The organism is Brevundimonas sp. P7753 (genome assembly GCF_013386595.1).
GTDB classification, from domain to species: Bacteria; Pseudomonadota; Alphaproteobacteria; order Caulobacterales; family Caulobacteraceae; genus Brevundimonas; species Brevundimonas bullata.
Window position 1 is genome coordinate 1 of record NZ_JACARP010000028.1, and the last position, 42,117, is coordinate 42,117.

Below are 42,117 nucleotides of genomic sequence, written 5' to 3' on the forward strand. Positions count from 1 at the left end.
GAGCCGTTCACATCATCGCTGCTGACGCCCCATAGGTGCAGGTCGTGGACTTCAGCCACACCCGGCACGGCCGCGATCGTCGCGCGCACCGCCTCCAGAGACAGGCCCTTGGGCACGCCTTCAAGGAGGATATGGGTGGTGTTCTTCAACAGCATCCAGGTCCGCGGCAACACCCAAAGGCCGATGCCGATCGCGACAACCGGATCGACCCAGGTCCAGCCCGTCAGCATGATGAGGACGGCGCCGCCGATCACCCCGACGGAGCCCAGCATGTCGGCCCAAACCTCCAGATAGGCCCCTTTCACGTTCAGGCTGGCGTTCGCCCCAGAGGCCAGAAGCCGCATCGACACGAGGTTCACGACCAGGCCCAGGGAGGCGACGACAAGCATCCCGACGGAGCCAACGGGTTCCGGCGAAAACAGGCGCAGAACGCCTTCATAGAGGACGTAGCCGGCCACCACGAACAGCAGGACGGCGTTGAAGGCGGCGGCGAGGATTTCGAACCGGCGATAGCCAAAGGTCCGCACAGCGTCGGCCGGACGCTCGCCTATCTTGATCGCCGCCAGCGCGATCGCCAGCGCAGCGACATCGGTGAACATGTGCGCCGCGTCCGACAGCAGGGCCAGACTTTTGAACACCACGGCCCCGACGACTTCGGCGATCAGGAAGCTGGACGTCAGGGCGAGCGCCCATATCAGGCGCTTGCTGCTGGCGTCGGCGCCGTGAGAATGACCTTGGGCCATGAAGCTCTTCCTGGTGGGCGCCGTCGATGTCTGGCCTGATCGATCATTGGCGAACATGCTTCGCCCCGCAACAGTCCTGATCGATCGAAACGACGAGAACAGGAGCGCCAGACCCTGCCCCTGCGCCGCTTGGAATCGGTATTCGTCCCAAGTCGCCGTGGAAACGGCGACTATGCGTTGACGGCGCCGACTGCATGGGTGTGATCTGGATCAACGCAACTTCACGTCACGCTGAGCCAGAGATCGAGAATGACTGAAAAGCTCCGACTCGACATTCCGCTGCTATTGCCGGACGTCCCCGACGTGGCCGACGCCTGTGTCGCCCGATTGCTCTCTGATATCCGTGGAAGAGAGGGCGTCGACGACGTCCACGTCGTCGCAATGAGCGATGAAGCGGCCGCGCAGCTGTGCATTCACTTTGATCCCGACCTCCTGTCTATGGCCCGGATTCGCGAACTCGCTGCAGCGGTCGGCGCCGACATCTCCCAGCGATACGGCCACGCCGTGTGGCGGATCGACAGTCGATATGAGCGCCAGGCACGGACGATCGGCGCACGACTTAGGGCCGCCCCGGGCGTCCTGGAAGCTGAAGTCGGCGCTGGAGGAACAGTCCGTGTCGAGTACGATCGCACGATCATAGGCGAACCCGCGCTCCGCGAGGAGCTGGACAGGGCTCTCGGAATGAGAGCCAAACCGGCGGCGCCCCCTGCGGAGTCGGTCGAACGTCGCGATCACGGCCACGGGTCGGGCCAACCGAAACATGGCGCAGAGCCTGCCCACGCCCATGGCGGCGGCGCGGAACTCATCTTCGCTCTTGTCTGCGGCGCCTTGTTGATTGTCGGGTTCGCCATCGAAAAACTGCTCGCCCTGCCCTCGTGGGTTCCTTTGGCCTTCTATCTGGGCGCCTATGTCTTCGGCGGCGTATTCACCCTTCGGGAGGCGATCGAAAACCTCCGGCTTAAGCGGTTCGAGATCGACACCCTGATGCTGGTGGCGGCCGCCGGAGCCGCCGCGCTGGGCGCCTGGGCCGAAGGCGCCTTGCTGTTGTTCCTGTTCAGCCTGGGCCATGCGCTGGAGCACTACGCCATGGGGCGAGCCAGGCACGCTATCGAGGCCTTGGCGGAGCTCGCGCCGCGCACCGCGCTGGTTCGGAAGAACGGCGAACTGGTGGAGACGCCGGTCGAGGAGCTGGCGGTTGGCGACGTGGTCGTCGTGAAACCCGATGCGCGCCTCCCGGCCGACGGTTTTGTCCTGAAGGGTGTCAGCAGCATCAACCAGGCTCCCGTCACCGGCGAGAGCATTCCGGCGGACAAGCGTCCGGTCGATGACGAGGCCGAAGCCCGCCGCACCCCCGATGCGGTGGACGCCGCCCATCGCGTCTTCGCCGGATCCATCAACGGCAGCGGGGCCATCGAGATCGAAGTGACCCGACGCTCGACAGACAGCGCCCTCGCCAAGGTCGTGCGGATGGTCAGCGAGGCGGAAACTCAGAAATCCCCGACCCAACGCTTCACCGAGAAGTTCGAACGCATCTTCGTGCCTTCTGTATTGGCCCTGGCGACCCTTCTCCTGTTCGCCGGGGTGGTGGTGGACGAACCCTTCCGCGACAGCTTCTATCGCGCGATGGCGGTCCTGGTCGCCGCTAGCCCTTGCGCACTGGCCATCGCCACGCCCAGCGCGGTGCTTTCGGGGGTGGCGCGGGCGGCCCGCGGCGGCGTCCTGGTCAAGGGGGGCGGCCCACTCGAAAACCTGGGATCGCTTTCGGCCATCGCCTTCGACAAGACGGGCACCCTGACCGAGGGGCGCCCCCGCATCACTGATGTCGTCCCCGCCCCCGGCGTGACGGAAACCGCCTTGCTGTCGATAGCGGTCGCAGTCGAGAGTCTGAGCGACCACCCCTTGGCTCGGGCCATCGCGCGTGATGGTCGCGAGCGGCTCGGTGAGACCGCCTTGCCTCTCGCTTCCGACCTCGACAGTTTGACGGGACGCGGCGTCTCCGCCCAGGTAGACGGCCAGACGATCCTGATCGGCAAGGCCGAACTGTTCGGCTCAGAGGGCGTCGCCCCCCTGTCCCGCCCGATGCAGGAAGCGATCGCGGCCCTGCGGGACAATGGCAGGACCACCATGGTCGTTCGGCAGGGGGACCGGGACCTGGGCGCCATCGGCCTGATGGACACGCCGCGCGAGGCCGCCAGGATCGCGCTCGCGCAGCTCCGAAAATTGGGCATTCGCCGCATGATCATGATCTCGGGCGACCATCAGAAAGTCGCCGACGCGGTGGCGCGCGAGGTCGGGCTCGACGAGGCCTGGGGCGATCTGATGCCCGAAGACAAGGTCGAGGCGATCCACAGGCTCCGAGCTGAGGCCAAGGTCGCCATGGTCGGCGACGGCGTCAATGACGCTCCGGCCATGGCCAACGCCACTGTGGGCATAGCCATGGGCGCCGCGGGTTCGGATGTGGCGCTGGAAACCGCTGACGTCGCCCTGATGGCCGACGATCTGGCCCACCTCCCCTTTGCTGTCGGTCTCAGTCGCCGAACCCGGGCGATCATCCTTCAGAACGTCTTCGTCAGCCTGGGGGTCGTTGCGTTCCTGGTTCCGGCGACGATATTCGGCCTGGGCATCGGCCCCGCTGTCGCCATGCACGAGGGATCCACGCTTTTGGTCGTGTTCAACGCCCTGCGACTGCTGGCATACAGGGACAGGACGGGAGAACAGTCATGATCTACCGCGACATCATCGTCGATGCGACGCCGAGGGACGATCTCGTCCAGACCCTGGAACATGCTCGCGATCTCGCCGCGGGGTTCGACGCTCGAGTGAAAGCGGCCTGCTTCGCCTGGCCCCGCACGTCGGCGCTCAGGACGGCTCTGGCGAGCAACCCCCTCTCGGTCCTCGAGGACACGCGAAGAATGGAGGCCGCCCTCGCTGCCGCCCACGGCGCTTTTCTTCAAGTCTTCGGCTCCGATGCGAAAACCGCCGAATGGATTTCCGGCGTGGCGGAGCCCGCCCGCTCCTTGTGCGATCACCTGCTCACTGCCGATCTGCTCGTCACCTCCTCGGCGCCGCCGGTCGCCTGCCTGCTTCCGAACGCAGGCGAACTCGCCATCCACGGCGGCGGCCCCGTCCTGCGTTTCGGGCAGGCGGCCAAGGGCCGCGGCTTTTCCAATGTGGTCATCGGCTGGAAGGATGCGCCTCAGGCGAGGCGCGCCTTGCACGACGCCCTGCCGCTGCTCCAGCGCGCTCAAGTCGTGACCGTGATCGGCGTCGGGGACGAGGTCGAACAGGGTCAGCTCGAAGCCGTCGCGGCTCATCTGAAGCGGCACGACGTGACAGCCGCCGTCAACCCTATCCCGGCGTCAGCTGGCTCCACGGGCGCTGAAGACCTTCTCGGCGAAGCTCGCCGTCTCGGCGCCGACCTGATCGTCACCGGGGCCTTCGGTCGCGGACCCTTGGCGCAACGTGTGTGGGGCGGCATGACAAGCGGCCTTCAGACCGACGTCGAACTGTCGTGGCTGATGTCGCACTAGGACGGTTCCACAACGCCGGGGCGCTCCCTGCATCAGGGAGACGCACCGGCTCTCGCCGTCGCCAGGAAGGACGGGTCCGGCCGGCGCGCCGCCCTGCTTCAGTTCATAGACATGGTCGAACGATCGATATGCCCGAGCCGCACTTCGTCTCTTGAGACGTATAGCGCCGCGGTTCCCCCAACCAAGACGAGGAACAGCAGGCCGAGACCTATCAACATGTGGCGATCGCGCTTTCCGATCACGGCATAGATGGCGCCGAGCCCGACAAGAGCCGCCGGAAAGCCGAGGTGCAGCGGCAGACGATAGAGTCCGAGCCAGATGAACGAGAACAGGAAGCCGCCGATCCCCGCTCCCGTCACGGCAAACAGAAGAAGGCCTATGCCGACCGCCGGATGAACGCGTCGCTCCGCGCTCCGCCGAACGGCCGGTCGTCGGGCCTTACGCCGACGCTTGGGCATAACAATTCCTCCACGTCCGCATCGCCATTTCGCTCATCTCCAGGCTCCGCTCAGGGCAGTTGAAACAGGGAGGTGAACCCGCCGGCGCGTTGCAGCAGCTCCAGGGACTCGAACACCGGCACGGCGAGTAGAAAGACCAGACCGTCCCGGACCGTTCGCAAGAAGAAGACGGGCCGGATGGAAAGCACGTCGGCGTCCCGCCAAAGCGACAAATTCGGCAGGAAACGCGGGGTGCTGGAGACGTAGGCCTCATAGGGTGGCCCGAAGGCCTGAACCAGAAAGGCTTCCTCGCGGCCGACCACGACACGGAAGACCCCATAGGCCGCCGCAGCGAAAACGACGGCGACAACAAGGCTGCCTGTTTGGGCACCGACCCCGAATGCACCGAGAAAGCTGAACACGTAGAGCGGATTGCGGCTGATGGAATAGGGACCGACGTCGACGATCTCCTGCTTCTTGCGACCGCCGATATAGAGGGAACACCAGGCGCGACCCAGAATGCACGCCAGGATGCTGACGAGGCCGAGGTGTTCGACAGGGTGCTCCAGGTAGGGGACAGCCCGAACCGTGGCCGTCCACGCCAACATGACCGCAAGCCCTGCGGCGAGGATGTATTTGCGCCACAACTGGACGCGTTGGATATCGACCATTGGGAGACTTTCAGATGTGAGCCGGCGACGGCGCCGGATTGGCGCCGCAAGCTTCGAAAGGAGAACCGAGGACGGCGGTCAACGCCGCCCTCGGTCCGCTGGCGCGAGGGGATTCAGTCCTCGACCCCCTCCGATTTACGATGCTTGACCGCCTTGGCCGCAAAGGCCGGCAGGACGAGCAGGGTCAGGGCCGTGGCGGTCAGCAGACCGCCGATGACCACGGTGGCCAGCGGCTTCTGCACCTCGGCCCCTGCGCCGTGGGCCAGCGCCATCGGGATGAAGCCGACAATGGCCACCAGGGCGGTGGTCAGCACCGCCCGGAGACGACTGGACGCGCCTTCGATGGCTGCCGCAACGGGCTCCAGGCCCGCCTGGAGCCGTTCCCGGATCGCCTGCATCAGCACCAGACCGTTCAGGGTCGCGACACCGGACACGGCGATGAAGCCGACCGCCGCAGAGACCGAGAACGGCATTCCCCTGAGCAACAGGGCCAGCGCGCCGCCGACGAGCGCTAGAGGCACGCAGGCAAAGACCAGCCCCGCCTCCGCGAAGGATCCGAGCGCCATGAACAGCAGGACGCCGATCAGGATGAAGACGATGGGAATGACCAGTCCCAGGCGTTGCTCGGCCCGTTTCAGGTTCTCGAACTGCCCGCCCCAATCCAGCCGATAGCCGACAGGCAGAGCGACCTCGCTCACCGCCGCTTGCGCGTCGGCGACGAAGCCGCCGAGGTCGCGACCGCGCACATTGGCCTGGACCACCATGCGTCGGCTGCCGTTCTCGCGGCTGATCTGGTTCGGTCCCTCAGTCGTCTCGATGCGAGCGACTGAAGACAGGGGCACGATCACCCCCGAGCTCGAGACGATGGGCAAGGCGGCGAGAGTGGCGGGATCGTTGCGCGCGTCATCGGGGAGACGCACGACGACATCGAAGCGGCGGTCGCCCTCGAAGATCCGCCCCGCCTCGGCGCCCCCGACGGCGGCCGAGACCGCCTCCGAGACATCCGCGGCGGACAGGCCGTAGTTGGCCGCCGCGAAGCGATCAACGCTGATGGTCAGGGTCGGCAGGCCGGACGCCTGCTCCACCCGCACATCGGCCGATCCAGGCGTAGCCCTAAGTTTGGCCGCGACCGCTTCCGCCGTCTTCTGCAGGGTGTCGAAGTCGTCGCCATAGACCATGACAGCGAGGTCGGTGCGGACGCCCGAAATCAGCTCATTGAAGCGCAGTTCGATCGGCTGGCTGAACTCGAAGCTGTTGCCGATCTGCTGGCCCGCGACCTTCTCGATCCGAGCGATCAAATCTTCCTTTGGCAGCTTGGGATCAGGCCAGTCCTTGCGATCCTTGAGGATGATGACTGCATCCGAGATGTTGGCCGGCATGGGATCGACTGCGGCCTCAGCCGTGCCGGTCCTCGAGAAGATCGTCTCTACTTCCGGCTGAGCCTTGATGGCGCGTTCCAGCGCCATCTGCATGGCCAGGGACTGCTCCAGAGAGGCGGACGGCACGCGCAAGGCTTGCATGGCGATGTCGCCCTCATCCAGGGTCGGGATGAACTCCCGGCCCAGGGTCATGAAGGAGACCGCGCCCACGCCCAACATCGCCAGGGCGGCGATCAGGACGATCTTCGGCCGCGCAACCGCAGCCGAAATGGCAGGCTGGATCCAGCGACGGGCGAAACGCAGGATGCGCGTCTCGTGCTCCTCGGCCTTTCCATCCGGTCCAAGATGGACCGTCTTGGGGTCCCGCACCAACAGAGCGGTCATCGCCGGCACGAAGGTGAAGGAGAAGATGAAGGCGCCGACCAGGGCCAGCATCACCGTCGCCCCCATGGGCACGAAGGTCTTGCCCTCCACCCCTTCCAGCATCAGCAGGGGCGTGAAGACCAGCAGGATGATGAGCTGGCCAAAGGCGGCCGGTTTGATCATCTGCCGGGCCGCCTGGACGGCCACGCCGAGGCGTTCATGCCGGGTCAGCATACGCCCAAGTTCGCCCCGCCTCTGCGTCAGCATCAGCAGGGTGTTCTCGATCACCACGACGCCCCCGTCGACCATCAGGCCGAAGTCGAGCGCGCCCAGGCTCATCAGGTTTCCGCTGATGCCGAACCGGTTCATGCCGATGACGGCGAACAGGAAGGACAGCGGGATCATCAGGGCCGTGATCGCCGCCGCCCGGAAATTGCCGAGCAGCAGGAAGAGGACGACGATGACGAAGAGCGCCCCCTCGATCAGGTTGCGCGCCACGGTCGAGATGGTCGAGTTGACCAGCTCGCTTCGATTCAGAACCGGCACAGCCACCACGCTTGGCGGCAGGGAGGCGCCGACCTGCTCCAGCCGCTCGGCAGCCGCCTGAGCCACCGTTCGGCTGTTCTCGCCGGCCAGCATCAGGGCGGTGCCAAGGACGGCTTCATGGCCGTCGCGGCTGGCGCCGCCCAGACGCGGCGCCTGGCCGATCTCGACCTTGGCGACATCGGCGACGCGGACCACCAGGCCCCCGCGATTGACGACCGGCGCCTGAGCCAGATCCTCGATCGTCGTGGCCAGGGCGTCGGTGCGGACCACCAGGGCCTCGCCCGCGCGCTGGACATAGCCGGCGCCGGCCTGGGTGTTGGCGCGGTCGAGCGCCTGCACCAGATCGTTCATACCCAGGCCGTAGCGGGTCAGGGCGGCCGGGTCGGGCCGCACCGCGTATTCCTTCACATAGCCGCCATTGACGTCGACCCCGGCCAGGCCGGGAGCGGTGCGCATCTGCGGAGCGATGATCCAGTCCTGCACGGTGCGCAGGTAGGTGGCGCGTTGCTGCGGCGTCGTCAGCCGCTCGCCTTCCGGCGTCAGATAGGCGCCGTCAGCCTGCCAGCCCGGCTTCCCGGCAGCCACCGTGGTCTTGGGACCGAAGGGGACGTAGTCGACCGTCCACATCAGCACCTCGCCCAGGCCCGTCGTGATGGCCGACAGATTGGGCTCGACGCCTTCAGGCAGTTTGTCCGACGCCTGCCGCATCCGCTCGGCCACCTGCTGGCGGGCGAAATAGATGTCGGTCTGATCGGTGAAGACGACAGTGATCTGGCTGAAGCCGTTGCGAGACAGGGAGCGGGTGCTCTGCAATCCCGGAATGCCGGCCATGGCCGTCTCGAGCGGATAGGTGACCTGCCTTTCGATCTGCTCGGGCGCGAGCGCCGGGGCGACGGTCGTGATCTGGACCTGTCGGTTGGTGATGTCGGGAACGGCGTCGATCGGCAGCTTGGTCAGTTCGAACAGGCCGAAAGCGGCGACAAGAGCCACGGCCAGGACGACGAACCAGCGGAAGCGGACGGACGCCTCAATGAGAGCTTTGAACATGATCCGTCGCTCCTAGTGGCCGTGCTCGGCTTCGCCCTTGGCGAGCTCCGCCTTCAGCAGGAAGGCCTTCGCGCCGGCGATACGTTCGTCGCCAGCGAGGCCGCGCAGGATTTCGGTCCGGCCGCCAGCCTGACGGCCGACCAGGACGGGAACGGCCCGGAAGCCGCCCTCGACCTGGACGAAGACGACGGTCCCCCCCTCCACCGTCTGGACGGCCTCGGTAGGAACGGTCACGCCGTCGGCTTCTCCTCCCGTCACCAGGGCGCCGCTGACAGGCGATCCTGCGGGCGGCAGGGCGCCGCCGGACGGTCGAGCGCGAATGAGCGTCGCGCCGCTCTCGCCCGCTCCGCCCACGGCTACGCCCGTAACGGTAGCGTCGAATTCACCGGTCGGACCTTGCACCCGCAAGGCCGAACCCGCCCGTACCTGGGCGGCGAGCGCTGGCGGCGCATTGAACACCAGTTCCACGCGTGCTGGATTGGTGACCTCGGCGATCACGCCGCCCTGGGGCGCGAACCCGCCCGGGCCGACCTGAACCGACGTCACCACGCCCGCGATCGGGCTGGAGACGCTGATGCGACCCGAGGCATTGGGACCGCCCGCCGCCGACGCCCTGGCGCGAGCGGCGCGCGCGGCGGCGTCTGCACTAAGGGATTGGGCGCGTGAGGTTTCAACCTCCTGACGCGCCACCACCCCTTGGGACGCTAGACTGTCGTTCCTTTGATAGGCGCGCCTGGCCGCATCAGCTGCGGCGGCGGCGGCGTCGGCGTCGGCGCGGAAGGTGGCGGCATCGCCGCTCACCAGCACCGCCAGGGCCTGACCCGCGCGCACCGACTGACCCGGCGCGACCAGGACGCGCTCGACCCGGCCGCTGACGGAGGCGGCCACGGCGGCGCGGGCGTCGATCATAGGCTCGACTCGCCCGGCAAGACGGGTCTCCCCGCCACCGCCGCGTCCGACCGCCATGACCGTTATGCCGGCCGCCTCGATCTGCGCCGGCGTCAGGGTGATGACGCCTTCCTTGGCTTCACCAGCGGCCTCCCCCTCGTGGCCGGCTTCGGCGGACGCGGGAACCGGCGTCGAGGGCGGGGCACCGTCGCGGGTCATGAGGAAGACCGCGCCGCCGATGACGACGACCGCTACGGCGGCCCCGGCCATCAGCCAGGATTTTCTGGTCTTTATCTGGGTTTTCACAGGGCGGCTCCAAACGGGATGCGGCTTTGCAGGCGCGCTAGGTCGATTTCCGCCCGGACCCGCGCGAGGCGGGCGTCGACGGCGGCGTTGCGGGCGGAGATCAGGGCGGCGCGGGACGCGCGCAGTTCGAGCTGGGAGATGCGCCCAGCTTCAAAACCCAACCGGGACAGGCGGTAGGCCTCCTCGGCCGAGGTCACGCCGGCGTCGGTCGCTCCCACACGGCTGCCGGAGGCGTTCAGTCGGGCCAGGGCTGCGCTTCGGTCGGCGGATTCATCGAGCCGGGCGCCGTCGAGGCGGGCGTCAGCCGCCCGGAACTCGGCCTGCGCCGCCTGGATGTTTCCCCGGTTTCGATCGAACAACGGCAGAGGCATGCTTACGCCGAACGTCAATGCGGTGGCGTCTTCGGCTTCATAGCGGGTGACGCCGACGGAGGCGCTGACGTTCGGGCGAGCATTGATCCGCTCCACCCGGATACGTCGTTCGGCTGTATCGCGCTCCGCTTCCGCCAATCGAACGACAGGTGAAACCGCTCCGGAACGATCCGGCGCCGAGGGCGCGCGATCCAGAACGCCCGCATCAATGGAGGTGACGGCCGTCGGCAGCATGGCCGTCGCCGTCAACCGGGCGAAGGCGGCCTCGCGTTCGGCTCCCGCCTCATCGAGCGAAGCGCGCGCTGAAGCCGCCTCGGTTTCAGCCTGAATGCCGCGCAACAGGGGTTCGCGGCCCTCCTCCACGAGCAACAGGGCCGCTCGAGCGTCGGCCAAGGTGATGGTCAAGGCCTCCTTGGCCAGTTGAAAGCGACGATCTGCGGCCTCGGCTTCTGCGTAGACCAGCGCCAGTCGGCCTGCCGCGTCGACGCCGGCGAGATCGCGACGAAGAGCCGATGCTCCGGCTTCGCTTCGCGCGACGTCCACCCTGGCGCCCCTACGCCCCCAGAGTTCGAGATCCTGGGTCAGGGCGAGGCTGGTTTCGGCGTTGCCGTAGCCGTCATAGGGACCGCTCCCCAGGACACCGTCGGCGGTCAGGCCGACAATTGGATTGGGACGCGTGCGCGCCTGTCGGACCCGCGCCTCGGCGGCGTCGAACAGGGCGCCGGCCTCGACGTTGACGGGCGTCTGGCCGATGCGTTCAAGCAGGGTTTCGTAGCTCGGCGCTGGATCTGCCCAGGCAGGAGCGGCGGCCGCTGTCGCTATCGCGACCACGGCGCTGCCGGCCGCCAGAAGCGACAGCCGACGATATGAAGAAGACATGGTTCATTTCCCAGATTTCTGACGGATGGGCGCACGAAGGCGCGGCATTCTCGTCAGACTCTGGGAGGGCGATCCGGGCCGGCGGGCGTTCGAGACGCCATCAGGTCGCTTTTCAGCGCCGCCTTGTCATCGGCCTTGCTCAGGTTGGCCGGAACAAGGATCGACGCCGGCTGCATACCCGTCGAGCCATGGTGGCAATGACCATGGGTGCAAACGCCGTGTTTCAGATCACCGCTTGTCTCGTGATCAGGAGAGGTTGAAATGGATGACGACGCGACATCAGCCCGCGCCTCTGGCGCACAGGCCGCTGCGTCAGCGGCCGGCAGGAAGCCAAACACAACGATGACGAGCGCAAGAAGCGCCCCCACCACAAGTGTCCTGTTCGACCATTCAAACATGACCCATTCCTACCACAGTCTCGGCGACCGGCAATGCCGTCATGGTCGCACCGCCTCTGGAGCCGCAGCCCGCTGGAGACCGCAAGCCCAGCTTGTGATCAAAGCGCGATGCTGGCGACCTGAAGGGCGACCTGGTCAATTCGGTCTCCACCGCAGCAGACGCATGGCGTTGGCGGTCACGAGCACCGTCGCCCCTGTATCAGCGAGGATGGCGGGCCAGAGACCGGTAACGCCGATCACCGTCGTGACCAGGAAGACCGCCTTCAAGCCCAGGGCGATGGTGATGTTCTGACGGATATTGCCCATCACCCCCCTGGACAGGACGATCATGTCGGGGATGTCCTGGACACGCCCGTGCAGCACCGCCGCGTCAGCCGTCTCCAGGGCCACGTCGGCGCCGCCGCCCATGGCGATGCCGATGTCGGCGGCGGCGAGCGCGGGCGCATCATTGATGCCGTCGCCGACCTTGGCGACGACAAGGTCCTCCGCCTGGAATTCCCTGACGATTCTCTGTTTGTCCTGCGGCAGCAGTTCAGCCCGCACTTCGACGCCGAGACCGTTGGCGACCGCTTCCGCTGTGCGCCGGTTGTCTCCAGTCAGCATTATAGCGCGAACCCCCATGGCCTTGAGGCGCGCGAGGCCCGCCGCAGCGTCGGGCCGCGCCTCGTCCCGCATGGCCAGGAAGCCCGCCGCCTGGCCATCGGCCACGACCACGGAAACGGTTTTGCCCTCGGCGTTGAGGCCCGCGATCGCCGCGTCCTGAGACGCCGAAAGCCCGACTCGCCGGGCGACGGCCTGCGGCGATCCCAGGAAGACCTGCGCGCCGCCCACGGTCCCTTCGACGCCCTCCCCCGGGATCGCCCGGGCCGATGATGCCGGCGGGATGGACACGCCGTCGGCCTTCGCGCGATTGAGGATGGCCAGGGCCAGAGGGTGGCTCGATCCGGTTTCCAGGGCCGCGGCCAGCGACAGCACCTCCCCTTCAGTTCGCGCGCCCGCCACGACGTCGGTCACGAGCGGCTTGCCTGATGTCAGCGTCCCGGTCTTGTCAAAGGCGACGGCGTTGATCTTGCCCAGGGTTTCGAGGACAGCTCCGCCCTTCATCAGCAGGCCTCGCCGCGCGCCTGCGGAGAGACCCGCAGCGATGGCCGCCGGCGTCGAGATCACGAGGGCGCAAGGACAGCCGATCAGGAGGATCGCCAGACCCTTGTAGATCCACTCGCTCCATGATGCGCCGAACGCGAGCGGCGGAACGGTCGCGACCAGGGCGCCGACGACGAGGACGACGGGCGTGTAGATTGTCGAGAAGCGATCGATGAATCGCTCGGTCGGCGATTTCGATTCCTGCGCCTCCTCCACCAGACGCACGACCCGCGCAATCGTGTTGTCGGCGGCCGCGGCCGTGACCCGGACCCGCAGGACGCCGCCCACATTGATGGTCCCTGCGAAGACGGGGTCGCCCGCCATTTTCCGCTTGGGTACGCTCTCTCCCGTCACCGGGGCTTCGTCGATCTCGCCCTCGCCTTCAACGACGTCGCCGTCGGCCGGCACACGGTCGCCCGGCCTCACAAGGATGACGGCGCCGAGCGCAAGACTTTCAGCCGGTACTTCACTGACCTGGCCATCGATTTCGACCAGGGCGGTCTTGGGCACCAGGTCGGTCAGACCCTGGATGCTCTTGCGGGCCCGCCCCGCAGCGACGCCCTCCAGCATTTCGCCGACCAGGAACAGAAGGACGACGGCCGCGGCTTCTTCTGCAGCGCCGATGAAGACGGCTCCGACCGCCGCAATCGTCATCAGCATCTCGATCGAGAACGGCGTCCCGTACCGAGCAGCGGTGATCGCGCGCCAGCCGACCGGAATAAGGCCGACAGCGAGAGCGATTAGGAAGGCCGCGCGCTCGATGGACGGAAAAAGAGAGCCAAAGACATAGGCCGCGACCAGGGCGACGCCGCAGGCCGCCGTCAACCTGGCCTTGCGGGTCCACCACCAGGGGCCCTTCAGCCTCGATGAGGTGATCTCCGAACCCGCCGAAGGTTCCAGCGGAATGAGGACCTCCACGCCGTAGCCCAGATTGCGGATCTGGCGAAGCACGCCCTCACCTGCGAAATCGGCGTCGTGTGTGACCTTCAGCAGGCCTGAAGAGACGGCCACCGCGACATCTGTGACGCCCGGCAGTTTCCGGACCGCCGTATCGACCTTGGAGCCGCAGCCTGCGCAATCCATTCCGGTCACGCGATATCGGGTTTCCAGAGTTTCCGGCGGCATGAGAGCTCCTTGTTTCGAACGCCGGGCGACGCTACTTCCTCTAGCGACTAGAGGAGCAAGCGATAAAATGAGCCAGGGCGTGACGATAGGCCAGGCGTCCAAAGCGAGCGGGATCAAGGCGCCGACGATCCGCTACTATGAGCAGATTCAGCTCCTGCCGTCGCCGCCTCGCTCGGAAGGAAACCGGCGCCTCTATGATGCCGATGATCTGCGACGCCTGCGGTTCATTCGACACGCGCGCGAACTCGGCTTCGAGATCGAACCGATCCGTGAACTTCTGGCGCTGGCAGGAGACCCGAGCCGCCCCTGTCTATCAGCCGACAGCATCGCCCGGTCCCACCTCGCCGATATCGACCACAAGATCGCGCGGCTCACCGCTTTGCGGACCGAGGTCGCGCGCATGACGGAATGCGCCCAGGATTCGGCTGCAAACTGCCGCGTGATTGAGGTCCTAGGTGACCATAGCGGATGCTTGCACGACAGACACTAGGCTCTGTTTGCTACCGTCCAAGACAACCGCCTTGACCCGTGCCCATGCCAGTCAACTGGTGGCCCGATATTCCGAGTGAAGGCGTCGGGCGTGCCGATCGACGCGGCCAATGACCTGCCCGCCGTCGCGTTCAGGCCGGCTCAACGCCAAAGGCAAACTGGCGATCAACGAAGAAACGGAACGCCCGCGTTCACCAGGTTTGGCGACGCGGGGCTTCGGTCCAGATGCGTACTATCGCTAGCCGCAGCAGCCCTTGCCATCCTCCTGGATCGGCGGACAGGGCACGTCGGCATAGGAACAGAAGACGCAGCAATCGCCGGGCAAGGGCTTCAGCTTCACGCCGCAGCCGAGGCAGTCGTAGAACCAGATGCAGGCGTCGGTGGGCATGGTCTCGGTCGCGACATGGCCGCAATGCGGACAGGTCAGCGTGGACTGGAGCAGGACGGGCGCCTTCATTTGACGGCCGCCAGTTGAGGCAGGAGCCAGGGCTCGACAAAGGGCTCCCAGGCGAGAGAAAGCACGATCAGCAGCGTGGCGATGACAAGCAGCCAGAAGGCCAGCGGTGAAGGTCGTCCGCAGGCCGTATCGCGTCGGCACATCCGAGAGCGGCGCCAGTGCAGCAGCCACCCGGCGGCCAGAACCACGGCGGCGATCGGGGTCAACCAATGGCGCGCGCCGGCGAACACGGTGACGCCCGCGAAGGATACGCCTGCAATCGACAGCACCAACGGCAGGACGCAGCAGGCCGCCCATGCAAGAAGGGAAGCGAACCCGCCGACCGCCGCTGAGGCGCTGACGGCGACTTCTGGAATGCGGGTGCGGTTTGGGTCGGTCGCCATGGGCTATCCTGTCTGACTTCTGATACAGGCTACAACCCGTAGCCACTACGGGATCAAGAGCGTGTCGAGACAGAATTTGACCATCGGGCGCCTCGCGCTCAGCGCCGGGGTGAACCTGGAGACCGTGCGCTACTATGAACGTATCGGACTGATGCCTGCGCCGGCCCGAACCCCCGGCGGACATCGGTGTTACGAGCCTGAACACGCCCAGCGACTGAGATTCATCCGCCGATCACGCGAACTCGGGTTCGGCATAGACGCCATTCGGCGGCTGATCGCTCTAAGCGAGCCGACGGTCCAATCCTGCAGCGAAGTGCGCGACATGGCTCAGGACCACCTTGTAAGCATCGAAGCCAAGATCGCCGACCTGCTCCGGCTTCAAGCTCTGTTGAGGCAGACCGTCGCCGACTGTGGCGACGGCAGGCAAATCCGGTGTCCTGTCATCGAAGAGCTCGGCTCAAGCTAGATCGCCCCCTCATCGAGGCCGTCCGGAGCCGGGTGGATCATCGCCCCCTCACCCCTCATTCAGGGTCCAGGCAGTTCCCAGGCGACTGCGATTGATACCTGAACAACCACAAGGAAACACAGGCGCGAAGGCTAGCCGCAGGGCTAACCCAGGCAGAACTCCGCCCAGTCCTCCATCAGCCGAAATCGCTTCGCCATCATGTCTCCACGACGATAGGCCGCCTCAACCTTGCTGCTCACTGTGTGCGCCAACGCCATCTCGGCAGCTTCTTGAGGATGCGCGGTCTTCTCCGACACCCAATCCCTGAACGTCGACCGGAAGCCGTGCGGCACGGCCTCGACCTTCATGCGGCGAAGCACGGAAGCAAGGGTCATGTTCGAGAGCGCCTCGCCATCGATATTGGCGAAGACCAGATCAATGTCCGGATTCCGGCGCGTCGCAGCGAGAAGCGCGAGCGCGCCTGACGAAAGCGGCACACGATGCGGCCGCCCCGCCTTCATCCGCTCACCCGGCACGACCCACAGGGCGGCCGGAAGATCGATCTCGGACCATCTGGCGCCCCGCACTTCGCCCGAGCGCGCTGCGGTGAGAATGGTGAACTCAAGCGCCCGCGCGCCTGTCCCTTTTTCTTCAGCAAGCCTGGCCATGAAGGCAGGCATTTGGTCGATGCCCAAGGCCTTGTGGTGAACAACCTTCGCGACCCGGGATGGCTTGGCGAGGAGTTTGTCCAGATGCCCCCGCCAACGTGCGGGATTGGGGCCAGATCGGTATTCGCGCGCCGCGGCCCAATCGAGCACCATTTCCACACGCCCGCGAAGGCGGCTCGCGGTCTCGGTCTTGATCGTCCAGATGGGCTCCAGAATTCGCATCACATGAGGAAGAGCGACTTCCTCCACGCCCAGGTCGCCGATCACCGGATAGACATAGGTTTCAAGCGTGGCCGCCCACTGCGCCCTGTGTTTGGGATTCTTCCAGCTAGCCTCATGCGCCGCCATATAAGCCTCTGCGGCCTTGCGGAACGAGATCGCAACGACGGCGGGCGTTCTCACCGCTCGGCGCGCCTCACGACCTGCTTCGACTGGATCAATACCGCGCCGGATCTGCTCCCGCGCGTCGCGGGCGGCCTCTCGCGCTCGCGCCAGCGTCACATCGGGATAGCCCCCGAGACCCAGGTCTCTCCTCCGCTTGCCCATGGTTGCGCGCAAGATCCAGCTTCGCCCGCCGCTTGACAGCACTTGCAGGGCTAGCCCCGCTACCCCGCCAACAAAATGCAGGCCAGGTTCGCTTAGCCGCGACACCGCCAATGGTCCTAGTTCATCTGCTTTCCGGGGCATTTTCCACCCATCCAACAACCCATCATAAAACCCATCAACTCACCCATCAAAAAATCTGCGCTTGAGTGCAACAATATGCAACGTCCTGAAGCGACCAAACTCAAGCCACACCTGGGTTCAACCTACCTCTGAACAACGGTGAATAGGGCTGAAAAGGCCCGGAATCCGACACCCTCTCCGCCACTTACTTGCCAGATAGAAGCCTCCCCTCAGCGGGACATCGTCGAGCGGTCAGGCGACCTGTTAAGGTCGCCCTCTCGTATCCGCTTACTGCCCCGTCGGCGCGTCCAGCAGGCGACCGGCCTGGACGGAGGCCGTGCCGGAAAAGGCCGGGCGCGTGATGGTCATGGTCTTCAGGTCGATCTCGCCGTCGACGCCCATCGTGGTGACGCGCACGGCGGCATAGTCCAGCGGTTGGCCGAGCACGGCCTGCGGCGCGCCCTCGGGTTGGACCAGCCAGACATAGCCGCTGCTGGCGGTGTGGAAACGACCGATCCCGTCGGCTTCGACGCACAGAGCGCCGTCTTCGTCCACGCCCAGGCCGACGGCGGCAGGATCATCCGTGGCCCGCGTCTGCGCCACGAAGGCGATCAGACGGCCGAGGCGGTCGCGGGCGCTGAAATGGGTGTCGGTCACCACATGGGCCAGATAGGGCATGGCCAGGAAGTCGCGCACCATGGTGACTTCGGGGCCCATGGGGTCCTTCAATGCGGCCTCGGAGTCGACGCTGCCGTCGTCCATCGCCCCGTATCCGGCGCCGCCCAGAATAGCCAGGCCCGCGCTGGTGCCGCCGATCGGGCGACCGCGCGCGACATGGGCGTTCAGCGCCGTCTCAATCGGGGTGTCCTTCCAGAAGCGGACGTATTTCGCCTGATCGCCCCCGGCCAGAAAGATCCCGTCAGCTTGCTCCAGGATGGCCAGAACGCGCGGGTCCTGCGCCGCCTTGCGGTCGTCGAACAGCAGGGTCTGGACCGAGGCCGCCCCGCCGATGTCGCGATAGATCTCTTCGCCGGCCTCGCCGTCGCCCGAGGCGCGCAGGATGACGATATGGCCATTGCCGGCCTTGCCCAGGAACCAGCGGAAGGCGTCGTAATCCCAGTCGCCGCCGCCCATCAGCATCATGGCGGGTTCCGTTCCCCCCGGCCTCGGCGCCGAGACGTCGCCGACCGAGAAATAGGTGTAGCCGTCAGGCGTTTCCGCCGCCCTGGAGGCCGTCGCCCCCGCAACCGCTGCAAGCCCGAAAAGCAGCGCTAGGATCGCCTGTCGCATGAAACATTCCCTGGTCCGTTATCTTCGCCGACATAGGCGCACATTTCGCTGATCGACGCGATACGAACGGTGATTTTTGCCCTTCTAAAACAGTGAAATCGGCCCCATGGTGATCAAAAGAGGGACAGGGGGATCACCATGAAACACGTCAAATCCATCATCGGCGTTCTGACGGCCGGCAGCAGTCTCATCGCGCTGTCCGCCGCGGCACAGACCGCGTCGCCGCAGTCAGCCGAAGAGGCCGCGACACGGGTCGATGAAGTCATCGTCCTGGGTTCGCGCATTCCGCGTCAGATCGACACCGAGGGCCCGGCGCCGGTGACGACGATCACCTCCGAAGACATCCTGCGCAACGGCTATCAAAGCGTGCCGGACCTGCTGCGCGCGGTCACTCAGAACGGCGGGGAGACTCAGAGCCAGCAGTCCTCGTCCGGCGCCTCCTTCACCCCCGGCGCCCAGCAGGTCGACCTGCGCGGGCTCGGCCCCAACCACACCCTGGTGCTGGTCAACGGCCGCCGCATCGCCGACTTCCCCCTGCCCTTCCAGGGCCAGAGCAACTTCACCGACGTGTCGAACATCCCGGTCGGCCTGATCGAGCGGGTCGAGGTCCTCAGCGGCAGCGCCTCGGCCATCTATGGGTCTGACGCCATCGCCGGGGTCGTCAACTTCGTGCTCAAGAAGTCGGCGGACGGCACGCGCTTCGACTTCCGCTCCGGCTTCACCGAGGACGGCGGCGGCGAGTCGCAGCGCCTGACCATCACCACCGGCTGGGATCGCGGCGCCTTTCACGGCGTGGTCGGCGTCGAGCTGCTGAACCAGGAACCCCTGTGGGCCTATGACCGCGAGATACAGGATTCGACCAAGGACAGCCCGGTCAACACCACGGCCCGTCGCGCCTTCCTGCGGTTCGACGACGTCGACGACTACCTCGATCCGGGCGACGCTGCCTGCGCCGCCCTGTCCTCGCTCAACGGCGGCACCACCTACTACGCCAACCGCCCACGCTACGGGAACTTCTGCGGCAGCGACGAATCGATCGGCTACGGCACCATCCTGAGCGAGCGCCAGGGCGTGAACGCCTATTCGGCCATCGGCTACACCCTGAACGACCGGGCCGAGCTCTTCCTCGACCTGCAGTTCAGCCACAGCAATCTGAAGCTGTTCCGCGACGTTCAGACCTGGCTCTATCAGGACGAGAACGGCAGCGAGGACGGCCTCTTCGTCAACGCCGACACCGGCCTGATCGAGGGCTGGCAGCGTCAGTTCTCGCCTGAGGAAATGGGCGGCCTGGCCAGGGGCTTCACCCACAACCGTTCGACCTCGTTCAACATCACCCCGGGGATCAAGGGCGTGTTCGGCGACGGCGACAAATGGGCCTATGAGGTGGCCTTCAACCACGCCGAATACCGCTCGAAGGTCCGCTTCCCCCAGATCATCGCCAGCGCGGCCAACAAGTTCTTCCTCGGGGATTCCCTGGGTATCGATCCCGATAGCGGTCTGGCCATCTTCTCGGTCGGAGAAAACGCGGATCGTCTGTACAAGCCGCTGACGCCCGCCGAGTACGACCAGATCGCCCAGCATGCGGTCTATGAGCCGCGCTCGCGAACCGACAACCTGTCAGCCTCCATCACCAACAGCGCCCTGTTCGAGTTGCCGGCGGGGCCGGTGGGCTTCGCCGCCGTGGTCGAGGCGGGCAACCAAGGCTATGAGCTCAACCCCGATCCCCTGGCCCTTATCCCCTATTACGTCGGCCTGATCGATTCCGACGGCAAGGGTGATCGCGACCACTGGGGCGCCGGCTACGAGGTCCGCGCGCCTCTGCTCAGCAATCTGGAGTTCAGCACGGCGGGCCGCTACGACCACTATGAGTTCGCCGGCAAGGGCTTCGGCAAGTTCACCTACAACGCCGGGCTGGAGTATCGCCCGATCAGCACGGTCCTGCTGCGCGCGGCCTATGGCACAGGCTTCCGCGCCCCTGACCTGCACTATGTCTTCTCGGGCCCCGGCAACACCCACCCCTCGGGCACTGACTACTTCCGCTGCGCCACCGAGGAGCCGGACGAGGACATCGGCGATTGCAGCTACTCGGACGAAGGCATCGTCGCCTACCGCAACGGCAACCGCGACCTGCAGCCCGAGACCAGCAAGTCGTTCAACGGCGGCGTGGTCTGGCAGGCGACGCGCAACCTCAGCCTGTCGCTGGACTACTTCCGCGTAGAACTGAGCGATCAGGTCCGCGACATGAGCATCGACACCATCCTGCGGGACGAGGCCAGCTGCCGCCTGGGCGGCGCCGATCCGGCCTCGCCTACCTGCGTCGACGCCATCGCCCGCGTCGAGCGCCAGACGACCGGCCCCCTGGCCGGCAGCCTGATCGGCGTCTTCACCAACCCGATCAACATCGCCCAGGAAACCACCTCGGGCTTCGATGTCGCGGCGCGTCTGCGCGTGCCGACCGAGCGCATCGGCGAGTTCAACGTCTCGCTGGCCTACACCTATGTCGACGACCACACCTTCCAGCAGTATCCGGGCGATCCGAGCATCGACAAGCTGGCCTTCGACAGCGGCTACTACATCCCGCGCGACAAGGGCACGGCCAGCGTCAGCTGGGCGCTGGACAAGCTGACGGCGACGATCCAGGGCCAGTATCTCGGCAAACTGCCGAACTATGACGAGGACGCCTACATCAGCGACAGCTGGATGTTCAACGCCTCGGCCCAATACGACCTGACGGACCACGTGCGCCTGTCGATGACGGTCAACAACCTGTTCGACGAGGGCCCGGTCAAGGACCCGACCTACAGCGCCTACCCCTACTACGACATCTCGTGGTTCGACTCGGTCGGCCGCAGCTACTACTTCCAGCTGACCTACAAGTTCGGCGGCGCCGGGCTCTAGAACACCCTGGCCCTCTCCTCCAGCCCTGCCCGTAGAGCTGGAGGAGCTTGCCCCGCGTCGGTCCGACGGGCTTCTGTGCCGGCTGCGGCCCCGTCCTGCGTGACAATTGGATGACACCCAGGGATGCGCCGAGAGCTTCAGCACAAATGCTGCATTGCACACCCATCTAAGCCCGAGGATACATAGCCCCCGCGCTCGGGAGCCCGTGCCCCGTTCGCAGTTGCAACGCACCCTTCAGAATGGTGCGTGCAGCCTTATTGGGAGGGATGGGGCGATGAATCGTCTTTTGGTCAGCGTATCCGTGGGCGCGCTCGCGGCCCTGTGTTCCACCACCGCCATGGCCCAGCAGGCGTCGCCTGAACGGGCCACGACGATCGACGAGGTCATCATCACCGCCCAGAGGCGCGAACAGGCGGCCCAGGACGTCGGCATCGCCCTCAGCGTCCTCAGCGGCGAGAGCCTGACGCAACAGGGCGTCACCAACGTCAATCAGCTTCAGAACGCCACGCCCAACCTTGAGGTCGAGCCGGCCTTCGGCGGCGGCGCGGCCCAGTTCCGCCTGCGCGGCGTCGGCTTCCAGGACTACGCCTCGAACAACTCGCCCACCGTCGGCGTCTATGTGAACGAGGTCGCCTATCCGGTCCCGGTCATGACCCAGGGTCTGATCTTCGACATCGACCGGGTCGAGGTCCTGCGCGGGCCGCAAGGCACCCTCTACGGCCGCAACACCACCGGCGGGGCCATCAGCCTCGTCACCAAACGCCCGACCGAGGACCTGTCCGCCGGTCTGATGACAGAATGGGGCAGCCAGGATCAGTTTCGCGCCGAGGGCCATGTCTCCGGCCCCCTCGCCGCGACCGTACGCGGTCGTCTGGCGGTTTCGACCGAACAGGGCGGCGCCTGGCAGCGCCACCGCGACACCGGCGAGAGCCTGGGCGACGCCGACCGCAGCGGCGCCCGCGCCCTGATCGACTGGACGCCTAGCGACCGCCTCTCCTTCCTGCTCGACGTCCACGGCGGCATCGACAAGTCCGAGAACCAGGGCCTGTATCTGATCAGCGATTTCCTGACGCGCGACGGCGACGGCGACGGGGTCAGCAATGGGGTCGTGATTCCCGCCGACAAGGACCGCTCCAAGACCGGCTGGGGCCTGTCGCCGCGCTTCGCCGCCGAGATCGGCCGCGATGTGAACGCCAAGCCAGGCCGCGACAACGCGTCATGGGGCACGTCGTTGAACGCCAATCTGGCGCTCAACGGCCTCAGCCTGAGCAGCATCAGCAGCTTCGAGACCCTCAAACGCCGTGAATACGGCGACTGGGACGCCAGCGCCTCGGTCGAGGCCGACACCTTTTTCGGCAGCGACGTGGACGTGATCTCGCAGGAGCTGCGGCTGGCCTCCGACAACGACAACGCCCTGACCTGGGTGGCCGGATTCTACTATTCCAGGCAGGAGCTGAACGAGCGCTACTCGTCGGACTTCATCGACATCTACGGCACCTACGCCCAGGTCGCCTATGATCAGAAGGTCGAGTCCTGGAGCCTGTTCGGCCAGGCGGAATACGCCTTCGCTGAGCGCTGGAAGGCCATTCTCGGTCTGCGTTACGAGGAGGAGACACGCAAATTGGAAGGCTTCGGCTCGGCCTTCGGCGGCGCCACCGCCCTGCCCCCGACCAGCGTCGACACCAGGATGACGCCCCTGACCGGCAAGGCCGCGCTGGAGTTCAAGCCGTCCGACAACCTGCTGATCTACGGCTCGGTCAGCCGAGGGGCCAAGTCGGGCGGTTTCACCACCTACAACACCGGCGACCGCAGCGGCATCGAACCCTTCGACCCGGAAATCCTGTGGGCCTATGAAGTCGGCTTCAAGGCCGATCCGTCGCGCGCGGTGCAGGTCAACGGCGCCGCCTATTACTACGATTACAACGGCCAGCAGGTGCTGTCGGCGGTCTGCGGCGCCAACGGCCCCGTCGGTCGCTTCACCAACGCCGATTCCAAGATCTACGGCGCCGAGCTGGAGGGCGTCTTCCGCCCGACCGCCGGTCTGCGGATTTCCCAGAACGTCAGCTACAAGCAGGGCGAGTACACCGACTTCATCGATCTCGACATTCCCGCCTGTCAGCAGACCCGCACCACCGTCCTCATCGACAAGTCCGGCGACGAAATCCCCTTCCCTGCCCTGAGCTATGGCGGGTCCATCTCTTACGACTGGAGCGTCAGCGGCTTCGCCGTCACGGCCGAGACCAACTACGCCTACCGCGACGAATATCCCTCCTGGCTCGGCGCCAAGTACGACGTCGAGGCCTATTGGCTGGCCAACGCCAGCGTGACGGTCGGGCCCGAGGACGCCAACTGGTCCGTCACCTTCTGGGCGCGCAACCTATTCGATCAGGACTACGATCTGACGCGCAACTTCTTTACCAACGCCAGCATCGCCCAGCCGGGCCGCCCACGCACCATCGGCGCCCGCCTGAGCCTGCAATACTGAGGGCTTGTCCGGCCGGCCTTGGGGCGTTTTGTGACGCACGGCCCGATGCAGATGCGATATGGGGGATGCCGATAGGCCAACGAAAGGCGAGACCGCGTGAACTCAGGTGACTGGCGTCTGGCACGAGACCGGCTGCGCGCTCGGCTGGCTGCGGTGCTGCTGGTCGTCCTGACCTTCCTGGCGCCGCTGGCGGTGGCGACCGCCGCCCATGCTCAGCCCGCCCGCGACCGCCTGGTTCTGGGCCTGCCGCTGGAGCCGCCGAACCTCGACCCGACCTCGGGGGCGGCGGCGGCGGTGGACGAGGTGGTATACGCCAATGTCTTCGAGGGCCTGACCAAGCTGACGCAGACGGGGGTCGTGGCCCCGGCGCTCGCCGAGTCATGGGAAGCCGCGCCCGACGGGCTGAGCTGGACCTTCCACCTGCGACGTGGCGTGACCTTCCAGGACGGCGCGCCGTTCGACGCCTCGACCGCCAAGTTCTCGCTGGACCGCATCACCGCCGAGGGTTCGACCAACGCCCAGAAGGCCCTGTTTGCGCCGATCCGGAACGTCGAGGTCGTCGATCCGGCGACCCTGCGCATCCGCCTGTCCCGCCCGATGGCGACCCTGCCCTATGTCCTGGCCTGGGGCGACGCGGTGATGGTTTCGCCGAGCAGCGCGGCCACCAACGCCGTCACGCCGGTCGGCACCGGCCCGTTCAAACTGCAGAGCTGGCAACGCGGCAGCCAGCTGACCCTGACTCGCTGGTCCGGCTACTGGGGTCCCGCGCCCCGCCTGAACACTGTCGTCTTCCGCTTCATCAGCGACCCGACCGCCGCCTTCGCCGCCGTCAGCGCCGGCGATGTGGACGCCTTCCCCAACTATCCCGCGCCTGAAAACGTGGCCCAGTTCCAGCGCGACCCACGCTTCCGCGTCGTGGTCGGCGCCTCCGAGGGCAAGGTCATCCTGGGGATCAACAACACCAAGGCGCCGCTCAACGACGTGCGGGTGCGCCGCGCCCTGTCCTACGCCATCGACCGCAACGCCCTGATCCAGGGGGCCATGTTCGGCTTCGGCCAGCCCATCGGCAGCCACTATTCACGTCAGGCGCCAGGCTATGTCGACCTGACCGGCCTCTATCCCCATGATCCGGCCAAGGCGCGTCAACTGCTGGCTGAGGCGGGCTATCCCAACGGCATCGACGTGACCCTGCGTCTGCCGCCGCGACCCTACGCCCGACGCAGCGGCGAGGTGCTGGCCTCGCAACTGGCTCAGGCGGGAATCCGCGTGAAGATCGAGAACCTGGAATGGGCCCAGTGGCTGGATCAGGTGTTCAAGCGCCGCCAGTTCGACCTGACCATCGTCGAGCACGTCGAGCCGATGGATTACGACATCTATGGCCGCAAGGACTACTACTTCGGCTACGACAGCCCCGCCTTTGACGCCCTGCTGGCCCAGGTGAACGCCGCCCCGGACGAGGCGACGCGCAACCGGCTGCTGGGCGATCTGCAACGCCGCATCAGCGACGACGCCGTCAACGGCTTCCTGTTCCAGTCCTCGCGCATCGGCGTGTGGAAGGCGGACCTGAACGGTCTGTGGATCAACGGCCCCATCGCCGCCAACGACGTGTCAGGGGCCTATTTCACCGGCTCGGGCGCGGCGGGGGCGACGGCCGCCGAGCGCACCGGCGGCGGCCTGCCGTGGGGCTGGATGTCGCTGATCGCGGGCGCAGCCCTGCTGGCCTTCGTCGGCTGGCGCTTCGGCGTCAGTTGGCTGCTGCGCAAGCTAAGCGGCCACGCCCTGACGCTGGCGGCGGCCACGGTCGTCATCTTCCTGCTGCTGCAGGTCGTGCCGGGCGATCCGGCCAGCTACATGATGGGGCTGAACGCCAGCCCAGAGTCCGTCGCCGCCCTGCGTCAGCAGATGGGGCTGGAGGGCTCCGGCATTGAACGCTACCTCGCCTGGCTGGGCGACCTGCTGAGCGGCCAGTTCGGGAGCAGCTACACCTATCAGGTGCCGGTCGGCAGTCTGATCGCCGAACGTCTGGCCGTGTCCGCCCCCCTCGCCCTGATGGCCACCGTCCTGTCGCTGGCCGTCGCCCTGCCCATCGGCGTCATGGCCGCCAGCCGCAGGGGAACCGCCGTCGACACCGGCCTGATCGGCCTGACCCAGGTGGGCGTCGCCCTGCCGAACTTCTGGATCGCCATGCTGTTGATCCTGCTGTTTTCGGTAAACCTGGGCTGGTTCTCAGCGGGCGGCTTCCCCGGCTGGGATCAGGGCTTCTGGCCCGCCTTCAAGGCCCTGATCCTGCCCGCTGTGGCGCTGGCTGCGCCTCAAGCCGCCATCCTCGCGCGCGTCCTGCGCACCGCCCTGCTCGACACGATGAACGAGGACTATGTCCGCACCGCCCGCGCCAAGGGTCTGTCGGTCAATCAGGCCTTGTGGCGGCATGCCCTCAGAAACGCCTGGATCCCGGTGCTGACCATCCTCGGCCTTCAGTTCCCCTTCCTGCTGGCGGGCGGCATCATCATCGAGAACGTCTTCTCCCTGCCCGGTCTGGGCCGACTGGTCTTCCAGGCCATCACCCAGCGTGACCTGATCGTGGTGCAGAGCGTGGTGGTGGTGCTGGTCTTCGCCGTGGTTCTGGTCAGCTTCCTGATCAACCTGGCCTATATGTTCGCTGATCCGCGCCTGAGGGGACGCCGCGCATGACCGACGCCCCTGCTCCTGTCGCCTTGGCCGCCAAGCCGCGCTCCCGCTGGCCGCTGTCCCTGATGGTCGGCGGCGTGTTGACCGCCGTGGTGGTGGCGACCGCCCTGATCGCCTTCGTCTGGACGCCCTATGACGTCGAGGCGCAGAATATGGCCGCCAAGCTGACGGCCCCCTCCGTCATCCACCCGTTCGGCACCGACCATTTCGGCCGCGACGTCCTGTCGATGATCATGGTCGGGGCGCAGAACTCGCTGGCCGTGGCTCTGGTCGCGGTCGGCATCGGCGCCGGGATCGGCGTGCCTCTGGGTCTCACGGCGGCGGCGCGCGGCGGCTGGGTCGACGACCTGGTGATGCGCGGCAACGACCTGATCTTCGCATTCCCGGCCCTGCTGCTGGCGGTGATGATCACCGCCGTCTTCGGCCCCGGCGCGATCAACGCCATCCTCGCCATCGGTCTGTTCAATATTCCCGTCTTCACACGCGTGGCGCGCGGCGCGGCCATGGGCCTGTGGACCCGCGAGTACGTGCTGGCGGCGCGGACGGCGGGCAAGTCGAAAGCCCTGATCTCGATCCAGCACATCCTGCCCAATCTGATGAGCCTTCTGGTCGTGCAGGCGGCGATTCAGTTCGCCGTCGGCATCGTGGCCGAGGCCGGGCTGTCCTATGTCGGGCTCGGCGCCCAGCCGCCCATGCCCAGCTGGGGCCGGATGCTGGCCGAGGCCCAGACCATGATCGGCTTCGCCCCCTGGCTGGCTGTCATGCCGGGTCTGGCCATCTTCGTGACCGTGCTGGGCCTCAGCCTGACCGGCGACGGCCTGCGCGACCGGCTCGACCCGCGCGTTCAGGAGCGTCGGGCGTGAGCGTCCTCGACATTCGCGACCTGAGCCTGTCGATCGGTTCGACGCCGATCCTCAAGGCCGTCAGCCTGTCCGTCGCCCCCGGCGAGATCCTCGGCCTGGTCGGCGAAAGCGGCTCGGGCAAATCCATGACCGCCCTGGCGATCCTCGGCCTGACGCCGCCACGCGCCACGATCAGCGGCGAGATTCGTCTGAATGGTCGGTTGATCTCGAACGCCTCCGACGCCGCCCTGTGTCAGGTGCGGGGCCGCGACGTCGGCGTCATCTTTCAGGAGCCGATGACGGCCCTGAACCCCGTCATGACCATTGGCGATCAGGTCGCCGAGACGGTGCGCCTGCACAAGGGCTTCTCCCGCAAGCAGGCCCTGGCCGTCGCCCGCGCCGTTCTGGACCGTGTCGGCCTGCCCGCCGAGCGCTTCCCGCTGGGCCGCTTCCCGCACGAACTGTCGGGCGGTCAGAGGCAGCGCGTGGCTATCGCCATCGCCATCGCCCTGACGCCCAAGCTGCTGATCGCGGACGAGGCCACCTCGGCGCTTGACGTCATCGCCCAGGCGCAGATTCTCGACCTGCTGAAACGTCTGGCGCGCGAGGACGGCATGGGGCTGATCCTCATCGCGCACGACCTGGCTGTCGTGGCCGACACCGCCGACCGCGTGGCGGTGATGAAGGACGGCGAACTGGTCGAACAGGCGCCCGCCGCCCGCATCCGCAGCGGCCTGAGCCATCCCTATTCGCAGCGTCTGCTGGCCCATGCGACCCACATTCCCAGGCGCACCCGTCAACCGGATTTGGACGCCGCGCCAGTGCTTCAGGTCGAGGGCCTGGTGCGCGAATACCCGCGCCCCCGCCCCCTGTTCGGCAAGGCGGTTCCCTTCCGGGCGGTCGATCAGGTCAGCCTGTCGATCCAGCCGGGCGAGAGCATCGGCCTGGTCGGCGAGAGCGGCTGCGGCAAGTCCACCCTGCTGCGCGCCATCCTGGCGCTCGAAACGCCGCAAGGCGGCGGCGTTCGGGTCAAGGGCCGCGACCTCACCGCCGCCCGCGACGCCGCGCTGAAATCCATCCGCCGCGACATTCAGGTGGTGTTCCAGGACCCTTACGGCAGCTTCGACCCGCGCTGGAAGGTCAGCGACCTGGTGGCCGAGAACTTCCATCTGCTGGACGCCCGCCCCAGCCCAACTGAGACGCGCCGTCGTGTCGATGAAATGCTGGAGCGCGTCGGCCTGAAAAGCAGTGCCGCAGACCGATATCCGCACGAGTTCTCGGGCGGTCAGCGCCAACGCATCGCCATCGCCCGCGCCCTGATCACCGAACCTTCGATCCTCTGTCTGGACGAACCTGTTTCGGCGCTGGACGTCTCGATCCGGGCGCAGATTCTCGACCTGCTGGCCGATCTGTCGAACCGCCTGGGCCTGTCCTACCTGTTTGTGAGCCACGACCTTTCCGTGGTGCGCGCCGTGACGGACCGGGTCTTGGTCATGCAGTCCGGGCGGATTGTGGAACAGGGCGACACGGCGGCCCTCTTCGCAGCCCCATCGCATCCATATACGCAGAAACTTCTGGCGGCGACGCCGGATCTGGTCCGCAATAGCGCTCTGGAAAAGGAAATCGCCGGATGAACCGCAGAACCGTACTCGGCTCGGCCCTGATCGGCGCCGCCGCCTCAGCAGCGGGCGCCGCCAGCGCCCAGCCCGCGGCCCGCACCGCCGCCCGAGCTGCCGGCCGCACCGGGCCGCTGAACCTGATCACCGATGTCGAGGGCATCAAGATCGGTCAGGCCCATGACGCGGGCGTCCGCACCGGCGTCACGGTCATCCTGGCCGAGAAACCTGCGGTCGCCGCCGTGGACGTGCGCGGCGGCGGTCCCGCCGGTCGCGAGACCGACGTGCTGAAGCCCGAAAACCTGGTGCAGGAGGTGGACGCCATCGTCCTGTCCGGCGGCTCGGTTTACGGCCTGGCCGCGGGCGACGGCGTCGCCGCCTGGATGGGAATGCGCGGGCGCGGCTACGGCATGGGGGGCGCGCCGGGCGTGCCGCCTTCGCCCATCGTGCCAGCTGCCTGCCTCTATGACCTCGCCAACGGCGGAAACAAGAAGTGGGAGATGGACCCGCCCTATCGCGGCCTCGCCGTCGCGGCGCTGGAGGCGGCCGGCGATCGCTTCGACCTGGGCACGGCCGGCGCAGGCTACGGCGCCTCGGCGGGCGCGCTGAAGGGCGGGATCGGTTCGGCTTCAGCCGTCATGGCCTCGGGCTGGACGGTCGGCGCCATCGTGGCGGTCAACAGCGTCGGCTCGGTCGTGGCGCCCGGCGGCAAGAGCTTCTGGGCTGCCCCCTATGAGATCGGCGACGAGTTCGGCGGTCTGGGCTCATCGGGCCTGCACGCCTCGGCCGAAGACTGGGGCCCGGCCAAGTTCCGCCCCCAACCGCGTGAAAACACCACCCTGGCCTGTATCGCCACCGACGTCGCACTGACCCGGGTCGAATGCCAGCGCCTCGCCATCATGGCCCAGGACGGGCTGGCCCGCGCCATCCGCCCGGCCCACGCTCCTTACGACGGCGACACCCTGTTCTGCCTGTCCACCGGCAAGAAGGTCATCGACGACCCCGCCATGCGCCAGATCGCCGTCGCCCAACTGGGCAATGTCGCCGCCGACGTCCTGGCCCGCGCCATCGCGCGCGGCGTCTATCACGCCGCCAACTACGAAGGTCAGACCGGCCAGACCTGGCGGGAGCTGTAAGCTCCCGCCAGAGGGCTTTAGCGGACGCCCAGCGCCAGGGCGTCAGGCCGACGCGTGTCCGCCGCCCCGAGGAAGCGGTCGCCCTCGATCATGATGGACTGGGTGCTGCCCATGGTCATGGACGGGCGGACCGTGTGGCCGCGCTCGCGCAGCAGGCGTTCGACGTCGGGCGAGAAGCCGCCTTCCAGTTCCAGCGGGCTGTCGCCGCCGCCCTGATTCAGGCGCGGACGCATGGCCGCCTCGGCGATGTTCAGCTGGTGGTCGATGACGTTGGAGATCAGCTGGACCATGGTGGCGATGATGTAGCCGCCGCCGGGCGTGCCGGTGACAATCCAGGGCTTGTCGTCGTCAAACACGATCATCGGCGTGATGGTCGAACCCAGACGCTTGCCCGGCGCCGGCGAGTTCGGCTCGCCGTTTCTGCCCCACGAGAAGTTGTCGAGCGAGTTGTTCAGCAGAATGCCCGTCCCCACCGGGGCCACGTGGGCGCCGTAGGAGTTGGACAGGGTATAGGTGTTCGACACCGCATTGCCGTGGGCGTCGGCCACCGAATAGTGGGTCGTGTCCTGGCTCTCGTACGGATAGGGGTTGCCCTCCGGGATGTCGGCGGCGGCCAGCGAGCGATCCATTGCAATCAGCTTGACCCGTTCGGCGGCGAATTCCTTGCTGGCCAAGCCCTGCGCGGGCGTCGTCCACTGCGGCGCGCCGCCGATCAGACGACGGTCCGACGAGACGATCTTCATCGCCTCCGAGATCAGGTGCAGGCTATCGACGCTGCCCCAGCGCAGCTCGCGCATGGGGAAGTGCTCCAGCAGGTTCAGCCCCTCGGCGACGCTGACGCCCGAAGCGGTCGGCGGCATGTAGGCGATGCGGTGATCGCGATAGGTGGACCAGATCGGGGCGGTCACATCGGCGCGATAATCAGCCAGGTCCTGCGCGTCCATGATCCCGCCGCCGGCGCGCACGCCCTCGACGATCTTCTGGGCCAGTTCGCCACGATAGAAGGCGTCGGCGCCGCCCTGCTGCACCTGACGCAGGCTCCAGGCCAGCTGGGGCTGCTTGAACCGTTCGCCCGCGCGATAGGGGGTGCCGTCGGGCTTCAGATAGGCTTCGCGGGCGCCTGGATCGTTGGCCAGGACCGTGGCGCGACCCGCCGTGGCGTCCGCCTCGCCGTCCGAGAGGATGACGCCGTCCTCGGCCAGCTTGACCGAAGGGGCCACGACCTGAGCCCAGCTCAGGGCGCCGAAACGCTTGTGCGCCTCCCACATGCCCGCAACCGTGCCCGGCACCGAGACGTTGCGGAAGCCGGACGGCGCCCGGCGGTCGAACTTGCCGTTGTCGTCCAGCAGCAGGTCCGGCGTCGTCGCGCGCGGGGCCGTGCCGTAATAGTTGATGGCGATGTCCTGGGCCGGGCGATCCGCCGTCGCCGCCATGTGGACGATCATGTAGCCGCCGCCGCCGATATTGCCCGCGCGCGGCAGGGTCACAGCTTCGGCGAAGGCCACGGCCACGGCGGCGTCCACGGCGTTGCCGCCCTGTTTCAGGATGTCGACGCCGACCTGCGTCGCCACGGCGCTCTGGCTCACCACCATGCCGCCGCGTCCCACCGTAGGGCTGTGAATCTGGCCGTAGCTGACGATGTCCCCGCCGCTGCCGACCGCGGGGCGGGTCGGGACCGCCGCCTGCTGGGCGAGAGCCGGCAAGCCGAGAAGCAGCGCCGCCGAGGCGACCGCCATGGACTTCAACAAGTGAGAACGCATCGCCACCCCGTCATACTAAAAACCCCGGAGCGCCACCTTCCGCCCCTCCGGCCAAGCCGTGCGCGCCCAAAACATCAGCGCAGCGCATGAAGCGGAAGCGTTAGCATTCCACAAAACGACACTTCAAGGCTATAAAATGTAAGTTTCGCCTACCCGAACTCAAATAACGGCAATATTTTTGCGCTCTTTGATTGACGCCGACAATGTGACCGCTTCTAGTCAAATCTGCGGCCTCAAGACCAATAGTCGGTCAAAAGAACTCCTCGCCTGGCGATGGAACGGTCGCGTGTTCCAACTTCGGCCATTGGCCGGCGGACCCTAGGGGGGGTCCGATTTCATCTCGGGGATTACCAGTACAATGCGAGCGACGTTCGCTACACACCGACGCCTTAAGACGGCCATGCTGGCCACCACGGCCCTGTTCAGCCTGGCCACCGCCGCCGCCGCCGCCGCGCAGGACGTCCCGCAGGAAGAAGCCACTCAGATCGATGAAATCGTCGTCGTCGGCTCCCAGATTCGCGGCGCCAAGGTGACCGCCGCCCTGCCCGTCACCGTCATCGGTGAAGAAGAGATCATGGCCGCCGCCCCGACCTCGGGCGACGATCTGTTCCGCTCGATCCCGCAAATGGGCGACGTGACGTTTAACTCCTCCTACCTGCCGGGGACCTCGAACTCGGCCCGTGGCGACACCGGCTCGGTCAATCTGCGCAGCCTCGGCATCGGCAACACCCTGGTGCTGCTGAACGGTCGTCGCGTCGTCGGCCATCCGACCTCGCAGGCCAACGAACACCTGGTTCCGGTGCTGACCTACAACACCAACGCCATTCCGGTGTCGGGCCTCAAGCGCATGGAAGTGCTGCGTGACGGCGCCGCCGCCATCTATGGCGCCGACGCCGTGGCCGGCGTGGTCAACACCGTCCTGCGCGACGACATGACCGACTGGACCGTCTCGACCCAGTACGGCGGCGCCGAAGGCACCGGCATGCGCGAAATGAATGTCTCGGTCTACGGCGGCAAGGACATCCAGGACGGCCGCGGCAACGTCTCGCTGTTCTTCAACTATGACCACCGCGACGAGCTGAACACGCTGGATCAGGAATACACCCGCTCGAACAATATCACGGACCTGTTCGCCGGCACCGGCTTCGAGAACAACAGCAGCCTGAACGCCACCTCCGCTCTGGCTCCGTGGGGCCGCTTCACAGTGCGCGGCTCGGGTGCGACCATCGGTTCGACCCCCGTCACCGCCTTCACCGTCATTCCGGGCACCCACAAGGATTGCTTCAAGCAGATCGGCGACGGCCTATGCGTCACCAACACCGCCAACCTGCCGTCGGACCTGAACGCCGACACCCCCGCCATGGGCCTGACGGTCATGCCGGAAGTCGACCGCTTCAACCTGTTCCTGACCGGCAAGTATCAGATAAACGACGCGATCGAAGCTTTCGGTGAACTGGGCGGCTACCAAGCCAAATCGCAAGCCTGGCAAGAGCCGATCAGCACAGCCTCGGGCGTCAGCTTCATCATCCCGGGCACTAGCTATTATAACCCGCTGGACGGCGCCCAGAACCTGACCCTGACCGGCTACCGCTTCTCGGACATGGGTCCGATCAGCGTCGCTGTCACCAACCGGCAGTTCCGCGTTCTGGGCGGTCTGCGCGGCGACTGGAAGGGCTGGAACTGGGAATCGGCGTTGATGTGGTCGGAAGCGACCGCCAAGGACGTGTCGGACAACATCTCAGCCACCAAGCTGCAGGAATGGGCCGCCAAGTCGACCCCGGACGCCTACAACTTCTTCAACGGCGGCTCGCTGACCAACCCGACCGTGGGTGACGATATCCCGTCGAACCAGGCCGCTCTGGACGCCATTCGCGTGGACATGGTTCGTCGCACCAAGACCGAACTGGGCCTGTGGGACTTCAAGATCTCGCGTCCGGATATCTATCAACTGCCGGCCGGCCCTGTCGGCGTCGCCGCCGGTATCGAGGTCCGCACCGAAACCCAGCTGGACGACCGCGACAGCCGCATCGACGGCACGATCCGATACACCAATCTGGCCGGTGTTGTTTCGTCTGACCTGATCAACCAGTCGGAAAATCCGGACACCTACGGCGAACGTGACGTCTTCTCGGCCTTTGCCGAAATCGCCGCACCGCTGGTATCGCCGGAAATGGGCGTGCCGCTGGTCCACAACCTCGAAGTCCAGATCGCTGGCCGCTTCGAGGAGTATTCGGACTTCGGTTCGGTCGCCAAGCCCAAGTTCGCTGCGGCCTGGGACATCGTTGACGGCTTCCGCATCCGCGGCTCGTGGGCCCAAGGCTTCCGTGCTCCGAACCTGGAGCAGATCAACGCCACGGTCATCACCCGTTCGAACCAGAGCATCGACTGGATCTACTGCGAAGCCCTGCGCGTCCAGAGCGGCTTGCTGACCACCGCCAACGGCTCTGTGGTCGACAACACCCTGCGTGCCTGCGGCGCGTCGATGACTTCCAAGGTCGCCTCGGCCTTCCGTCCGGACTTCAATCAGAACCACGCCCGAAAATCGACCCAGGAGCGTCGCTCGGGTAATCCGGACCTGAAGCCGGAAGAGTCCGAAACCGTCTCGCTGGGTCTGGTCGTCCAGCCGCGCTTCATCCCCTCAAACCTGGGTGACTTCACCTTCACCGCCGACTGGTGGCAGGTGAAGCAAGAGGGCATGGTTGGCCTGTTCCGCGGTCAAAATGCTGTGACGCTGGACTACCTGCTGCGCAAAAACGGCTCGTTCAATCCGAATGTTGTCCGCGCCGATCCGACCGCAGCCGACAACGCCATCTTCGCAGACTCGGGCCTCGCGGCTGCTGGTGAGATTCTTTACATCAAGGACGCCTACACCAACCAACAGCCGCAAACGGTTGAAGGTCTGGACCTGGGCCTGATGTGGCGCCTGCGCGGCGACGAGTACGGTGACTTCAACGTCAACCTGAACGTCTCGCACCTGATCAAGTATTCCCTGGACATGGCGCCGGACACGCAGATGCTGGCCGACGCACAAGCCTCGGGCGAGCTGGACGAAGCCGTCTTCCTGTCGGGCTCCTTCGGCGACATGATCGCCGACTTTGGCCGTCCCGAATGGAAATGGTCGCTGTCGGCCACATGGCGCAAGGATGCTTGGACGGTCGGAGCCTTCACCCAGTACATCTCGTCACTCTATGACGACAGCCTGACCAACTCGGCCGGCGACTACTGGACGGTCGACTCGACCATCACCGCCAACCTCTATGCCGAGTACGTCTTCGACGGCGCCAGGTTCAGCGAGGCTCTGGCCGACACGGCTGTCCGCGTCGGCGTCCGCAACATCACCGATGAGCAGCCCCCGCTGGCCAGCGGCGGCTATGTCGGCGCCGTCTATCAGCCCTATGGTCGCTACTGGTACGCCAGCATCCGCAAGACCTTCTAGTCGGTCTTGATCCTATCGGGCGGAAGGCGAGCGATCGTCTTCCGCCCTTTTCTGTTTCGACGTCTGTTGTGGAGTTCCCGATGAAACCCGTCTCGATGCGCGCCCTCATGCTCGCCGCCGCCCTGACCACGCTGAGCGCCCCGGTCGTCGCCGCCGAGCTGTCGCCTCAGGCTCGCGCCCAGATCACCGGCACGGTCGAACGCAACCAGCCCGCGCTCGATCACGCCGCGCTCGAAATCTGGAAGTTCGCGGAGCTAGGCTATCAGGAGACGCAGAGCTCCACCCTATTGCAGGGCCAGCTGACCGAGGCCGGCTTCACCGTCACGCCGGGCATCGCCAACGAACCCACCGCCTTCCTGGCCAGCTTCAAGAACGGCGACGGCCCGGTCATCGCGGTCCTGGCCGAATATGACGCCCTGCCCGGCCTGTCGCAGACCCTGAACCCGGTCCAGGAATCGGCCGGCGGACACGCGGGCCACGGCTGCGGCCACAACCTGTTCGGCGCGGCCTCGGTCCACGCGGCCATCGCGGTCAAGGACTGGATGGTCGCCAACAACATCAAGGGCGAACTGCGCGTCTATGGCACGCCCGCCGAAGAAGGCGGCTCGGGCAAGGTCTATATGGTCCGCGACGGCCTGTTCAACGACGTCGACGTGGCGGTTCACTGGCACCCCGGCAACGTCAACAGCGCCCGCCAGGGCGACACCATGTCCAACGTCTCTGGCAAGTTCCGCTTCTACGGCGTCTCGTCCCACGCCGCCGCCGCGCCTGAAAAGGGCCGCTCGGCGCTGGACGGCGTCGAGGCCATGAACGCCATGGTCAACCTGATGCGCGAGCACGTGCCCGACCGCACCCGCATTCACTACGCCATCACCGACGGGGGCAAGGCGCCCAACGTCGTCCCCGCCTATGCCGAGAGCTACTACTACGTCCGCCACAACGACCCGCAGATCGTCCGCGACGTGCTGGAGCGGGTGAAAAAGGCGGCTGAAGGCGCGGCGCTGGGCACCGGCACCCGCGTCGAGTTCGAGGCCATCGGCGGCGTCTATTCCATGCTGCCGAACGAAGCCCTGATGACCGTCATGGACCGCAACCTGCGCCATGTCGGCGGCATCACCTGGACGCCCGAGGAAATCGCCCTGGCGACCGAAATCCAGAAGACCCTGCCGACCAAGCCCGACCTGGCCAGCGTCGGCACGATCGAACCGGCGGTGATCGGCGGCGACTTCGGCGGCTCGACCGACGTCTCGGACGTGTCGTGGGTCGCGCCGACGGTCGGCCTGTCCACCGCCACCTTCGTCCCCGGCTCGGCGGGCCACTCCTGGCAGAACGTCGTGGCCGCCGGTTCGACCATCGGCCTGAAGGGCGCGCATCTGGCCGCCAAGACCCTGGCCCTGACCACCGCCGAACTGTTCCAGAGCCCCGACACCATCGCCACCGCCAAGGCCGAGTTCGACCGTCGTCGCGGCCCCGACTTCCAGTACGAGGCCCTGCTGGGCGACCGCGCCCCGGCGCTCAACTACCGCGACTGAACCGCCACTTCATCAGCAGCACCCCGGTCGCCATGACCAGCGCACAGGCGTTGGCCACGGCGACCGGCCAGGCGTCGATCATCACACCATAGGCCGTCCACAGGACGAAGCAGGTCACGGTCAGGGAATAGGTCTTCAGCGACACGCTGGAGGCGTCCCGCGTCTTCCAGATCTTGATCATCTGCGGCGCGAAACTAGTGATGGAACATAGCGCCGCCGCCGTGCCGACGACGTTGGCGATCAGATCGCTCATGCTCCCGCCTTTGACACGGAACGTTTCGCCCGAGCTTTCGGCGGCTGCTCGGCCTCTATCTCTTCGGCGCGCGCGGCGGGCTTGCCGGTGATCGCCCGCGCCGGCTTGCCCGCATGGATGGCCAGCGCCCGCTGCTCCACCTCGTTCAGGATGACGGCCAGTTCCTTGTCGGTCAGATGCTCAATGCCGATGAAGCGGGCGTCTGCTTTCCTGACTGCATAGATCAGCTCGTCCATCTTGGCGTGCATGGCCGCCGCGTCTCGGTTCTGGGTGCTCTGGATCAGGAAGACCATCAGGAAGGTGATGATGGTGGTGCTGGTGTTGATCACCAGCTGCCAGGTCTCGCTGAACCCGAATAGCGGCCCCGTCCCCGCCCACACCAGGACCAGAAGCAGACAAGCGATGAAGGTCCACGGCCGCCCGGTGATCTTGGCGGTCGCACTGGCGAAACGGTTGAACAGTTTTTCCATGACCGTTTAACCCGTCTGAATGGCCGAGGTTGCTCAGGGCAGAGGCGGCGGTCGGCGTTCGCGCGTCGCCCGCTCATAGGCATGGCCCAGCGACAGAATGCGGGCGTCGTCCCATTTCCCGCCGATGAAGCTGAGACCCACCGGCATGCCGCGATCAAAGCCCATCGGCACGGTCAGGTGCGGATAGCCCGCCACCGCCGACAGTCGGCTGGCCGACCCCTGCATCTCATCCTCGTCCTTGGGATCATTGGTCCAGGCGCGCGAGGTTGTGGGCGCGATCAGGGCGACCACGCCATGTTCGGCCATCATCCGGTCGATCCCGTCCGGTCCCGCCGCCTTCAGCGATTTCGCCCGCGCCTCGACATAGGCGGGATCGCTCAGCCCCCCGGTCGCCTGGGCCCGCTCGAACAGGTCCTGCCCGAACAGCACCAGTTCGCGCGGCTCAGCGGCGTTGAAGGCGATGACGTCGGCGAGGGTCCGCGTTTTCACCTGCGTCGGGTCGGTCGAGGCCAGATAGGCGTTCAGGTCGTGCTTCAGCTCGGTCAGCAGAACGGTCAGCTCCCACCCGCCGATGGCCGGCAGATCGGCTGGCCCTTGCTCGATCTCCACCACCTCGGCCCCGGCGGCGCGCAGGGCGGCCAGAGCCCGCTCGAAATCGGCCCGCGTCTCAGCGGAATAGGAGGGCAGCAGGAAGCGCATGACGCCGATCCGGGCGCCGCGCAGGCTGTTCGCATCCAGCGCCGCGCGATAGTCGACCTTGCGCGCGTCCGCCTCAAGCGTGGCGGGGTCGGCGGGATCGCTGCCCGCGATGACGGTCAGGACGATGGCGGCGTCCTCGACCGTCGTGGCGATGGGGCCGGCGGTGTCCTGCGAATGGCTGATCGGGACGATGTGGGTGCGGCTGACCAGACCCACGGTCGGCTTGAACCCGACCACGCCGTTGACTGCGGCGGGACAGGTGATCGCCCCGTCCGTCTCGGTGCCTATGGCGACGGGCGCCAGGCCGATGGCCACGGCCGTCGCGCTGCCCGAGGACGACCCGCAGGGCGTCCGTTCGGGGGCGTAGGGGTTGCGGGTCTGACCCCCGACCGCGCTCCAGCCGCTGATGGAATCCGACGCGCGGATATTGGCCCACTCCGACAGATTGGTCTTGCCGAGGATGATCGCGCCGGCGTCGCGCAGCCTCGCCACCAGAGGCGCATCACGACCCGGCGCATTGGCGGCCAGGGCCAGCGAACCCGCCGTCGTCGGCATGTCGCGGGTCTCGATGTTGTCTTTCAGCAGGATGGGAAGGCCGTCCAGATAACCCTCGCCCTCGCCTTTCGACCAGCGGATGTCCGACACCAGCACCACCAGGGCATTGGGAGCGACACCCTCGCCCGCCCCCTGGTCGACCCGCAGCGCCCAAGCTGGGTGGCCCGGTCCGTAGATGGCCATGTCGTCGACGATCTTCGCCGCCGTGGGAGGTACGTATCCGACTCCCGCGACAGCCGGATCATTCTTGACCCCAGCGCACGCCGTCAGCGCCAGGGCGCTGACGGCGGCGGCGATCAGTCCGCCTTTTCGGGCGCCCGCGTACCAATGGTGCGGTCGAGGAAGTCGAGGTAGGTGCGCCATAGGTGAAGCTGCCTCTCGTTGCCACGCACGCCGTGGCGCTGTCCGGGATAGAGCATGGTCTCGAACGGGATGCTCTTGGCCTGAAGACCGTCCAGCACCCGCGTGGTGTTCTCGAAGATGACGTTGTCGTCGGCCATGCCGTGCAGCAGCAGCAGACGTCCGGTCAGGTTGTCGAGACGGCCCAGCACGTCCGACGCGGCATAGCCTTCCACATTCGCCTGCGGCGTCGACATGTAACGCTCGGTATAGGCCGTGTCGTAGAGGCTCCACTCGGTCGGCGGTGCGCCGGCCAGGGCAGAGGCCAGACCCATCCTGGGCTCGGTCAGGGCCATCAAGCTCATGAAGCCGCCGTAGGACCAGCCCATCATGGCGATGCGGCTGTCATCGACGTAGGGCAGCGACCGCAGATAGTCGGCGGCGATGACCTGATCCTCGATCTCCGGCTGCCCCATCTTCAGATAGAGGGCCTGCTTGAAGGCCGCCGAACGGTCGCCCTCGCCCCGGTTGTCCAGGCGGAAGACGATGTAGCCGGCCTCGGTCAGCAACTGGTTGGTCGCCCCCTGCCAGCCGTTCTTCACGCCGCCGCCGGAGGGGCCGCCATAGACCTGCATGACGACCGGATAGGTCTTGGTCGGGTCAAAGTCCGGCGGCGTGGTCATCTGCCACATCAGCGTCTCGCCGTGGCTTTGCAGCGTGCCGAAGGTGGGCTTCTGCTGGCGCTCGGCATAGGGCCAGAAGGGGTGGCCGGGTTGCAGCTTGTTTTCCTCGATCCAACGCACGCGCGTGCCGTCGATGCTGTACAGCGCTGACTGCGGCGGGGTGTTCACGTCGGTATAGTTGCCGACATAGGCCGTGCCCGTGTCGTTGACCGAAGCACTCCACCAGCCGCCGCGCGGCGTGACCTCGGTCGGCGTGCCCGTCCGCTTGTAGCTGGCGCGGAACAGCTGCTGCTCGATCGGGTATTCCTTGCCGTCGCGCATGGAGGCGGTGAAGAAGACCTCGCCCGTCGTCGGATTGACGCCCGCCAGCGACTTGACCGGATAGTTCCCCTGCGTGATCGCGCGCAGTCGGCGACCGTCGCGATTATAGAGATAGAGGTGGTTCCAGCCGCTCTCTTCCGACGACCAGATGAAGTTGCCGTCCTCCAGCGCCTTGAAGCTGTGGCTCAGCGGCACCCAGGCGTCGGAGCGTTGGGTGGCGATGACGCGGCTGGCGCCCGTGGTCGGATCGACGCTCAGCAGCTCCAGCGTCTTCTGGTCGCGCGACAGGCGCTGGACGTACAGAGTCCGCCCGTCCTTGGCCCAGTTGACGCGGGCCAGATAGATGTCGGCGTTGGCGCCCAAGTCGACCTTGACCCGTTTACCGGCCTGCACGTCCTGGACATAGAGCTCGACCACGGCGTTGGGACGCCCGGCGCGCGGATAGCGCTGCTCGATCACCGAGGCGCCGCCGCCGGTGATGTCCAGGCGCGGAATGATGTCGACGGTGCTTTCGTCCGTGCGTTGCAGGGCGATGAAGCGCTCATCCGGGCTCCACCAGTAGCCGGTGTCGCGATCCAGCTCTTCCTGGGCGATGAACTCGGCCGTGGCCCAGGTGATCAGGCCGTCGCCGTCGTTCGTGATCGCCTGTTCAGCGCCCGAGGCCAGGTCCAGCACGACCAGATCCTGATCCCGCACGAAGCTGACGAATGAACCCTTGGGCGAGACCTTGGCGTCGATTTCGTCGGCGGCGGTCTCGGTCAGGCGGCGCACGCTGCTGTCGGCGCGGTTGGCCAGGAAGATGTCGCCTTCCAGCGGGGCCAGGATGTAGCGGCCCTGCTCGTCCCACGAATATTCCACCACGCCGCGCGCCGAGATCCGCATCCGCTCGCGCCGCGCCTTCTCGGCCTCGGACAGTTCGCCCGCGTCGGGGACCAGGGCCCGCGCGTCGATCAGCTTGAACGGCTCGCCGCCCGCAACCGGGGCGGCCCACAGGTCCAGCACGTCGACGTCGTCCTCGCGCGAACGCAGGAAGGCCAGCAGCTCGCCGTCCGGCGACAGGCTGACGCCCTTGGCCACCGGCCCCGACAGGGACGGATTGGCGAAGACCCGCTCTACCGTCAGGATCGAGGACGCCGGCGCGGTCGCCGCCGGGGGCGACGCGGTCTGCGGGCTGGATTGGGCGAAGGCCGAGGTCGCAGCCATCAGGATCGTCGAAGCAAGAAGGAATGTGCGCATGACGGCGAAGCTAGAGGCGAAATCTTCCGCCGTCATTCCTTTTTACGGCGCCGCGCCGCAGCAAATTCCGATGGTCGAAAGCGGTCAGCCATCCTAACTCGACGCCCTATCCATCTGATCTGAAACGACTTCCCTATCCCTACCGCGTCATTTGCTCGCCTTGGTCCGCGTCCAGCCTATCCTGCGTGCGTTCTTTGACATCACCGCCCGCGCCCGCCGCCGCTTCAGGTTCCGCGCCCCTCCTCCAACCGCCCCGAGCCATTGCACCATTTGGACTGTTTTTTTTCGCCGCAGGGTGCAATGGCGACTGCGACGCCCGCGAGCCTTTCGCAATCGCTCGCGACCGCCTAGGTAGTCGCCATGTCTGACGCCTCCCCCGCCGCGCCGCCCGTCAAGGCCAGCCCGTTCCACGACCTCGAGGTCCTGTGGGTCCGCCACTGGACCGACCAGCTGTTCAGCTTCGCCCTGAAACGGCCCGAGGATTTCCGCTTCCGCTCGGGCGAGTTCGTCATGATCGGCCTGCCGGGCGAAGACGGCGGTAAGCCGGTCCTGCGCGCCTATTCCATCGCCTCGCCCTTCTGGGCCGAGGAGCTGGAGTTCTTCTCGATCAAGGTGGCCGACGGCCCGCTGACCTCGCGCCTGCAGAAGATCCAGCCCGGCGACCGCGTCCTGATGGGCAAGAAGCCGACCGGGACCCTGGTGCTGGACGCCCTGACCGGCGGCGAACGTCTGTGGCTGATCGGCACGGGCACCGGCCTGGCGCCCTGGCTGTCGGTGGCGCGTGATCCCGAGACCTATTCACGTTTCAAGCAGGTCATCGTCTGCCACACGGTGCGCAATGTCGCCGACCTAGCCTATCGCGACTTCTTCACCCATGAAATCCACGACGATCCCCTGATCGGCGACGAGGCCAGGGCTCAGCTGACCTATTATCCGACCGTGAC

At 66.7% G+C, this 42,117-nt stretch carries 31 protein-coding genes; 13 read left to right on the forward strand and 18 right to left on the reverse strand.

Annotation, left to right across the window (positions count from 1 at the left end):
- Window positions 1-743: cation diffusion facilitator family transporter (locus HX774_RS06660; protein WP_178825330.1), on the reverse strand; the 743-nt coding region annotated here is incomplete at its 3' end.
- A gap of 282 nt (window positions 744-1,025) precedes the next feature.
- Window positions 1,026-1,484, reverse strand: coding sequence for a hypothetical protein (locus HX774_RS20385; protein WP_370523363.1), 459 nt, complete (start codon window positions 1,482-1,484; stop codon window positions 1,026-1,028).
- Between HX774_RS20385 and HX774_RS06665 the strand changes: the two genes are divergently transcribed.
- Window positions 1,425-3,467, forward strand: a complete 2,043-nt coding sequence (locus HX774_RS06665) for a heavy metal translocating P-type ATPase (protein ID WP_370523361.1) — start codon at window positions 1,425-1,427, stop codon at window positions 3,465-3,467. The two genes, HX774_RS20385 and HX774_RS06665, sit on opposite strands and share 60 nt — an antisense overlap.
- Window positions 3,464-4,273, forward strand: a complete 810-nt coding sequence (locus HX774_RS06670) for a universal stress protein (protein WP_178825334.1) — start codon at window positions 3,464-3,466, stop codon at window positions 4,271-4,273. The genes HX774_RS06665 and HX774_RS06670 overlap by 4 nt, the downstream gene beginning before the upstream one ends.
- 98 nt (window positions 4,274-4,371) lie before the next feature.
- Here the strand turns inward: HX774_RS06670 and HX774_RS06675 are convergent, their stop codons facing one another.
- From HX774_RS06675 to HX774_RS06705, 7 genes are all read right to left on the reverse strand, one after another.
- Window positions 4,372-4,731, reverse strand: coding sequence for a hypothetical protein (locus HX774_RS06675; RefSeq protein WP_178825336.1), 360 nt, complete (start codon window positions 4,729-4,731; stop codon window positions 4,372-4,374).
- Window positions 4,732-4,781: 50 nt separating this feature from the next.
- Window positions 4,782-5,381 (reverse strand): isoprenylcysteine carboxylmethyltransferase family protein, encoded by a 600-nt coding sequence (locus tag HX774_RS06680; protein ID WP_178825338.1) that lies wholly within the window; start codon window positions 5,379-5,381, stop codon window positions 4,782-4,784.
- 113 nt (window positions 5,382-5,494) lie between these two features.
- Window positions 5,495-8,716 carry an efflux RND transporter permease subunit gene (locus tag HX774_RS06685; protein ID WP_178825340.1) on the reverse strand — a complete coding sequence of 1,074 codons (3,222 nt, stop codon included), beginning with the start codon at window positions 8,714-8,716 and terminating at the stop codon, window positions 5,495-5,497.
- 12 nt (window positions 8,717-8,728) lie between these two features.
- Window positions 8,729-9,910, reverse strand: coding sequence for an efflux RND transporter periplasmic adaptor subunit (locus HX774_RS06690; protein WP_311769948.1), 1,182 nt, complete (start codon window positions 9,908-9,910; stop codon window positions 8,729-8,731).
- On the reverse strand, window positions 9,907-11,160 hold the full coding sequence (locus HX774_RS06695; protein WP_178825342.1) for a TolC family protein: 1,254 nt from the start codon (window positions 11,158-11,160) through the stop codon (window positions 9,907-9,909). The genes HX774_RS06690 and HX774_RS06695 overlap by 4 nt, the downstream gene beginning before the upstream one ends.
- A 53-nt stretch (window positions 11,161-11,213) precedes the next feature.
- The gene (locus tag HX774_RS06700; RefSeq protein WP_178825344.1) at window positions 11,214-11,558 is read right to left on the reverse strand and encodes a hypothetical protein; all 345 of its coding nucleotides are present in this window, start codon (window positions 11,556-11,558) and stop codon (window positions 11,214-11,216) included.
- A 135-nt stretch (window positions 11,559-11,693) separates the two neighbouring features.
- Window positions 11,694-13,826: a heavy metal translocating P-type ATPase gene (locus HX774_RS06705; RefSeq protein WP_178825346.1), complete on the reverse strand. Its 2,133-nt coding sequence runs from the start codon at window positions 13,824-13,826 to the stop codon at window positions 11,694-11,696.
- 67 nt (window positions 13,827-13,893) lie between these two features.
- Here HX774_RS06705 and HX774_RS06710 point away from each other — a divergent pair, with 67 nt between their 5' ends.
- Complete coding sequence (locus HX774_RS06710; protein WP_178825349.1) at window positions 13,894-14,316, forward strand: helix-turn-helix domain-containing protein; 423 nt, start codon at window positions 13,894-13,896, stop codon at window positions 14,314-14,316.
- A gap of 237 nt (window positions 14,317-14,553) precedes the next feature.
- On the opposite strand, the gene HX774_RS06715 is transcribed toward HX774_RS06710, so the two are convergent.
- Window positions 14,554-14,772, reverse strand: coding sequence for a GDCCVxC domain-containing (seleno)protein (locus HX774_RS06715; RefSeq protein ID WP_178825352.1), 219 nt, complete (start codon window positions 14,770-14,772; stop codon window positions 14,554-14,556).
- A complete protein-coding gene (locus HX774_RS06720; protein ID WP_178825354.1) occupies window positions 14,769-15,155 on the reverse strand; it encodes an MFS transporter permease in 387 nt (128 codons plus the stop codon). The genes HX774_RS06715 and HX774_RS06720 overlap by 4 nt, the downstream gene beginning before the upstream one ends.
- 61 nt (window positions 15,156-15,216) lie before the next feature.
- Between HX774_RS06720 and HX774_RS06725 the strand changes: the two genes are divergently transcribed.
- Window positions 15,217-15,621, forward strand: a complete 405-nt coding sequence (locus tag HX774_RS06725) for a MerR family transcriptional regulator (protein WP_178825356.1) — start codon at window positions 15,217-15,219, stop codon at window positions 15,619-15,621.
- A gap of 143 nt (window positions 15,622-15,764) precedes the next feature.
- Here HX774_RS06725 and HX774_RS06730 read toward each other — a convergent pair whose 3' ends face one another.
- Window positions 15,765-16,955: a site-specific integrase gene (locus HX774_RS06730; RefSeq protein ID WP_178825358.1), complete on the reverse strand. Its 1,191-nt coding sequence runs from the start codon at window positions 16,953-16,955 to the stop codon at window positions 15,765-15,767.
- Between the two features lie 267 nt (window positions 16,956-17,222).
- Window positions 17,223-18,224 carry a cyanophycinase gene (locus tag HX774_RS06735; protein ID WP_178825360.1) on the reverse strand — a complete coding sequence of 334 codons (1,002 nt, stop codon included), beginning with the start codon at window positions 18,222-18,224 and terminating at the stop codon, window positions 17,223-17,225.
- A 138-nt stretch (window positions 18,225-18,362) separates the two neighbouring features.
- On the opposite strand from HX774_RS06735, the gene HX774_RS06740 reads away from it, so the two are divergent.
- The 6 genes from HX774_RS06740 (at window position 18,363) to HX774_RS06765 (ending at window position 29,889) form a co-directional block, all read left to right on the forward strand.
- Window positions 18,363-21,122, forward strand: a complete 2,760-nt coding sequence (locus tag HX774_RS06740) for a TonB-dependent siderophore receptor (protein WP_178825362.1) — start codon at window positions 18,363-18,365, stop codon at window positions 21,120-21,122.
- Window positions 21,123-21,396: 274 nt separating this feature from the next.
- Entirely contained in the window at window positions 21,397-23,607 is a 2,211-nt protein-coding gene (locus tag HX774_RS06745) for a TonB-dependent receptor (RefSeq protein ID WP_178825364.1), read from the forward strand.
- Between the two features lie 96 nt (window positions 23,608-23,703).
- A complete protein-coding gene (locus tag HX774_RS06750) occupies window positions 23,704-26,298 on the forward strand; it encodes an ABC transporter substrate-binding protein (protein ID WP_370523362.1) in 2,595 nt (864 codons plus the stop codon).
- The gene (locus HX774_RS06755) at window positions 26,295-27,158 is read left to right on the forward strand and encodes an ABC transporter permease (protein WP_178825366.1); all 864 of its coding nucleotides are present in this window, start codon (window positions 26,295-26,297) and stop codon (window positions 27,156-27,158) included. The genes HX774_RS06750 and HX774_RS06755 overlap by 4 nt, the downstream gene beginning before the upstream one ends.
- On the forward strand, window positions 27,155-28,771 hold the full coding sequence (locus HX774_RS06760; protein WP_178825368.1) for a dipeptide ABC transporter ATP-binding protein: 1,617 nt from the start codon (window positions 27,155-27,157) through the stop codon (window positions 28,769-28,771). Before HX774_RS06755 ends, HX774_RS06760 begins: the two co-directional genes overlap by 4 nt.
- Window positions 28,768-29,889 carry a P1 family peptidase gene (locus HX774_RS06765; protein WP_178825370.1) on the forward strand — a complete coding sequence of 374 codons (1,122 nt, stop codon included), beginning with the start codon at window positions 28,768-28,770 and terminating at the stop codon, window positions 29,887-29,889. The genes HX774_RS06760 and HX774_RS06765 overlap by 4 nt, the downstream gene beginning before the upstream one ends.
- Window positions 29,890-29,906: 17 nt before the next feature.
- On the opposite strand, the gene ggt is transcribed toward HX774_RS06765, so the two are convergent.
- Window positions 29,907-31,649: a gamma-glutamyltransferase gene (gene ggt, locus HX774_RS06770; protein WP_178825372.1), complete on the reverse strand. Its 1,743-nt coding sequence runs from the start codon at window positions 31,647-31,649 to the stop codon at window positions 29,907-29,909.
- A 400-nt stretch (window positions 31,650-32,049) separates the two neighbouring features.
- Here ggt and HX774_RS06775 point away from each other — a divergent pair, with 400 nt between their 5' ends.
- Together HX774_RS06775 and HX774_RS06780 are read left to right on the forward strand one after the other, a co-directional pair.
- Window positions 32,050-35,085 carry a TonB-dependent siderophore receptor gene (locus HX774_RS06775; RefSeq protein WP_255500170.1) on the forward strand — a complete coding sequence of 1,012 codons (3,036 nt, stop codon included), beginning with the start codon at window positions 32,050-32,052 and terminating at the stop codon, window positions 35,083-35,085.
- Window positions 35,086-35,165: 80 nt separating this feature from the next.
- Window positions 35,166-36,617 (forward strand): amidohydrolase, encoded by a 1,452-nt coding sequence (locus HX774_RS06780; RefSeq protein WP_178825376.1) that lies wholly within the window; start codon window positions 35,166-35,168, stop codon window positions 36,615-36,617.
- On the opposite strand, the gene HX774_RS06785 is transcribed toward HX774_RS06780, so the two are convergent.
- The 4 genes from HX774_RS06785 to HX774_RS06800 are packed head-to-tail and all read right to left on the reverse strand — an operon-like array spanning window position 36,601 to window position 41,140.
- Window positions 36,601-36,870: a SemiSWEET family sugar transporter gene (locus HX774_RS06785; protein WP_114817457.1), complete on the reverse strand. Its 270-nt coding sequence runs from the start codon at window positions 36,868-36,870 to the stop codon at window positions 36,601-36,603. The genes HX774_RS06780 and HX774_RS06785 overlap by 17 nt on opposite strands.
- Window positions 36,867-37,340, reverse strand: coding sequence for a low affinity iron permease family protein (locus HX774_RS06790; protein WP_178825378.1), 474 nt, complete (start codon window positions 37,338-37,340; stop codon window positions 36,867-36,869). Before HX774_RS06790 ends, HX774_RS06785 begins: the two co-directional genes overlap by 4 nt.
- 33 nt (window positions 37,341-37,373) lie before the next feature.
- Entirely contained in the window at window positions 37,374-38,957 is a 1,584-nt protein-coding gene (locus HX774_RS06795) for an amidase (protein WP_218650302.1), read from the reverse strand.
- Window positions 38,891-41,140 (reverse strand): S9 family peptidase, encoded by a 2,250-nt coding sequence (locus HX774_RS06800; protein ID WP_255500171.1) that lies wholly within the window; start codon window positions 41,138-41,140, stop codon window positions 38,891-38,893. The genes HX774_RS06795 and HX774_RS06800 overlap by 67 nt, the downstream gene beginning before the upstream one ends.
- Before the next feature lie 393 nt (window positions 41,141-41,533).
- On the opposite strand from HX774_RS06800, the gene HX774_RS06805 reads away from it, so the two are divergent.
- A partial coding sequence (locus HX774_RS06805; protein WP_255500174.1) for a ferredoxin--NADP reductase occupies window positions 41,534-42,117 on the forward strand: 584 nt, incomplete at its 3' end.

What these genes read in the sequence shown, in the direction of transcription:
- HX774_RS06755 (WP_178825366.1), top strand. Translation starts at nt 26,295, where the DNA reads ATGACCGACGCCCCTGCTCCTGTCGCCTTGGCCGCCAAGCCGCGCTCC.
- HX774_RS06765 (WP_178825370.1), top strand. Translation starts at nt 28,768, where the DNA reads ATGAACCGCAGAACCGTACTCGGCTCGGCCCTGATCGGCGCCGCCGCC.
- HX774_RS06795 (WP_218650302.1), bottom strand. Translation starts at nt 38,957, where the DNA reads ATGGCGCACCTACCTCGACTTCCTCGACCGCACCATTGGTACGCGGGC.
- HX774_RS06780 (WP_178825376.1), top strand. Translation starts at nt 35,166, where the DNA reads ATGAAACCCGTCTCGATGCGCGCCCTCATGCTCGCCGCCGCCCTGACC.
- HX774_RS06745 (WP_178825364.1), top strand. Translation starts at nt 21,397, where the DNA reads ATGAATCGTCTTTTGGTCAGCGTATCCGTGGGCGCGCTCGCGGCCCTG.
- HX774_RS06775 (WP_255500170.1), top strand. Translation starts at nt 32,050, where the DNA reads ATGCTGGCCACCACGGCCCTGTTCAGCCTGGCCACCGCCGCCGCCGCC.
- HX774_RS06785 (WP_114817457.1), bottom strand. Translation starts at nt 36,870, where the DNA reads ATGAGCGATCTGATCGCCAACGTCGTCGGCACGGCGGCGGCGCTATGT.
- HX774_RS06675 (WP_178825336.1), bottom strand. Translation starts at nt 4,731, where the DNA reads ATGCCCAAGCGTCGGCGTAAGGCCCGACGACCGGCCGTTCGGCGGAGC.
- HX774_RS06740 (WP_178825362.1), top strand. Translation starts at nt 18,363, where the DNA reads ATGAAACACGTCAAATCCATCATCGGCGTTCTGACGGCCGGCAGCAGT.
- HX774_RS06665 (WP_370523361.1), top strand. Translation starts at nt 1,425, where the DNA reads ATGAGAGCCAAACCGGCGGCGCCCCCTGCGGAGTCGGTCGAACGTCGC.
- ggt (WP_178825372.1), bottom strand. Translation starts at nt 31,649, where the DNA reads ATGCGTTCTCACTTGTTGAAGTCCATGGCGGTCGCCTCGGCGGCGCTG.
- HX774_RS06715 (WP_178825352.1), bottom strand. Translation starts at nt 14,772, where the DNA reads ATGAAGGCGCCCGTCCTGCTCCAGTCCACGCTGACCTGTCCGCATTGC.
- HX774_RS06735 (WP_178825360.1), bottom strand. Translation starts at nt 18,224, where the DNA reads ATGCGACAGGCGATCCTAGCGCTGCTTTTCGGGCTTGCAGCGGTTGCG.
- HX774_RS06700 (WP_178825344.1), bottom strand. Translation starts at nt 11,558, where the DNA reads ATGTTTGAATGGTCGAACAGGACACTTGTGGTGGGGGCGCTTCTTGCG.
- HX774_RS06695 (WP_178825342.1), bottom strand. Translation starts at nt 11,160, where the DNA reads ATGTCTTCTTCATATCGTCGGCTGTCGCTTCTGGCGGCCGGCAGCGCC.
- HX774_RS06730 (WP_178825358.1), bottom strand. Translation starts at nt 16,955, where the DNA reads ATGCCCCGGAAAGCAGATGAACTAGGACCATTGGCGGTGTCGCGGCTA.
- HX774_RS06790 (WP_178825378.1), bottom strand. Translation starts at nt 37,340, where the DNA reads ATGGAAAAACTGTTCAACCGTTTCGCCAGTGCGACCGCCAAGATCACC.
- HX774_RS06685 (WP_178825340.1), bottom strand. Translation starts at nt 8,716, where the DNA reads ATGTTCAAAGCTCTCATTGAGGCGTCCGTCCGCTTCCGCTGGTTCGTC.
- HX774_RS06705 (WP_178825346.1), bottom strand. Translation starts at nt 13,826, where the DNA reads ATGCCGCCGGAAACTCTGGAAACCCGATATCGCGTGACCGGAATGGAT.
- HX774_RS06800 (WP_255500171.1), bottom strand. Translation starts at nt 41,140, where the DNA reads ATGGCTGCGACCTCGGCCTTCGCCCAATCCAGCCCGCAGACCGCGTCG.
- HX774_RS06720 (WP_178825354.1), bottom strand. Translation starts at nt 15,155, where the DNA reads ATGGCGACCGACCCAAACCGCACCCGCATTCCAGAAGTCGCCGTCAGC.
- HX774_RS06670 (WP_178825334.1), top strand. Translation starts at nt 3,464, where the DNA reads ATGATCTACCGCGACATCATCGTCGATGCGACGCCGAGGGACGATCTC.
- HX774_RS06710 (WP_178825349.1), top strand. Translation starts at nt 13,894, where the DNA reads ATGAGCCAGGGCGTGACGATAGGCCAGGCGTCCAAAGCGAGCGGGATC.
- HX774_RS06680 (WP_178825338.1), bottom strand. Translation starts at nt 5,381, where the DNA reads ATGGTCGATATCCAACGCGTCCAGTTGTGGCGCAAATACATCCTCGCC.